This window comes from Pantoea stewartii (assembly GCF_011044475.1).
In the GTDB taxonomy this organism is placed as follows: domain Bacteria; phylum Pseudomonadota; class Gammaproteobacteria; order Enterobacterales; family Enterobacteriaceae; genus Pantoea; species Pantoea stewartii.
Genome location: NZ_CP049115.1, coordinates 3,731,698 through 3,788,707, shown reverse-complemented (window position 1 = coordinate 3,788,707; position 57,010 = coordinate 3,731,698). Strand labels below are relative to the sequence as shown.

General features: G+C 54.6%; 53 protein-coding genes, 3 tRNA genes and 3 rRNA genes (2 of these 59 running past the window's edge). 22 read left to right on the top strand and 37 right to left on the bottom strand.

Features of this window, described 5'->3' with window-relative positions; translation table 11 throughout:
* From G5574_RS17795 to hpxU, 6 genes are all read right to left on the bottom strand, one after another.
* Window positions 1–621, bottom strand: partial view of a pyridoxal-phosphate-dependent aminotransferase family protein gene (locus G5574_RS17795; protein WP_164482988.1) — the 5' portion only. Its footprint begins 615 nt before the window's first position; the window shows 621 of its 1,236 coding nt (coding positions 1–621); it begins with the start codon at window positions 619–621; its stop codon lies off the left edge, out of view.
* Window positions 622–642: 21 nt separating this feature from the next.
* Window positions 643–1,374 (bottom strand): amino acid ABC transporter ATP-binding protein, encoded by a 732-nt coding sequence (locus G5574_RS17790; RefSeq protein ID WP_164482987.1) that lies wholly within the window; start codon window positions 1,372–1,374, stop codon window positions 643–645.
* Window positions 1,355–2,011: an amino acid ABC transporter permease gene (locus G5574_RS17785; protein WP_033738775.1), complete on the bottom strand. Its 657-nt coding sequence runs from the start codon at window positions 2,009–2,011 to the stop codon at window positions 1,355–1,357. The genes G5574_RS17790 and G5574_RS17785 overlap by 20 nt, the downstream gene beginning before the upstream one ends.
* A complete protein-coding gene (locus G5574_RS17780) occupies window positions 2,011–2,676 on the bottom strand; it encodes an amino acid ABC transporter permease (RefSeq protein WP_006118027.1) in 666 nt (221 codons plus the stop codon). Before G5574_RS17780 ends, G5574_RS17785 begins: the two co-directional genes overlap by 1 nt.
* 10 nt (window positions 2,677–2,686) lie before the next feature.
* Window positions 2,687–3,472 carry a transporter substrate-binding domain-containing protein gene (locus G5574_RS17775; RefSeq protein WP_006118026.1) on the bottom strand — a complete coding sequence of 262 codons (786 nt, stop codon included), beginning with the start codon at window positions 3,470–3,472 and terminating at the stop codon, window positions 2,687–2,689.
* A gap of 192 nt (window positions 3,473–3,664) precedes the next feature.
* A complete protein-coding gene (hpxU, locus tag G5574_RS17770) occupies window positions 3,665–4,504 on the bottom strand; it encodes a MurR/RpiR family transcriptional regulator HpxU (RefSeq protein ID WP_033738523.1) in 840 nt (279 codons plus the stop codon).
* 157 nt (window positions 4,505–4,661) lie between these two features.
* Between hpxU and G5574_RS17765 the strand changes: the two genes are divergently transcribed.
* From G5574_RS17765 to hpxZ, 4 genes are read left to right on the top strand one after another with little or no spacing between them, the layout of a single operon-like run.
* Window positions 4,662–6,248 (top strand): gamma-glutamyltransferase family protein, encoded by a 1,587-nt coding sequence (locus G5574_RS17765; protein ID WP_006118024.1) that lies wholly within the window; start codon window positions 4,662–4,664, stop codon window positions 6,246–6,248.
* Between the two features lie 12 nt (window positions 6,249–6,260).
* Window positions 6,261–6,443, top strand: coding sequence for an oxalurate catabolism protein HpxX (gene hpxX / locus G5574_RS17760; RefSeq protein ID WP_033738521.1), 183 nt, complete (start codon window positions 6,261–6,263; stop codon window positions 6,441–6,443).
* Window positions 6,440–7,840 (top strand): AtzE family amidohydrolase, encoded by a 1,401-nt coding sequence (locus G5574_RS17755; RefSeq protein ID WP_164482986.1) that lies wholly within the window; start codon window positions 6,440–6,442, stop codon window positions 7,838–7,840. The genes hpxX and G5574_RS17755 overlap by 4 nt, the downstream gene beginning before the upstream one ends.
* Window positions 7,837–8,220 carry an oxalurate catabolism protein HpxZ gene (gene hpxZ / locus G5574_RS17750; RefSeq protein ID WP_006118021.1) on the top strand — a complete coding sequence of 128 codons (384 nt, stop codon included), beginning with the start codon at window positions 7,837–7,839 and terminating at the stop codon, window positions 8,218–8,220. The genes G5574_RS17755 and hpxZ overlap by 4 nt, the downstream gene beginning before the upstream one ends.
* Before the next feature lie 90 nt (window positions 8,221–8,310).
* On the opposite strand, the gene G5574_RS17745 is transcribed toward hpxZ, so the two are convergent.
* Complete coding sequence (locus tag G5574_RS17745; RefSeq protein WP_164482985.1) at window positions 8,311–9,213, bottom strand: LysR substrate-binding domain-containing protein; 903 nt, start codon at window positions 9,211–9,213, stop codon at window positions 8,311–8,313.
* A 98-nt stretch (window positions 9,214–9,311) separates the two neighbouring features.
* Here G5574_RS17745 and G5574_RS17740 point away from each other — a divergent pair, with 98 nt between their 5' ends.
* Window positions 9,312–10,085: a HalD/BesD family halogenase gene (locus tag G5574_RS17740; protein WP_164482984.1), complete on the top strand. Its 774-nt coding sequence runs from the start codon at window positions 9,312–9,314 to the stop codon at window positions 10,083–10,085.
* 26 nt (window positions 10,086–10,111) lie between these two features.
* Here G5574_RS17740 and argE read toward each other — a convergent pair whose 3' ends face one another.
* From argE to G5574_RS17715, 5 genes are all read right to left on the bottom strand, one after another.
* The gene (gene argE, locus G5574_RS17735) at window positions 10,112–11,323 is read right to left on the bottom strand and encodes an acetylornithine deacetylase (RefSeq protein ID WP_164483254.1); all 1,212 of its coding nucleotides are present in this window, start codon (window positions 11,321–11,323) and stop codon (window positions 10,112–10,114) included.
* A complete protein-coding gene (locus G5574_RS17730) occupies window positions 11,301–11,975 on the bottom strand; it encodes a DUF1028 domain-containing protein (RefSeq protein ID WP_033738511.1) in 675 nt (224 codons plus the stop codon). The genes argE and G5574_RS17730 overlap by 23 nt, the downstream gene beginning before the upstream one ends.
* Window positions 11,972–12,406, bottom strand: coding sequence for a RidA family protein (locus tag G5574_RS17725; protein WP_033738510.1), 435 nt, complete (start codon window positions 12,404–12,406; stop codon window positions 11,972–11,974). Before G5574_RS17725 ends, G5574_RS17730 begins: the two co-directional genes overlap by 4 nt.
* Window positions 12,407–12,423: 17 nt before the next feature.
* Window positions 12,424–13,689, bottom strand: coding sequence for a flavin-containing monooxygenase (locus tag G5574_RS17720; RefSeq protein ID WP_164482983.1), 1,266 nt, complete (start codon window positions 13,687–13,689; stop codon window positions 12,424–12,426).
* A gap of 246 nt (window positions 13,690–13,935) precedes the next feature.
* On the bottom strand, window positions 13,936–14,847 hold the full coding sequence (locus tag G5574_RS17715; RefSeq protein ID WP_033738508.1) for a LysR substrate-binding domain-containing protein: 912 nt from the start codon (window positions 14,845–14,847) through the stop codon (window positions 13,936–13,938).
* A gap of 419 nt (window positions 14,848–15,266) precedes the next feature.
* Here G5574_RS17715 and G5574_RS17710 point away from each other — a divergent pair, with 419 nt between their 5' ends.
* Genes G5574_RS17710 through G5574_RS17695 form a run of 4 tightly spaced genes read left to right on the top strand, consistent with a single transcriptional unit; the run spans window position 15,267 to window position 19,304 of the window.
* Window positions 15,267–16,790, top strand: coding sequence for an amino acid ABC transporter permease/ATP-binding protein (locus tag G5574_RS17710; protein ID WP_039338602.1), 1,524 nt, complete (start codon window positions 15,267–15,269; stop codon window positions 16,788–16,790).
* 27 nt (window positions 16,791–16,817) lie between these two features.
* Window positions 16,818–17,690 (top strand): phytanoyl-CoA dioxygenase family protein, encoded by an 873-nt coding sequence (locus G5574_RS17705; RefSeq protein WP_039338604.1) that lies wholly within the window; start codon window positions 16,818–16,820, stop codon window positions 17,688–17,690.
* 23 nt (window positions 17,691–17,713) lie between these two features.
* On the top strand, window positions 17,714–18,529 hold the full coding sequence (locus tag G5574_RS17700; RefSeq protein WP_039338605.1) for an ABC transporter substrate-binding protein: 816 nt from the start codon (window positions 17,714–17,716) through the stop codon (window positions 18,527–18,529).
* 43 nt (window positions 18,530–18,572) lie between these two features.
* Window positions 18,573–19,304 carry a class II aldolase and adducin N-terminal domain-containing protein gene (locus tag G5574_RS17695; RefSeq protein ID WP_162286965.1) on the top strand — a complete coding sequence of 244 codons (732 nt, stop codon included), beginning with the start codon at window positions 18,573–18,575 and terminating at the stop codon, window positions 19,302–19,304.
* Window positions 19,305–19,388: 84 nt separating this feature from the next.
* On the opposite strand, the gene puuE is transcribed toward G5574_RS17695, so the two are convergent.
* From puuE to G5574_RS17680, 3 genes are read right to left on the bottom strand one after another with little or no spacing between them, the layout of a single operon-like run.
* Entirely contained in the window at window positions 19,389–20,348 is a 960-nt protein-coding gene (gene puuE, locus G5574_RS17690) for an allantoinase PuuE (protein ID WP_033738501.1), read from the bottom strand.
* 34 nt (window positions 20,349–20,382) lie between these two features.
* On the bottom strand, window positions 20,383–21,114 hold the full coding sequence (hpxA, locus tag G5574_RS17685; protein ID WP_164482982.1) for an allantoin racemase: 732 nt from the start codon (window positions 21,112–21,114) through the stop codon (window positions 20,383–20,385).
* Entirely contained in the window at window positions 21,111–21,833 is a 723-nt protein-coding gene (locus G5574_RS17680; RefSeq protein ID WP_039338613.1) for a GntR family transcriptional regulator, read from the bottom strand. The genes hpxA and G5574_RS17680 overlap by 4 nt, the downstream gene beginning before the upstream one ends.
* Before the next feature lie 142 nt (window positions 21,834–21,975).
* Here G5574_RS17680 and G5574_RS17675 point away from each other — a divergent pair, with 142 nt between their 5' ends.
* Window positions 21,976–23,475 carry an NCS1 family nucleobase:cation symporter-1 gene (locus tag G5574_RS17675; protein ID WP_164482981.1) on the top strand — a complete coding sequence of 500 codons (1,500 nt, stop codon included), beginning with the start codon at window positions 21,976–21,978 and terminating at the stop codon, window positions 23,473–23,475.
* A gap of 223 nt (window positions 23,476–23,698) precedes the next feature.
* Here the strand turns inward: G5574_RS17675 and G5574_RS17670 are convergent.
* Both G5574_RS17670 and dnaQ read right to left on the bottom strand, forming a co-directional pair.
* A tRNA-Asp gene (locus tag G5574_RS17670) sits at window positions 23,699–23,775 on the bottom strand.
* 134 nt (window positions 23,776–23,909) lie between these two features.
* Entirely contained in the window at window positions 23,910–24,641 is a 732-nt protein-coding gene (gene dnaQ, locus G5574_RS17665; RefSeq protein WP_006118004.1) for a DNA polymerase III subunit epsilon, read from the bottom strand.
* A gap of 53 nt (window positions 24,642–24,694) precedes the next feature.
* Here dnaQ and rnhA point away from each other — a divergent pair, with 53 nt between their 5' ends.
* The gene (gene rnhA, locus G5574_RS17660; protein WP_006118003.1) at window positions 24,695–25,162 is read left to right on the top strand and encodes a ribonuclease HI; all 468 of its coding nucleotides are present in this window, start codon (window positions 24,695–24,697) and stop codon (window positions 25,160–25,162) included.
* Here rnhA and G5574_RS17655 read toward each other — a convergent pair.
* The gene (locus tag G5574_RS17655) at window positions 25,147–25,881 is read right to left on the bottom strand and encodes a class I SAM-dependent methyltransferase (protein WP_033738493.1); all 735 of its coding nucleotides are present in this window, start codon (window positions 25,879–25,881) and stop codon (window positions 25,147–25,149) included. The genes rnhA and G5574_RS17655 overlap by 16 nt on opposite strands.
* A 40-nt stretch (window positions 25,882–25,921) precedes the next feature.
* Between G5574_RS17655 and gloB the strand changes: the two genes are divergently transcribed.
* On the top strand, window positions 25,922–26,677 hold the full coding sequence (gene gloB / locus G5574_RS17650; protein WP_054688126.1) for a hydroxyacylglutathione hydrolase: 756 nt from the start codon (window positions 25,922–25,924) through the stop codon (window positions 26,675–26,677).
* Window positions 26,678–26,748: 71 nt separating this feature from the next.
* Complete coding sequence (gene mltD / locus G5574_RS17645; RefSeq protein WP_033738490.1) at window positions 26,749–28,125, top strand: murein transglycosylase D; 1,377 nt, start codon at window positions 26,749–26,751, stop codon at window positions 28,123–28,125.
* Window positions 28,126–28,225: 100 nt separating this feature from the next.
* Here mltD and G5574_RS17640 read toward each other — a convergent pair whose 3' ends face one another.
* The gene (locus tag G5574_RS17640) at window positions 28,226–29,017 is read right to left on the bottom strand and encodes an endonuclease/exonuclease/phosphatase family protein (protein WP_006117999.1); all 792 of its coding nucleotides are present in this window, start codon (window positions 29,015–29,017) and stop codon (window positions 28,226–28,228) included.
* Window positions 29,018–29,324: 307 nt separating this feature from the next.
* Between G5574_RS17640 and yafC the strand changes: the two genes are divergently transcribed.
* Window positions 29,325–30,257 (top strand): DNA-binding transcriptional regulator YafC, encoded by a 933-nt coding sequence (gene yafC, locus G5574_RS17635; RefSeq protein WP_054632945.1) that lies wholly within the window; start codon window positions 29,325–29,327, stop codon window positions 30,255–30,257.
* 404 nt (window positions 30,258–30,661) lie between these two features.
* Here the strand turns inward: yafC and G5574_RS17630 are convergent.
* The 6 genes from G5574_RS17630 to gmhB all read right to left on the bottom strand — a co-directional run bounded on the left by G5574_RS17630 (window position 30,662) and on the right by gmhB (window position 37,123).
* A tRNA-Asp gene (locus G5574_RS17630) sits at window positions 30,662–30,738 on the bottom strand.
* Between the two features lie 237 nt (window positions 30,739–30,975).
* Window positions 30,976–31,091: ribosomal RNA gene (rrf, locus tag G5574_RS17625) — 5S ribosomal RNA — on the bottom strand.
* A 102-nt stretch (window positions 31,092–31,193) separates the two neighbouring features.
* Window positions 31,194–34,099: ribosomal RNA gene (locus G5574_RS17620) — 23S ribosomal RNA — on the bottom strand.
* A gap of 351 nt (window positions 34,100–34,450) precedes the next feature.
* A tRNA-Glu gene (locus G5574_RS17615) sits at window positions 34,451–34,525 on the bottom strand.
* A 92-nt stretch (window positions 34,526–34,617) separates the two neighbouring features.
* Window positions 34,618–36,153 (bottom strand): 16S ribosomal RNA (locus G5574_RS17610).
* Together the 16S, 23S and 5S rRNA genes with 2 tRNA genes alongside form the textbook arrangement of a ribosomal RNA operon.
* A 409-nt stretch (window positions 36,154–36,562) precedes the next feature.
* A complete protein-coding gene (gene gmhB, locus G5574_RS17605; protein ID WP_164482980.1) occupies window positions 36,563–37,123 on the bottom strand; it encodes a D-glycero-beta-D-manno-heptose 1,7-bisphosphate 7-phosphatase in 561 nt (186 codons plus the stop codon).
* Window positions 37,124–37,311: 188 nt separating this feature from the next.
* Here gmhB and metN point away from each other — a divergent pair, with 188 nt between their 5' ends.
* The 6 genes from metN to proS all read left to right on the top strand — a co-directional run bounded on the left by metN (window position 37,312) and on the right by proS (window position 42,868).
* A complete protein-coding gene (gene metN / locus G5574_RS17600) occupies window positions 37,312–38,343 on the top strand; it encodes a methionine ABC transporter ATP-binding protein MetN (RefSeq protein WP_164482979.1) in 1,032 nt (343 codons plus the stop codon).
* Window positions 38,336–38,989, top strand: coding sequence for a methionine ABC transporter permease MetI (locus G5574_RS17595; protein WP_039338652.1), 654 nt, complete (start codon window positions 38,336–38,338; stop codon window positions 38,987–38,989). The genes metN and G5574_RS17595 overlap by 8 nt, the downstream gene beginning before the upstream one ends.
* Window positions 38,990–39,018: 29 nt before the next feature.
* The gene (locus G5574_RS17590) at window positions 39,019–39,834 is read left to right on the top strand and encodes a MetQ/NlpA family lipoprotein (protein ID WP_164482978.1); all 816 of its coding nucleotides are present in this window, start codon (window positions 39,019–39,021) and stop codon (window positions 39,832–39,834) included.
* A gap of 126 nt (window positions 39,835–39,960) precedes the next feature.
* Window positions 39,961–40,359 (top strand): Rcs stress response system protein RcsF, encoded by a 399-nt coding sequence (gene rcsF / locus G5574_RS17585; RefSeq protein WP_006117786.1) that lies wholly within the window; start codon window positions 39,961–39,963, stop codon window positions 40,357–40,359.
* Entirely contained in the window at window positions 40,356–41,060 is a 705-nt protein-coding gene (gene tsaA / locus G5574_RS17580) for a tRNA (N6-threonylcarbamoyladenosine(37)-N6)-methyltransferase TrmO (protein ID WP_033740326.1), read from the top strand. Before rcsF ends, tsaA begins: the two co-directional genes overlap by 4 nt.
* A gap of 89 nt (window positions 41,061–41,149) precedes the next feature.
* Entirely contained in the window at window positions 41,150–42,868 is a 1,719-nt protein-coding gene (gene proS / locus G5574_RS17575; RefSeq protein WP_033740325.1) for a proline--tRNA ligase, read from the top strand.
* A 91-nt stretch (window positions 42,869–42,959) separates the two neighbouring features.
* On the opposite strand, the gene arfB is transcribed toward proS, so the two are convergent.
* The gene (gene arfB, locus G5574_RS17570; protein ID WP_006117783.1) at window positions 42,960–43,370 is read right to left on the bottom strand and encodes an alternative ribosome rescue aminoacyl-tRNA hydrolase ArfB; all 411 of its coding nucleotides are present in this window, start codon (window positions 43,368–43,370) and stop codon (window positions 42,960–42,962) included.
* A 217-nt stretch (window positions 43,371–43,587) separates the two neighbouring features.
* On the opposite strand from arfB, the gene G5574_RS17565 reads away from it, so the two are divergent.
* A complete protein-coding gene (locus tag G5574_RS17565) occupies window positions 43,588–43,788 on the top strand; it encodes a YaeP family protein (RefSeq protein ID WP_033740323.1) in 201 nt (66 codons plus the stop codon).
* Window positions 43,775–44,035 (top strand): Rho-binding antiterminator, encoded by a 261-nt coding sequence (rof, locus tag G5574_RS17560; protein WP_033740322.1) that lies wholly within the window; start codon window positions 43,775–43,777, stop codon window positions 44,033–44,035. The genes G5574_RS17565 and rof overlap by 14 nt, the downstream gene beginning before the upstream one ends.
* 40 nt (window positions 44,036–44,075) lie before the next feature.
* Here the strand turns inward: rof and G5574_RS17555 are convergent, their stop codons facing one another.
* The 11 genes from G5574_RS17555 to lpxD form a co-directional block, all read right to left on the bottom strand.
* Window positions 44,076–44,384, bottom strand: coding sequence for a c-type cytochrome (locus G5574_RS17555; RefSeq protein ID WP_164482977.1), 309 nt, complete (start codon window positions 44,382–44,384; stop codon window positions 44,076–44,078).
* Window positions 44,381–45,688, bottom strand: coding sequence for a tRNA lysidine(34) synthetase TilS (gene tilS / locus G5574_RS17550; protein ID WP_164482976.1), 1,308 nt, complete (start codon window positions 45,686–45,688; stop codon window positions 44,381–44,383). Before tilS ends, G5574_RS17555 begins: the two co-directional genes overlap by 4 nt.
* A gap of 47 nt (window positions 45,689–45,735) precedes the next feature.
* Complete coding sequence (locus tag G5574_RS17545) at window positions 45,736–46,125, bottom strand: VOC family protein (protein WP_033740319.1); 390 nt, start codon at window positions 46,123–46,125, stop codon at window positions 45,736–45,738.
* Between the two features lie 20 nt (window positions 46,126–46,145).
* Window positions 46,146–48,302: a lysine decarboxylase LdcC gene (locus G5574_RS17540; RefSeq protein ID WP_058708986.1), complete on the bottom strand. Its 2,157-nt coding sequence runs from the start codon at window positions 48,300–48,302 to the stop codon at window positions 46,146–46,148.
* A gap of 121 nt (window positions 48,303–48,423) precedes the next feature.
* A complete protein-coding gene (accA, locus tag G5574_RS17535; protein ID WP_033740317.1) occupies window positions 48,424–49,380 on the bottom strand; it encodes an acetyl-CoA carboxylase carboxyl transferase subunit alpha in 957 nt (318 codons plus the stop codon).
* Window positions 49,381–49,392: 12 nt separating this feature from the next.
* Window positions 49,393–52,875 carry a DNA polymerase III subunit alpha gene (dnaE, locus tag G5574_RS17530; RefSeq protein ID WP_033740316.1) on the bottom strand — a complete coding sequence of 1,161 codons (3,483 nt, stop codon included), beginning with the start codon at window positions 52,873–52,875 and terminating at the stop codon, window positions 49,393–49,395.
* Window positions 52,876–52,903: 28 nt separating this feature from the next.
* Window positions 52,904–53,530: a ribonuclease HII gene (gene rnhB, locus G5574_RS17525; protein WP_164482975.1), complete on the bottom strand. Its 627-nt coding sequence runs from the start codon at window positions 53,528–53,530 to the stop codon at window positions 52,904–52,906.
* Window positions 53,523–54,671 carry a lipid-A-disaccharide synthase gene (lpxB, locus tag G5574_RS17520; RefSeq protein ID WP_164482974.1) on the bottom strand — a complete coding sequence of 383 codons (1,149 nt, stop codon included), beginning with the start codon at window positions 54,669–54,671 and terminating at the stop codon, window positions 53,523–53,525. The genes rnhB and lpxB overlap by 8 nt, the downstream gene beginning before the upstream one ends.
* A gap of 3 nt (window positions 54,672–54,674) precedes the next feature.
* A complete protein-coding gene (lpxA, locus tag G5574_RS17515) occupies window positions 54,675–55,463 on the bottom strand; it encodes an acyl-ACP--UDP-N-acetylglucosamine O-acyltransferase (protein WP_006117770.1) in 789 nt (262 codons plus the stop codon).
* A gap of 3 nt (window positions 55,464–55,466) precedes the next feature.
* Window positions 55,467–55,922, bottom strand: a complete 456-nt coding sequence (gene fabZ, locus G5574_RS17510; RefSeq protein ID WP_164482973.1) for a 3-hydroxyacyl-ACP dehydratase FabZ — start codon at window positions 55,920–55,922, stop codon at window positions 55,467–55,469.
* 151 nt (window positions 55,923–56,073) lie between these two features.
* Window positions 56,074–57,010 carry the 3' portion of a UDP-3-O-(3-hydroxymyristoyl)glucosamine N-acyltransferase gene (lpxD, locus tag G5574_RS17505; protein ID WP_033740314.1) on the bottom strand. The gene runs 89 nt beyond the window's last position, so only the last 937 of its 1,026 coding nucleotides appear in the window; the start codon falls outside the window, past its right edge; it ends in the stop codon at window positions 56,074–56,076.

The window sequence follows — 57,010 nt, the reverse complement described above, 5'->3', positions numbered from 1 at the left end:
TCCTGACGGACCACCCAGGCATTTCTGCATGCCGGCGGACACCGCGTCCAGGCCCCATGCATCGGTTTCCAGCGCATTGCCCGCCAGCGACGCCGTGGCATCGGTGTAAAACAGCACACCATATTTTTTGCAGATCGCCCCCAGCTCCGCCAGCGGCTGCAGCATAGTGGTTGAGGTATCGCCCTGTACGGTCAACAGCAAACGCGGTTTTACTTTTTTAATCGCATCTTCGATCTGATCGGGCGTAAACACCTCTCCCCACGGCACCGCAATGGTGTGCACATCGGCCCGGCAGCGACGGGCAATTTCACACAGCAGATGACCAAAACGGCCATAGACTGGCACCAGCACCTTATCGCCAGGGCGAATCGCCGACAGCAGGATCGCTTCAATACCGGCGCGTGAGGTACCGTCGATCAGCAGCGTCCAGCGGTTTTCGGTGCGGAACACGCCGCGATAGAGCGCCATCACTTCATTCATGTAATGGGTCATCGCCGGATCATATTGTCCGAGCAACTGGCTCGACATCGCGCGCAGCACACGCGGATCGGCGTTGATCGGACCGGGGCCCATTAACAGGCGCTGAGGCGGATTAATTTGCGAAAATTGAGAGATATCCATAGTGAATTCCTTGTTAAGCACTCACAGACGCACAGAGGAAATAAACTGCTTTAGCTCCGCCGTCTGCGGATGGGCAAACAGTGTTTTGCTTTCCCCCTGTTCCCAGACGCGCCCCTGATGCATAAAGACCACACGATCGCCCACATCGCGGGCGAAGTTCATTTCATGGGTGACGAGAATTAACGTCATGCCTTCGGCGGCAAGTTGCTCCAGCACTTTCAGCACTTCGCCGACCAGCTCCGGGTCCAGGGCTGAGGTGATCTCATCACACAGTAATACCCGGGGTTCCATGGCCAGTGCGCGGGCAATGGCTACGCGCTGTTGCTGTCCGCCTGACAGGCTGGACGGGTAATAATCCAGCCGCTCGCCCAGCCCCACTTTTTCCAGCATACGGGCTGCCAGTTCGCGGCACTCGGCCTGACTTTTTTTCAGAACCCGACGCGGTGCCAGCATGACGTTTTCCAGCGCCGTCATATGTGGGAACAGGTTGAAGTTCTGAAATACCATCCCTACGGAGCGGCTGATTTCGCGCGCCTGTGAGTCGCGGTCGGTGATGGTCATGCCGCCGAGTTTAATGCTGCCATCCTGATAGCCTTCCAGCCCGTTCATGCAGCGCAGCAGTGTACTTTTGCCGGAACCGCTGCGACCGATAATCGAGATCACTTCTCCCATATCGATATCCAGATCCACGCCTTTCAAAACATGGTTGGTGCCGTAATACTTCTGGACCTGATTAATGGTGATGAGCGGCATTGAATTTTTTCTCCAGATACTGGCTGTAACGCGACAGCGGATAACACATCAGGAAGTAGCCCAGTGCCACCAGCCCAAAGACTTTAAACGGCTGGTAGGTCACGTTATTCAAAATGGTGCCGGCTTTGGTCAGCTCGACAAATCCGATAATGGAGGCCAGCGCGGTGCCTTTAATCACCTGCACAGCAAACCCCACTGTCGGGGCAATCGCAATGCGGATCGCCTGAGGCGCAATCACCCGCGTGAGCGTCTGACCAAAGTTCAGGCCGAGGCAGCGTGACGCTTCCCACTGCCCTTTTGGCAGCGCCTGAATACTGCCGTGCCAGATATCCAGCAAATAGGCGCTGGTATAAAAGGTCAGCGCCAGCGACGCAGCGGTCCAGGGCGCAACGTCGATGCCAAACAGCCCGACGCCAAAGAAAGCCAGAAACAGCTGCATCAGCAGCGGTGTGCCCTGGAACAGCTCGGTGTACGCGCGAATGATTCGCGTCAGCCATTTACGCTTTAACAGACGTAAAAACAGCAGAGGTAACGTCACGAGCGTACCGCCTAAAAAGGCCACCAGCGACAGGGCAATCGTCCAGCGCGCGGCCAGCAGCAGGTTGCGCACGATGTCCCAGTCGGTAAAGGTTGTCATCATGCCTGCACCCCCAGCCACTTGCGGCCAATCGCCAGCAGCAGCTGACGCATTACTATCGACAACGCCAGGTAGATCAACGTGGTCACCGAGTAGACTTCGAAACTCAAAAACGTGCGTGACTGAATCAGGTTGGCGGCAAAGGTCAGCTCCTCGTAGGAGACCTGCGAGACGACCGACGATCCCAGCATCACAATGATGCACTGACTCACCAGCGCCGGATAAATCCGTTGCAGCGACGGTGGCAACACCACGCGCAGAAAGGTCTGGCTGCGCGTTAATCCCAGCACCCGACCGGCTTCCCACTGCCCTTTTGGCGTGACCTGAATGCCCGCCCGGATAATTTCCGTGCTATAGGCACCCAGGTTAACCAGCATCGCCAGCAGTGCGGCTTCCCCTGCGGTGAGTTTCAGCCCCAGGTTGGGTAAACCGAACACAATAAAGAACAGCTGCACCACAAACGGCGTATTACGAATCAGTTCGACATAGATGCCCCACAGGCGGCTTAACCAACTGGGTTTACCGCTGCGCAGCGCCGCGCCGATAATGCCGATACTGACGCCGCCGACCGTCGCCAGCACCGTTAACTGGATCGTTACCCACAGGCCGGAGAGCAACTCCGGCCAGTACGGCAACAATGCAGGGAAATTAAGTTGCCCGGTCATTGCCCCGTCCTTATGCGCCCAGGTTGGCTGGCAGCGGCGCTTTCAGCCACTCTTCGGACATTTTGTTCAGCGTGCCGTCTTTAATGCCCTGGTCGATCAGCGCATTCACTTTCTCTTTCAGTGCCGGCTCGTCTTTTTTCAGTCCGATATAGCACGGCGAGTCTTTCAGCATGAACTGCGCAACAGGGGCTTTAGCCGGGTTCTGACGCGTAATGGCTGCGACGACCAGGTTGCCGGTAGCGACATACTGCACCTGTCCGGAGAGGTAGGCTGATAACGTGGTGTTGTTATCTTCATAACGTTTCACCTGCGCGTCTTTCGGCGCCACCTCGCTCAGCACCATATCTTCCACCGCACCACGGGTGACACCCACCGACTTGCCGCTCAGCGCCGCGGGATCTTTCAGATGATCGCCTTTAGGTCCAAAAACGCCCAGAAAGAACGGCGCGTAAGCCCGGCTGAAATCAATTACCTTTTCACGCTCAGGATTTTTCCCCATGCTGGAGATCACCAGATCCACCTTGTCCGTCTGCAGATAAGGCACACGGTTGGCACTGCTGACCGGCACCAGTTGCAACTTAAGTTTCATCTGTTTGGCCAGATACTTTGCCATGTCGATGTCATAGCCCTGCGGTTGCAGATCGGTCCCCACGGAGCCAAACGGTGGGAAATCCTGCGGCACTGCCACCCGCAGTACGCCGCGTTTCTGGATGTCCTGCAGTTGATCCGCCAGCACGCTGCCTGCCTGTGCCATCAGTACGGCTGCCGCGACAACGGCCATTAATACTTTTTTCATTATGCACCCCGGTGAGATTATGTGAAACAAAAGATTCTTATGATTGGCATTCTGCAACTAATGTGCCAACGCAACGGGTGGGGGATAAATGCGGATTAACGCTGAAATGGCGGCTTTTACTAAGCGTGATGCGATTCCCGAGTCACCCCGGGAGACGGTCCAAAAAGGGGCAAAGCACCAAAATGGTGCCTGCTAACGGTGCTCCAGCTCATCAAGGTGCTGATAAAGATCGGCAATCTGGTGAATACGCGGCCGCCCCAGCGCCAGTAATTCATGCAGCAAGGCGTTGGCGAGCAGGTTCACCAGGCTCATGGCCGAGGCGTAGCTGTCGAAGGCGGAGACGCTGTCCAGCGGGGCGCAAAACTGCCAGCGCGCCAGTGAAATCACGCTCTGCGCCTGGGGCTCACACAGCGCCAGTACCGGAATCCTTGCGCTTTGCAGCTGCTGCATTAACGGCTGAATAATGCGGGTGCGGCGGCGAAACGCAATCACGACCACCATGTCCTCCGGCGTGATGTCCACCAAATCCTCTGCCAGCGTCTGGCCCGGCTGGGGCAGAATATGCACCTGAGCACGCGTCTGAATGAGCTGCTGACGTAGATGCAGCGCCACCGGATAGGCATTACGCATGCCAACAATATAGATACGCTTTGCCTGCGCCAGCTGGGCGATGACATCGGCGAATTGCTGGGGATCAATGCTGTTAACCCATTGTGTCAGATTGGCCATTTCCTGCTTGTAATGCCGCGACAGCAGGGTATTTCCCTGTACCGCATCCCGGTTATCCGTTAACGGCATACCGCTCTGGCGCAGGGTACGGAGCTCATCGCGCATGTCTTTATATTTGTCATAGCCCAGGCGCTTAAACAGTCGGCTCACCGTGGCTTTTGAGACACCGCTCAGGCGTGCCAGCTCGGCACTGTTATAGCTAATCAGGTCATCAAAGTGGTCAAAAATAAAGTCGGCTATACGCTGCTCCTGCGGCGAAAGCTGGGGGTAATGCGTTCTGAGTCGCTCATCAAGCTGTTTCATTCAGGTCCTGTAACTTTTGTTTCAATCGCGGGATTGCCACAGAAGCTAGCATAATTTGGGCCAGATAAACCTGTCCAGAGACGTTGTCTTCTTAAAAACTGGAACGGCTCTTGCTTAACTTTTTGCTTTGTACCCTGAAAAACAGAATGAGAAGAGCATGATTCAGAGCAATTTGGCCCCGTTAGGCATGGCCGTGACGCCGCATCATCTGGCCAGTGAAAGTGCGCTGGCGGTACTGCGGGAAGGGGGGAACGCGATTGAGGCCATGGTGGCCGCCGCGGCGACGATTGCGGTGGTCTATCCGCACATGAATGGGCTGGGCGGTGACGGATTCTGGCTGATCATGCCAGGCAAAGGCGATCCGGTTGGCATTGATGGCAGTGGCAGAGCGGGTTCGCTGGCGAATTTTGACTTCTATAAGGGGGAAACCCATATCCCTCATCGTGGGCCTAAAGCGGCCCTGACGGTGGCGGGCACGGTGAGCGGCTGGCAGGCGGCACTGGACCTGTCCGCAGAACTGGGGGGAACCACCCTGCCTTTACCGCGCTTACTCCGCGATGCTGTTCGCTATGCTGCCGATGGCATTCCCGTCACCGCCTCACAAGCCGCGGCGACGCGGACGAAGCGCGACGAGCTACAGCATCTGCCTGGCTTTGCCGCCACGTTTTTACCGGACGGCGATGTGCCAGCGGAAGGCAGCCGTTTCACCCAGCCTGATTTAGCCCGTACATTGAGCCTGCTGAGCGAAGAAGGTCTGGACAGTTTTTATCGCGGCACGCTGGCACAGCACCTTGCGGAAGAAATGGTCAATCTGGGCATTCCCATCACCCTGGCGGATTTACAGCAGCAACGGGCTCGCCGCGTCACGCCGCTCCATATTCGCCACAGCGAAGGCGATATCTGGAATATCACGCCACCGACACAAGGTATGGTGTCGCTGGCCATACTGGGCATCACGGATCATCTGGACATGGCGAACGCAGATGAGGTGCAGACGATCCACCGTATCGTCGAAGCCACCAAAAAAGCGTTTGCCCTTCGGGATCAGCATATTACCGATCCCCGCCATGTGGTTGAGGATCTGCAGGCACTGCTTGACGGCGAAACCCTCGCCACCCTCGCCAGCCAGATTCAGGATGATCGCGCTGCGCCCTGGGGAACCGGTCGCGGGCCTGGCGATACCGTCTGGATGGGCGTGATGGACAGCAGCGGGCTTTCCGTTTCCTTTATCCAAAGTATTTATCATGAGTTTGGCAGCGGTGTAGTGGTGCCCGGCACCGGACTTGTCTGGCAAAACCGGGGCGCGGCTTTTAGCCTCGATCCCGACCATATGCTGGCGCTGGCGCCCGGTAAACAACCCTTCCATACGCTGAATCCTGCCGCCGCACGCCTGAAGGATGGTCGCACCATGGTATACGGCTCCATGGGCGGCGATGGCCAGCCGCAAACTCAGGCAGCCATTTTTACCCGCCATGTTATTCAGCGCCTGCCGCTGCAGCAGGCCGTTAGCGCACCTCGCTGGCTGCTGGGGCGGACCTGGGGCCAGCTGTCGGACTCGCTCAAACTGGAAAGTCGCTTCGCGCCCGACACCCTGGAGGCGCTACGTGCGTTAGGACATGACGTGGAGTCGCTGCCGGCCTACAGTGAGGCCGTCGGCCATGCAGGTGCCATTGTTCGTCACAACAACGGTATGTTTGAAGGCGCAAGCGATCCGCGCAGCAACGGCAGCGCCGCCGGTTTCTGACAGGAGTAAATCATGAATCAGAGTGACTGGGCAGCCTATATTGCCCAAATGGAGCAAATCCTGAACGTGGAACTGGACGAGGATCGCCGTGTCGCCCTGCTACAACAGATGACGCGCATTGCCGATATGGCGGCCCCGTTGATGGCTTATCCGCTGGACGACCGGCTCGAAGTCGCAGGAGTGTACAAAGCATGAGACCAGACGAGGTTTCCATTCAGGCACTTCAGCAGGCGATTCAGCACGGTGATATCAGCGCCCGTGAAGTGGCGGAGCAGACACTGACCGCGATTGAGAAACAGAATCCGCAGCTTAATGCCTGGACGGATATCACCGCAACGCGGATGGTGCAGGAAGCGGATGCGATAGACAAGCAACGCCTGCGCGGCGAGATCTTGCCGCCGCTGGCGGGCATTCCCTATGCGGTAAAAAACCTGTTTGACGTGCAGGGGTACACTACCCTGGCGGGGGCCAGACTGTTTCGTCAGCGTCCGGCCGCAACCCGGGATGCCTTTGCCATCACCCAACTTCAGCAGGCCGGTGCCCTGCTTTCCGGCATGGTCAACATGGATGCCTATGCCTACGGTTTTACCACCGAAAATACCCACTACGGGGCGACGCACAACCCGCATGATCTGGCGCGCATTGCGGGCGGCTCATCCGGCGGTTCGGCCGCCGCCGTGGCAGCGGGACTGGTGCCTTTCTCGCTGGGGACGGACACCAACGGCTCAATCCGCGTCCCGGCTTCCCTGTGTGGGATTTTTGGCCTGAAACCGACTTTTGGCCGCTTATCCCGCAGCGGCAGCCATCCGTTTGTCGCCAGCCTGGATCATATCGGTCCCTTTGCCCGTCGGGTGGACGATCTGGCCCTGGTTTACGATCTGCTGCAAGGGCACGACAGCACGGATGCCTTCCAGGCCGATCGCCCGCTGGCAGCCACCTTACCGCAGCTGAAAAACGGTGCACAGGATTTGCGCTGCGCCGTACTGGGCGGCTTCTTTTCGACCTGGTGTAATGATGATGCCCGCGCGGCGCAATTACAGGTGGCGCAGGCGTTACAGGCTCAGGACGACGTGGTAATCGCGGAGGCTGAGTTAGCGCGCTCGGCCGCCTTTATTATGACCGCCTCTGAAGGCGGCAATCATTACCTGCCTGCGCTGCGTCAGCAGCCCGACCTGTTTGAGCCCCATTCGCGTGAACGCCTGCTGGCTGGTGCGATGCTGCCTGCGGCATGGTATGTTCAGGCCCAGCGCTTCCGCCGCCACTTTCAGCAGCAGGTCGTCCCGCTGTTTGCGCAGTACGATGTGCTTATCGCCCCTGCCACGCCATGTAGCGCGCCGTTAATTGGTCAGGAAACGATTGCCATTAACGGGCAGAATCTGCCGACGAAAGCCAGCATGGGCATGCTGACGCAGCCGATCTCCTTCCTTGGACTTCCCGTCTGTACTGTGCCGCTGACGACGGCGAGCGGTTTACCGATTGGCGTACAGTTAATTGGCGCCCCCTTTAACGAACAGGCTGTCTTACGCGCAGCCTGTGCCCTTGAACAGCAAGGACTGACATTTTCGCCCACCCGCAGGGCAGGAGCACAATGAATACTGACGCGATTAATCTTCCCGAGGTGCTGAACGCCGTTACCGCCGCGTTCTACCGTTATGAAAAGGCGCTGACGGGCAACGACATTGCCGTCCTGGATGAGCTGTTCTGGCACGATCCGCGGACCGTGCGCTTAGGCGCTGGCGAGAACCTGTACGGCATCGATGAAATCCGCGCGTTTCGCGCGGCAAGACCGTCGGCGGGGCTGGACCGCACGCTGCGCAATACGGTGATCACCACGTTTGGTGACGCGTATGCGGTGTGCAGCACCGAATTTACCCGGGCGGGCACGGAGAAAATTGGCCGTCAGCAACAGACCTGGGTGAAGTTTCCGCAGGGCTGGCGCATCGTAGCAGCGCAGGTCAGTCTGATGAGCTAAGCCCGGCGGAGCAGTCATATGTTAAGGCCGGGAGGCCTGAGTCTAACGCTTCACGCCGCGAAAGCGCTCAACTGCAACCCCTACGCCGCCCTACAGGGCGGCGAGCTCGCCTAACCAGGCGATCATTGCCTCTGCGCCAGGCTGGTTCAGCGTGCGATTCGGCCAGGCCAGATAATAGGGCTTGCTGAGCGGCAACGCGAGCGCATCTACAATGACCAGTTCGCCCCGGTCCAGCGCCTGGGCGATCATCCGGCGCTGCCCCAGCAGCACACCAGCGCCGGCCACGGCGGCATCAATCGCCAGCGAGGTCAGGTTAAAGGTCATGGCTGGACGAGCTGCTGGCACAGCCATTCCTTTCGCCACAAACCAGCCCGACCAGTCTGGCAAAAAGCGCCCTTCTTTGCCCCAGTCGAGATGAATCAGCGGCGCATGCCGTAACAGATCCTCGCGGGAAAAGGCGTCGATCAGCCGCGGGCTGGCGACCGGGAGCACCTCATCATGAAACAGATACGCTTTATTCAGTCTGGGATACGCCTCCTCGCCGAAACACATCACAAAGTCGGCCGGCGTTTGAGCAAAATCCACCTCCGCGTGCGTGCCATGTAAGGAAAGACTGACATCCGGACAGCGTTCACGCCAGCGGCACAGATGTGGCAACAGCCATTTCGACGCCAGCGCCGGCAGCGTGTAAAGCGTAAGCTGTGCGGCGGTCTCAGTGCGTCCTATGTTACGCTGACCAAGCTGGAGAACCGCAAAGGCTTCCGTGACATAGCGAAGATACTGCTTGCCCGTCTCCGTCAGCATCACGCCCTGTTGCGTACGTAAAAACAGGACGCAGCCAAGATGATCTTCAAGCTGGCGAATTTGCTGGCTCACCGCCGCAGGGGTTAAGGCCAGCTGTGCCGCGGCCCTGGTCAGGCTGCCGGTTTCCGCAGCCACTTTAAATGACTGAATCACGTTGATTTTAGGCAAGCGCGATGACGGGTTGGGCATTAAGCATTCCTTATCAGGGTATTAACGATTTATTGGTATTCAGCTGATGCCGGGCAGGCTAGTGTGACAATTCATCCCTTCATTATGAGACCGCGACGATGCCCAAAGCCCTGGTACGCACTGACTTACATCCTCTGACCGACCACGCCTGGCGTCAAGACTGTCGCAGGCAACTTAATCAACACGGCGCGCTGGTGTTGCGTCATTTTTTGCAGCCTGCCGCCCTGCAGGCCATCGTCGCAGAAGGCAATGCGCAGCGCGATCGGGCTTATTACACTGTCAGTCAGCACAACGTTTACCTGATGAAAACGGAGGCCGGCTTCAGCGACAGCCATCCACGCAACCGCGAAGTGAACAGCACCAAAGGGTGCATTACGGACGATATGATTGCAGCGGATTCCCCGCTGCGTCAGTTGTATGACGATGCGCTGTTTCAGTCTTTCTTATGCGAAGTGCTGGACGAAGAGGCGCTGTATCCCTACGCCGACCCGTTGTCTTCGATTAACCTGCACTATGCGCCACAGGATAAAGAGCTGGGGTGGCATTTTGATAACTCCTCGTTTGCCATCACGTTGCTGGTGCAGAAACCGCTGGGCGGTGGACGGTTTCAGTATGTGAAAGACCTGCGGGATGCTGATGCGGGCGAAATGAATTACGCGGGCGTGGCCGCCGTGCTCGATGAACAGCACCCCGTCGATGAACTGGCTATGGATGCCGGTGACCTGGTACTGTTTCGTGGGCGAAATTCACTGCATCGCGTGACGCCCACAGAAGGCGACGTCACGCGCATGCTGGCGGTGCTGGCCTACAATACCGCGCCCGGCATCGCCCTGTCGGAAACGGCCCGCCTGACGTTTTACGGCCGGTTGTAAACCGCACCCGCAAACGTTTTTGCCGATCATCTGGCCGCGCGGCGCGCTCCACCCTGCGTGGCTTTATTGGTGGACGTTACCGCCATCCACTGACGCAGGTTTTGTAGCATTGCCATACAGCGTTCAAGCTGTTCAAGACTGACAAACTCATCTGCTTTGTGTCCCTGTTCCATGCTTCCCGGCCCGCAGACCAACGTGGCTACCCCAATCTCGTCAAATAATCCCCCTTCGGTGCCAAAGGCGACCGTAGCGAACTCGTTATGTCCGCTCCACTGCGCCAGCCAGCGGGCAAAGTCGGTCTGCGGATCGGTCAATAAGCCGGGGTAATCGCTCAGTGGTTGAAAGGTAATGTTGCACAACGGTTCAGTGCGCTGCATTTCAGGCACCAGTTCTGCTTCGGCGAAGTGGCGTACGCTGTCATACAGCGCCTGAGCATCCGTACCAGGCAGCGTTCGCCACTCCATATCAAACTGGCAGGTCTCAGGAACAATATTCAGTGCTGTCCCGCCCTGAATCGTGCCAATCTGCAGCGTGCTGTAAGGCGGTTCAAACCGTTCGTCACGTTGCAGCTTTAACGCTTCTTCCTGCTGCAAAAGATGCGCAATTAACCGGGCGGCGTAGTGAACCGCATTCACGCCCTGATGCGTATAGGCAGAGTGGCAGGCGTGGCCCTGCACCCGACAGCGCACCGCCCGTTTTCCCTTATGTCCGTAAACCGGCTGCATGGCGGTCGGCTCACCCACAATACACATCGCCGGTTTTGCCGGTGAGGCATTGAGCATCGCCACCAGCGAGCGCACGCCCAGGCACCCCACCTCTTCGTCACAGGAAAACGCCAGATGCAAAGGCATGCGCAGAGGCTGCTGAAGAAACGCATCCAGCATGGCCAGCACGCAGGCAATAAAGCCTTTCATATCGGCGCTTCCCCGACCGTAATATCGTCCGTCACGTTCCGTCAGGGCGAAAGGCGGCACGGACCAGTTTTGCCCCTCAACCGGCACCACGTCCGTATGCCCTGACAGCATAACGCCGCCTTCGCCCTCCGGCCCCAGACGCGCATACAGATTGGCTTTTTTACCGCTGTCGTCATACAGCCACTGCGTCGTTATGCCTCTGTCAGTCAGGTAGTCGTCAATAAACTGGATCAGGGCCAGGTTTGACACCCGACTGGTTGTGTCAAAGGCCAGCAGAGAGGCCAGAAGCGCCCGTAACGTCTCATTCATCGCCGGGCACACCATAGGCCGGTGCCTCACGCGGATCCAGCGCGCGCGTGACATAGGCTTCCATCTGGGGTTCATAGGCAAGCCACAGTTGTGTCAACTGCCCGACAGGGTCGTGCCCGGTCCAGTCGATACGCAGATCCACCAGCGGCCAGGGATAATCATCCACAAGTTTGAGCGCAGCTGAATGTAACGGCCCGGCTTCTCCGCCTGCCGCCACGCCGGCCTGAAGGGCGGCAAGCAGCCGACTGGCCAGTTCACCGGAGGCCGCTTCAAAGGCTGCGCACATGGATGCCGTTACGTCCTTGTTCGCCAGCATATTGCCTGCGGCGATACAGTTTTTTCCTTCGGCCATGCTCCAGATACCCAGCGTCTTGCTGCCACTGAAAAACGCTGTGTTACCCTGAATATCAATCGCGGCGACCTGGCGGTAATCACTGAATCTGTCGCCAGCCAGCGCCCGCTTTAGCGCCACGTTCAGATCGCTGCCCTGATCCAGATGCAACAGAATCTGCTGCCCCAGAGAGGGCAACGTAATATTCTGGCTGGATACGGCACCCACGCCGGCCTGGAGCCAGGGACAGCGCGCGCCTACCGCAATGCTGGATGAACTGATAGCGATGCCGAGCTGACCGGTTTCTTCACACCGTGCCGTCACTGATAAGGTCATTGGTCTGCTCCACGTTTCCAGTCATCCGGAATCACCGCAATGACATCAATTTCCATCAGCCATTGCGGCTGTGCCAGAGCCGAAATCACCAGCCCTGTTGAGACGGGGAAAACACCTTTTAGCCACTTTCCGACTTCCCGGTAGACCGGTTCGCGATAACGCGGGTCGACTATATACGTGGTGGTTTTGACAATATGCGACAGATCGCTCCCCGCCTCTTCCAGCAGTTGCTTCACATTTTTCATCGCCTGCGCCGCCTGCGCGGCCGGATCGCCCAGGCCAATCAGATTACCGTCGAAGTCAGTGCCGACCTGGCCGCGCAGGTACACCGTGTTACCTGCACGTACTGCCTGGCAGAGATCGTTGTCCAGCGTTTGATTAGGGTACGTTTCTTTGGTGTTAAACATCCGAATACGAGTATGGGTTGGCATAACAGCAGTCTCCTGGTTCAGTTTTCTGACGCGGCACGGTAATCCTGATACTGGCGCTGAATAGCAATATGGTCGGCAACATACTTTGCGTCATGCCACACGCCCCAGATAAACGAGGAGCCGCGGCGCGACTGCCAGGGCAGCCCGAGGAAATAGAGTCCGGACTCCGGGGAGACGCCGCGTTGATGGAGAGGTCTGTTTTTCTCGTCAAAGGCGTTAACCTTCAGCCAGGTATAATCCGTGGCATAGCCTGTCGCCCAGATGAGCGTCGTGATCCCTGCACGGACCAGATTGAGCGACTGCACGGGATGCGAGACGCTTTCCGGATCGGGCAGAAAGGTGCGTGCGGCCGGATCCTCGGGTAAATTCAGGCCATGGCGTTCAACCCAGGCATCGGCCGCATCCAGCAGGGATAAATAGTTTTCATCGCCTGCGGCAATGTTTTGCGCCAGATCGGGCTTAAAGGTCACGACCTCGCCGGAAAAGCGCTCCGTCAATCCGACCAGGTTGATGCCCTGCTCCGCCAGTTTGCGAAAGTCGACGGTATGCCCGCCGCGCGCGCCGCTGACCGCGATGGTGACGTGTTCTTTCCCCGGTTGGCTGGCTGCCGCATCCCACAGGCCAAGGACCCCTAACCACCAGCAAAAGTCCCGGTTGCGATAGCGGCGAGGCGGACGATCGTGGGGACCAACGGAGAGCCACACGTCTTTTCCTGCACGCTGAAGCTCATCGGCAATCTGCACCCCTGACGAGCCCGCGCCGATAACCAGCACACCACCTTCAGGCAGTTGTTGCGGGTTACGGTAGTCCGCCGAATGTAACTGGGTGAATCGCGTATCCGTGGGCGCAATGGCGGGAATCACAGGCTTCTGAAAAGGCCCTGTGGCGACGACTACGCGCCGGGCAACGATCGGACCAGCGGAGGTTGAGACGTCGAACCCGCTGCGCCCGACACGCGGTACCACGCTGATGACTTCGACGCCCGTTTTGACAGGCGCCTCGATATGCTGCACATACGCTTCAAAATAGTCAGCAATCTGTTCTTTAGGCACAAAGCTGTCAGGATCCTGCCCCGGAAAAGTCATGCCGGGAAACCGATCGTGCCAGGCCGGGCCGTTGGCGACCAGCGAGTCCCAGCGCCGGGTTCGCCACGCTTCGGCAATACGATTTTTTTCCAGCACGCAATGCGGAATGCCGAGCCGCCCCAGATGCTCGCTCATGGCGATGCCGGCCTGCCCTGCCCCAATCACCAGGGTATCTGTTTCTTGCTCTGATATTGTCATTCCATCATCCTCAAGCCCGACGTTTTAATGACGTGTTCCTGACACGCGCCAGCGCCAAGACTATTTGAGGCAGATGAATGGGTAAAATATTATAAAGCTAATATCTGAATAAGAAATTAATAAGCAGAAGATACGTGCCCGGTTATTAAAGCCACTCAGCGAATAAAGCGCGAAATTAGCCGATGTGATTTACCGCAAATACATTTCTTTTTCTTACCAAACAGCACGGTAATTGCGCGGCACTTTTTACACGGTGGGCCCCAACGCACTATTCTGGCAATAGTCCATAAAAAGTTTTGTCGGTCGCGTCGGTTCATTATGACTTAACCAGGCCATGATTAACGTCGAGGCTTCCATATCATCTTCAATATCAATCTGCGCCAGCTTTTCACCGTCATAAGTCACATCAGTACAGGGGCGGGTGACCAGAACTGAAAACCCCAGCCCCTGTCCTACCATGCAACGCACCATTTCAATGGAGGGCGAACTGTAGGCTACCTGCGGGTGGTACCCTTTGCTTTTGAAAATATTGATGAAGTAATTCCTGCTGGGTACCGCATCCAGCAAAATCATAGGTTCCTGACTCAGCTCACGCAGCGTGACCAGGGATTTTTGTGCCAGTGGATGGTTTACCGGCAGGAGCGCGTAAGGTTTATGCGGGGCGTTTAACGTGGTTTTTTGAATGGTGTTATCCAGCTCGAGATCGTAGAGAAAAGCCAGATCAAAACGTCCGCGATGGAGTCCATGCATCAGTTCATGCTGCTCGCCGTCGTACAGTTCAATGGTAATATCCGGATAGTGTTTTTTAAACCCGGCTATCAGTTTGGGCATATACAGCGGCGCCGCAGATTCAAAGCATCCCACCGCAATCGTGCCTGAAATCAGGGTGTTATCTGCACGTGAGTTTTGCTCAAACTCGTGTGTCAGACGTAGCAGCTCCTGCGCCTTTTCGTAAAAACGGCGGCCGCCAGGCGTCAGCGAAACACCCTGTGCGTGATGGCGGATGAGCAGTTGCTGATCGAAGGCGTCCTCCAGGTTTTTGATGGAAACGGAAATGGAGGGCTGGGCGATATGCAACTGACGCGAGGCTTCCGCAATGCTTTCCGTCTCCACCACGGCGACGAAATATCTGAGCTGTTTAAGTGTAAAGCGACTCATGGCGTTACCTCTGTTTTTTATAGTCAGCAAGACACCTTGCTTCGTTCCGGCCTAAGCAGCACTGCAAATGCTGTGCCACTTACCTGCCCGTTCCACCTGAACGCCGTTTATGTATTAACGCCATTCCACCTGTTTTTTTACGTCTGGCAGAAACGTAATCATCAAAAAGAAATTGCACCAATAACTCTCACCCTGCGTCGCAATGATCAGCGTGCTGCCCTAAATAAGCGCAAACAGGGAAAGAATACGTTAATTATTGCCCGGCCCTGTTAAAAAGACACCGTTTAAAAAGGGATATAACAGTTGGATAGTTTTTTTAAAATCAGAAGCCAGCAAATTACTAATTGCTATCGTTCCCGTCCTGCCGCCATAGTGAATTACAGAATTATTCACCCCTTCTGTTTAATGTGAGCAAGCCCATGACATTTAACTGGAACTATATGTTCAGTCTGTTTAGCGACGCTAATTTTTGGCTGGCGACATGGACTGTCATCAAACTGAGCCTGCTGACCTGGGGAACGAGCATTATTGCGGGATTTATCCTGGCGCTGGCCAAGCAGTCGCGCCATCCCTTATTGACGCTGCCGGCCCGGTTTTATATCTGGCTCTTTCGTAGCCTGCCTTTGCTGGTGCTGCTGATCTTTGTTTATAACCTGCCTCAGGCATTGCCCGCCACGTCGATGGTACTGAGCGATCCATTCTGGGCAGGATTTATTGCGCTGACCATGTGTGAAAGCGCCTATATCGCAGAGATTCACCGTGGCGGGCTGCTGGCGATTCCCAAAGGCCAGAGCGAGGCTGCCCGGGCACTGGGATTACGCTATGCAGGCATTCAGTGGCGCATCATTATCCCGCAGGCACTGCGTGTGGCCTTACCGGCACTGGCGAATGAATACATCGCGATCGTGAAGCTGACGTCACTGGTCTCTGTTATCTCGCTTACCGAAATTTTGATGGTCGGCCAGCGACTCTACTCGCAAAACTTTCTGGTCATGGAAACCATGGCGGCAGTGGCCTTCTATTACGTGCTGATCGTTACCGTCTTTGACTTCCTGCTGAAACAGCTGGAGCGCTATCTGGACGTGACACAACGCCAACCGTCCGGCAAACCTGATGCACATCTTTTCGAACTCGCACAACGCGCAGCGGTGAATCCTGTCCGTCAGGCGTTTCACGCCAGCGGACCAGCGTTGCAGGCCCTGCGTCTGCACAAGGCTTACAACAATGTTGAAGTGCTGGGCGCCGTTAACCTGCAGATCCATCCTGGCGAAGTGGTTTCCGTAATCGGGCCTTCAGGTTCAGGAAAAACCACGCTGATTCGCCTGCTTAATGGTCTGGAGCAGATCGATAACGGTGAAATTCGTATTAACGGAAAACCCTTTATTCATCTCAGTCAGCAGGGAGAGCAACGCAAGCCACGCTTCGTTGAGCATGCAGAGCATCGTCTTAATATCGGGATGGTCTTTCAGAGCTTTAATTTGTTCAGTCATCTCAGCGTTATGGACAACCTGTTGCTGGCGCCTCGCTATCACAAGCTCGCGCCTGCCGCGGTATTAAAACAGCAGGCTGCTGCGCTGCTTTTTAAAGTCGGCATGCTCGACCATGCGTGGAAGTACCCTCATCAGCTCTCCGGCGGTCAGCAGCAACGCGTGGCTATCGCACGTGCCTTGATGATGCGTCCGCAAATCATGCTGTTCGATGAACCCACCTCTGCACTGGATCCCGAAAAAGTGAATGAAGTGCTTCAGGTCATTGAAGCCCTGGCAAGCGAGGGCATCACCATGGTGATCGTGACTCATGAGATGAACTTCGCCTTCAAGGTGTCTGACCGGATTGTCTTTATGGAAAAAGGACGCGTGGTCTGTGACGACGCGCCGCAGGCTCTACGCGATGGCCAGCATCCGCGCGTGGAAGCTTTTCTGAAGGATGTCTCGCTGGCGTAACGATGTATTAATCACGAGGGCACGACCATGATTGAACAGTGGCAGGTAGATCAGTATCACCAGCAGGGATTTCTGGTAGTTGAAAATGTCCTGACAAGCGATGAAATCGCAGCGCTACAACACGACTTTGACCAGTGGGTTGAGGAAAGCCGCAGCCAGAATGCGCCCTGGGGCGATACGCAGGATGGGCGTCCGCGTTTCGATATTGAGAGCGATCACCGTGCCGATCATCCTTCTTTGCGCCGCGTCAGCTCACCGAACGATATCTCTGCCGCCTATCGCCATGCGGCACTGCAGTCACGTATGGCGCAGATTGCCGGACAGTTAATCGGGGGCAGCGGTGCACGCTATCATCACAGTAAGATCAACTCGAAACTGCCCCATACCGCAACGAAAGTGGAGTGGCACCAGGATTTCCTGTTCACCCCGCACAGCAACGACGATATCGTGACCGCGCTGCTGATGGTCAGTGAGGTCACGCCGGAAAATGGTCCGCTGAACGTGGTGCCGGGCAGCCATCAGGGGCCGCTTTATTCACACTGGCAGGGTGGCCGCTTTACCGGTGCCGTTGATCCCGCAGTGGTGAAAGAACAGTGCCAGCAGCCTACCGCCTGTTTTGGTCCCTCGGGTTCTGTGTGCTTTATGCATACCCGACTGCTGCACGCCTCCAGTCCCAATGAAACCGAATGGCCGCGCACACTGTTTATCGCCGTGTACGCCGCTGAAGATGCACTGCCGTTCGGTGAAAACCCGTTACCCAGCCCGGATGCGGGCACGCTGGTTTACGGTCAGGAGAGCGGCATGATCCGCAGCACCGCAAACGCCTTCCGCCTGCCGCAGAAACCGCGCGGTGCTTCGTTTTTTGTTCAACAGGCCGGTAAAGATCTTGCCAACGTCTGATGGCATTTTTCAGAGAGAGAATAATGATGAAAACCTACGTGTTAAGTCTGCTTGTCGCAGGCGCTGTACTGGCGTCCTTTAACGCCTCAGCCTTTTTACAACCCGGCAAAATTATCGCCGGATCGGATATGACCTTCTTTCCGTATGAGTACATGAAGGATAATAAACCCGCCGGCTTTGACATTGAGTTTCTTGATGGTCTGGCCAAAGTGATGGGCCGTCAGGCCGTTAACATTGATACCCGTTTCCCTAACCTGATTACCGGCTTGCAGAGTAACCGGTTTGATATGACTAATTCGTCGATGTACATCACCGCCGATCGCATGAAAGTGATCGACATGATTCCCTATCTGAAAAGCGGCGAAGCTATCCTGTCGTTGAAGGGAAGCGATTACCAACCCAAAACGCCTGAAGATTTCTGCGGCCATAAAATCGGTTCGATGGGCGCCACGTCGTGGTTGCAGCAGTTACACAAACTGTCTGACGACTACTGTGTGAAAAACGGTAAACCCCCCATCGCGATTAGCGAATATTCGACCGATCCGCAGACAACGCAGGCGATGCTCTCCCATGCGGTCGAAGCACAGATTACCGATGCCGCCGTGGCGCGTGGCGTGGTGCAAAAGCTGGGCGACCGTATTCAGATTTCCTCCACGACACTTATCTATCCGGTGTTAAACGGTTTTGGCGTGAAGAAGGACAATACAGAGGTGAAAAAAGCCCTGGTCGCTGCGCTGGCTACGTTCAGTAAAACGCCTGAATATGCCGCGCTGCTCAAAAAATACCATTTTGAAGCGCCAACAGCCGACGATCTCAACACCCTGATGCCAAAACCTTAATCTCAAACGCGTGCCCGTCACGCGTTCATTTTCAGGAGGGAATATGGCGCTTTCTTTTGAAGAGCAGACCCGTATCGATCTGGCGGCGGCCTTTCGCATTATTGCCCACCTGGGCATGCATGAGGCGGTAGCGAACCATTTCAGTGCCGCAGTTTCACCGGATGGTAAGCAGTTTCTGATGAACCCAAAGTGGAAACACTTTTCACGGCTTCGCGCCAGCGACCTGCTGCTGCTCAATGCAGACGATACCGCCTGTGGAGAGCGGGATGATGTAGACGCCACGGCCTGGTCGATCCATGGGCAAATTCATCAGCGGCTGCCAGAAACCCGGGTCGTGATGCATCTGCATCCGGTTTACACCACCAGCGTCGCCTGTCTGGCGCAGCCACACATTCCGCCTGTCGATCAAAACAGTGCGCGCTACTTCAACCGTATCGCGGTGGATACCCTGTACGGGGGCATGGCAGACACTCAGGAGGAAGGCGCCCGACTGGCCAGCCTGCTGACCGATAAGCGTCGTCTGTTGATGGGTAATCACGGCGTTATGGTTACCGCCCAGACGGTGGGCGAGGCCTATGATGATATCTGGACACTGGAGCGGGCCTGCCAGATTCTGGTCACCGCCTGGTCTACCGGGCAACCGTTGAAGGTGCTGAGCGACGAGGTCGCGGAAAAAACGGCCCGTGACTGGGAAGGCATCCCCGACTTCTCTCTGCGGCATTTCGAAGAGATGAAGCAGTTGATGATTGAGGCCGATCCCACGTTATGTGACTGAGTGGGGCCGTGCGGACGACAATGCCGGAAACCGGGGCAGCGCGTGGCGACATCCTTTTGCCGTCACGCGCTTGCCGCCGGGAGATTACGCCTCTGGCGCGGGGTAGGTTTTTATCCAGTGATCGGCAATCTGCTGCCGGGTGCAAATCCACACATCTTTATGCTGCTGAATGTGGTCGAGGAAATTTTGCAAGGCGCGGAATTTTCCCGGGCGACCTAACAGGCGGCAGTGCATCCCCACCGACATCATTTTGGGCGCGGTTTCGCCTTCTTCATACAGCACGTCGAACGTATCGCGCAGATAGGTGAAGAACTGCTCTGCGGTATTGAAACCCTGGGGCGAGGCAAAGCGCATATCGTTGCATTCCAGCGTGTAAGGAATGATCAGATGGGGTTTTACCGTACCGTCCTGACAGGTGACCTGAGTCCAGAATGGCAAATCATCACCATAATAGTCGCTGTCATAACTGAAGCCGCCCTGTTCCACCACCAGCCGCCGCGTATTGGGGCTGTCGCGTCCGGTGTACCAGCCTGTGGGCGCTTTGCCAAACAGGTCCGTTAACACATCTACCGCCTGCTGCATGTGCTGACGTTCGGTTTTAGCATCAATGCCCTGATAGTGGATCCAGCGCCAGCCGTGGCTGACCACGTCATACTGCGCCTGTTTGATGGCGTCCACGATGTCCGGGTGGCGCGCCAACGCCATCGCGACGCCAAACACGGTCAGGGGCAGTCCGCGCTTCTGAAACTCATTGTGAATGCGCCAGAAACCGGCGCGGGATCCATACTCGTACAGGGATTCCATCGACATATGCCGATCCGGATAACTGGCCGCCCCAATGATGTCAGACAGGAACTGTTCTGAACCCGTGTCGCCGTGCAAAACGTTGTTTTCTGCCCCTTCCTCATAGTTGAGTACAAACTGCACCGCGACGCGCGCTTTCTTTGGCCAGCGCGCATGTGGAGGCTTTCCACCGTAACCGATCAGGTCACGCGGGTAATTCTTATTGAAGCTGTAGGTTTTTTTATCCTGGCTTTCAGTCATCACTTGCATCCTGTCGTTGAACGGGAACATCTGCTTAGTTTAGGTGCTGAAAGACACCTGAGAGCGGTTTATGTAGCGGATAAGCTAAATCGCCTTGTTTACTGGTGCCAAAACCCAGCGCCACCAGCGATTCCACCATCTTGACGGCGGCGCTGACGCCATCAATCACCGGCATCTCCAGCTCTTTTGTCAGCGACGCGGCCAGCGTTGCCATGCCCCCACAGCCTAAAACAATGGCGCCACAGCCATCTTCCCGCTTTGCCTGGATACAGCGCTGGCGCACTTTCTCCTGCGCCACGCCGCTGCCGTCTTCCAGCGCCAGCACGGGTAAATCAATAGCATGTAAAGCGGCACAATGGTGCTTAAAACCGTACTGCTGAAGTAAATGGCGTGCGATGACCAGCGTGCGGGGCAACGTCGTGACAATTGAAAAACGCGTTGCCACCAATGTGGCGGTATGCATGGCCGCCTCCGCGATACCGATGACCGGCCCGCTGGCCAGTTCGCGTGCCGCCAGCAAGCCAGGATCACCAAAACAGGCAATCACATGGCCACTGACGCCCTGCGCTTTGCCGAGCTTCACCTGTTCCAGCACGCCGATTGCCGCTATCGCCTCATCAAAATGCCCTTCAATCGACGGCACGCCCTGCGAAGGGCAAACGGCAATAATGTCCGTTCCAGGTGCGGCCACCGCGCGGGCCGCCTGACAGATGGTTTCGGTCATCGCCTGGCTGGTGTTGGGATTGATAACCTGAATCAGGCTCATGATACGGCTCCTTTATGCCCGGCAAACAGTCGGGAAAAATCCGGTAGTGTTTCGCCTCCGCGCTCAAAATGGAGGCTGGCAACGATATGTTCAAAATGGTGCTGCAGCGAGGCGGTCAGTGACACCAGGTCTTTTTCCCGGAGTCGCTGGAGTAACTGGCCGTGATCGTCACAGCGACAACCGCGCTGCCAGGGCGCGCCCCAGGTGGCAATCACCAGCGACGATCGCTGGGCCAGTTGCGTCACCAAATCTGTTAATACCTGATTGCCCGAAATCGCCTGCAACTGAATATGAAAGGCCGCGGACAGACGAATCGCCGCCGGCCCGTCATGCCGGGCAATCGCCTCTTTTTCCTGCTCAACCAGGGCCGTGAGCCCGGCCAGGTGCGGTGCCTGCAGATGTTCCAGCACCGCAGAAAGATTGCCGCACTCAAGCAGGCTTCGGGTGCGGAAAATATCCCGCGCTTCCTCCACGCCCGGTGTGGCGACATGTGCACCACGTTTGGGCGTGAGCGTGATCATTTGCACCGCAGCAAGGCGCTGCAAGACCTTACGGATGCCCGTGCGGCTCACGCCAAAGACCTCTGAAAGCGCTTCTTCCGGCAATTTGCTGCCGGGCGGCAGTTGATGTTCGACAATGGCGTTCATTAACGCCTGATAGATAGGTTCATCTTTATCATGCAGATCGGCCGCCGTTCTCTGGCCTGTTTCACTCTTCATCACCCGCTCCGGTAAACATCATTGCGTCACTTATCGTATACGTTAAAAATAAATTTTGTATACAAAAAACAAATCTGGCCTGGATCCTGCAATGTGATTTCACAAGGTTATTTTATTCATGTCTTTGAGAGGAGCAGGTTTCATGCCAAATCATTCAACGGTGGGTAACACATCGGCCTCTGAAGCCGGAAAAGCATACAGTCCGAAGCTATGTAATGCTGACCTGGCGCCTACCCGTGATCAAAACTGGTCGTGGTACAACATCTTTTCCTTCTGGATGTCGGATGTGCACAGCATGGGCGGCTACGTGGTCGCGGCAAGCTTCTTCACATTAGGGCTGGCCAGCTGGCAGGTGCTGCTGTGTTTGCTGGCAGGGATCTGTATTGTTCAGCTCTGCGCCAACCTGGTCGCTAAACCCAGCCAGATGGCCGGCGTGCCTTATGCGGTCATTTGCCGCCAGGCATTCGGTGTCTTTGGCGCCAATATTCCGGCGGTGATCCGCGGCCTGATTGCGTTTGCCTGGTACGGTATTCAGACCTGGCTGGCGGCGAATGCGCTGATGCTGGTGCTGCTGAAGTTTTATCCGTCGCTGGAAAGCCTGACGCACAGCCACTGGCTTGGCTTATCGCAACTGGGCTGGTACTGCTTTGGCGTGATGTGGGTTCTGCAGGCGATGGTGTTCTGGCACGGCATGAGTGCGATTAAGCGCTTTATTGATATCGCTGGTCCCGCCGTTTACGTCGTCATGCTGGCACTGGCGGGCTGGATTGTATACAAAACCGGATTCGACGGTATTTCGTTTACGCTGGCCAGCAAATCGCTGTCCGTCGGTGAACAAACCTGGCAGATGATTACGGCAACGGCACTGGTCGTGTCTTACTTCTCAGGCCCGCTGCTGAACTTTGGTGACTTTTCTCGCTACGGCAAAAGCATGAGTGAGGTTCGCCGGGGTAACCGCTGGGGACTGCCGTTCAATTTCCTGCTGTTCTCCATCGTGACCGTTGTGATTGTATCGGGTACGCAGTCCTTGTTTGGCAAAATGATCACCGATCCTATCGAAACCGTGAGCATGGTTGGCAGCGATTTAGCCGTGGCGATTGGCTTACTGACCATGATCACCGCGACGATTGGCATCAACATTGTGGCGAACTTCGTGTCTCCTGCTTTCGATTTTTCTAACTGCTCGCCTCAGAAAATCAGTTTTCGTACCGGGGGGATGATTGCAGCGGTGGGTTCGGTCCTGCTCACGCCGTGGAATCTGTTCCAGTCGCCTGAACTGATTCACTATACGCTGGACGTACTGGGTTCGTTTATCGGGCCTTTGTTTGGCATTCTGTTAGCCGATTTTTACCTGATCAAAGGCGGCCGTATTTCTGTGGACGATCTGTTCGATGCCACACCGCAGGGGCGCTACTGGTATCGCGGTGGATTTAACCAGAAAGCCATTGTTGCCCTGCTGCCCTCGGTCGCTATTTGTCTGGTGATTAGCTTTATCCCTTCTCTGCATCAGGTCGCCAACTTTAGCTGGTTTATCGGCGTGGCGCTGGCGGCGAGCTGCTACTGGCTGGTGGCGCGGGAAAAACAGGTTGCAGAAAAACATACGACAATCCCGTCGGGTGCCGTCGCGATGCAGAAAGACTGATTCACGCTTACTGTCAGTCAGTCCGTTTCTGTGAGGACTGGCTGTGGGAACGTCGTTCTTACCCTGCCTTTATGGGGCATTTATTGGGTGCGACGGGCATCAGGTCGAAAATACGGGATAGCACTGAACGTGACGGGGAAACCGGCTGTTGGGAGGAAGACGAGAAACGTCCAGAGCCAGAAAGCAAAAACGCCATGCTGATAACCCGCATGGCGTCAAAATTTGGCGGAACGGACGGGGCTCGAACCCGCGACCCCCTGCGTGACAGGCAGGTATTCTAACCAACTGAACTACCGCTCCGCGCTTTGTTCCCCGTCGGGAACGAGGCGCATATTAATCACATCATTACTCGCCGTCAACGGTTTTCCCCCTGCCCGCTTCCGTTTGCTGCTATTTTCGCCCCGATGTTGATTTTACACACAAATCTTTGCGACTCAGGCGCGCCAGAGGCAACTGCCCCCCTTCTTCATGATCAGATCCAGCCGTGATTCGTGATGACTGATTTCCTCATCACTGGCGGTGACCACGCGCAATCCTGATGTGGGCCGAACGATGCGCTGAATGCCTTCGCTCTGCTGCTGACGCGAGCGATCCTCCTCCGACGAGAAAGACAAGGACGTTTGTCCGCCCGTCATGGTTAAAAAGACTTCGGCCAGGATCTCGGCATCGAGCAGTGCGCCGTGCAACGTACGCTTACTGTTGTCTATCTCGTAACGTGAACACAGCGCGTCGAGGCTGTTGCGCTTACCGGGGAACATACGGCGCGCCATCGCCAGGCTGTCAGTAATCTTGCAGAAGGTTTCCGTTTTTTCGATGCCGCGCTCAAGCTTGCTGAACTCATAATCCATAAAGCCGATATCAAACGAGGCATTATGAATAACAAGTTCTGCACCACGGATGTAGTCAAGAAACTCATCGGCAATCTCACTGAAGGTCGGTTTATCCAGCAGAAACTCATCGGCAATACCGTGAACGCCAAACGCTTCCGGGTCGACCAGCCGATCGGGCTTGAGATACATGTGGAAGTTGTTCCCTGTCAGGCGACGGTTCACCACTTCAACGGCACCGATCTCAATGATGCGGTGACCTTCATAATGCACCCCGATCATATTCATACCGGTGGTTTCAGTATCGAGAACGATTTGGCGGTTATTTGCAGTGCTCATAGGGCTCGTTTTATGTCAGACTTGGCGTTTTGTCAGAAGGAAGTCTACCAGAGATGCGCAAACAGGTAGAAATTTATACCGATGGTTCCTGCCTCGGCAACCCGGGCCCGGGGGGTTATGGCGCAATTTTGCGTTATGGGCAACATGAAAAAACATTTAGCGCCGGTTACCGCCTGACGACCAATAATCGCATGGAACTGATGGCGGCTATCGTCTCGCTGGAAGCCCTGAAACAACCCTGTGACGTGGTATTGAGTACCGACAGTCAGTATGTGCGCCAGGGCATTACGCAATGGATTCATAACTGGAAAAAACGCGGCTGGAAAACAGCCGATAAGAAGCCGGTTAAAAACGTCGATCTGTGGCAACGGCTTGATACTGCGCTCAGCACCCATCAGATTCAATGGGAGTGGGTTAAAGGCCATGCGGGCCACCCAGAGAATGAACGCTGCGATGAACTGGCACGCCATGCCGCAAACCATCCGGCTTTTGATGATATCGGCTATCAACCAGAATCCTGATCGTTGACGTGTCTGAACTGCCGTGTCGCATTCACAGGCTGCGGCAGAGGCCTTTTGCTCAGACTCATTCTTGCCTTGGTCGGCGTGAGGGGGAAACTGCGCTTACGCGCAACGACGATATTCAGGCACCCCAAAGCAGGTAAGTGAGCGCTGATCATTCTGCCGCCCTGCCGGTGCCAGGGCAACACCTGAAAACGCGTACGAAAGACCACTTCATAATTCAGCAATCCCAGCCAGTCCAGTAATCGCATCTGGCTGAACATGCGCCCGCTCCAGGGCGCTTTACGCTGTATTCCGGGTAGTATTTTACTGATACCCAGCAGACTGAACGGATTGAAGCCGCTGATTATCATCCAGCCATCATCGATCAATACCCGGTCCACTTCCCGCAATACCCGGTGGGGATCCTGACTCCAGGATAACGTATGGGCCAGTAAACAGGCATCGACAGATTTGGCTTCGAACGGGAGCTGGGTGGGATGCGCCAGGACCTGTAAGCCTTCACCTTCGACACCTACGCTGACCTGATGGGAAATCGCGCACTGTTCCGTATTGATTTCTGCGCTGAGGTTGCCAAGCTTAAGCATATGAAAGCCATAAAGCTTTCCGAGGTAAGGCTGAAGTTGCTGCGTCAGGGCATCGCGAAAGTAAATGCCCCATGGCATATCGTGCCATGAGCGTGGGGCGTTCAGGATTTGGCGTGTCTTGGCGGGCTTCATGCTTTACCATTTTCCTTTTAACGACCAGCGAGAGGTATTTATGAATCTTACCAGCATTCCTGCACTGCAAGATAACTACATCTGGACGTTAACAGATGACGAAGGAAAATGCCTGATTGTTGACCCGGGTGAAGCCCAGCCGGTTCTGGAGAAAATTCAGGCCAATGGCTGGCAGCCTGTCGCCATTTTGCTGACGCATCATCATAACGATCATGTCGGTGGCGTGAAAACGCTCTGTGAACATTTTCCCGAGATTGCCGTTTACGGTCCGCAGGAAACGGCAGATAAAGGGGCAAAAACATGCGTGCGTGAAGGAGATAACGTTGACGTTTTGGGCCTGTCATTCGCGGTCATCGCTACGCCGGGGCACACTTTAGGACATATCTCATATTACAGTGCACCTTATCTTTTTTGTGGAGATACGATGTTCTCAGGTGGTTGCGGACGGCTTTTCGAAGGCACCCCTGAGCAAATGTACCAATCCTTTCAAAAGCTTAATTCGCTCCCGGAAGACACATTGGTGTGCTGTGCGCATGAATATACTTTATCCAATTTGAAGTTTGCTGCGGCAATTTTACCCCACGATCCGCAAATAACGGCTGAATACCATAAAATTAAGGACTTACGGGCCGAAAACCGCATTACTTTACCTACAAAACTGGCCCATGAGCGCGTGATAAATTTATTTCTCCGAACGCAAGATGCTGATTTACAACGCGCTTTAAACGTTGATGCTGGGGTTGGGCCCGTATGGCAAACATTTGCTGTTCTACGCGAGAAGAAAGACGCTTTTTGATTTTTCGGGTTGTGTTGTGAAGGACCGTCACGTATAGTTGCTCGTCTTTTAAGCGAACTATTGACACACACATGAAGGCTAAAGCGATATTATTCGCCTCGGTCTTGCTGGTAGGATGTCAGGCATCACGGAATGACGCCAATATCCCCGAACAGCATGCCCAGAGTCTGTCTTCAGCTGGTCAAAGTGAAAATGGAAAATACGGTGATCGACTTTTATCGCCGCGATGGCAGGAAGATGGAACTGGCCTCGCAGAAGATAATGATCTCTGGCGTTTCATTAGTGACGAGTTGAAGATGGGGATTCCGGAAAACGCCCGGATCCGCGAACAGAAATTAAAGTTTTTAAAAAATAAGAGCTATCTCCACGATGTAACATTACGGGCAGAGCCGTACATGTACTGGATAGTCGAGCAGATTAAGAAACGTAATATGCCGATGGAACTGGTACTGCTACCCATAGTGGAGAGCGCTTTTGATCCTCACGCAACGTCATCTGCAAATGCCGCTGGCATCTGGCAGATCGTTGGGAGTACGGGTCGAAACTATGGTTTAAAACAGAACCGTTACTACGATGGTCGTCGCGATGTTGTCGCCTCAACGAAAGTAGCACTGGATATGATGCAGCGTCTTAATACGATGTTTGGTGGTGACTGGCTTTTGACAGTGGCGGCTTACAACAGCGGAGAAGGACGGGTACTCAAAGCGATTAAACAGAACAAGGCGCGCGGTAAGCCTACCGACTTCTGGCATCTTTCGCTTCCACGTGAAACCACGGTTTATGTACCAAAAATGTTGGCCTTGAGCGAGTTGCTTAAGCACAACAAGCGTTATGGTATCAAACTGCCGACGCCTGACGAAAACCGTGCTCTGGCACGCGTTGAAGTGGGTCAGCAGATAAAACTGACGCAGGCCGCAGAAATGGCGGGGATGTCGCTCACCAAGTTGAAGAGCTTCAATACCGGTTATAAAGGCGGCGCAACAGCACCCAATGGGCCACATTACATTCTGGTGCCGAAGTCTAACGTCGCAAAGCTGCGTGATTCACTGGCTTCCGGTGATATCTCTGCCGTGCAGCCCACACAACTGGCGAAAGCCAGCAATGAGGGGGGCTACAAAGTGCGAAGCGGCGATACCTTATCCGGTATTGCGAATAAGTTAGGCGTCAGCGTGGCCGCACTGAAGCAGCAAAATAACCTGCGCAGTGCCAGTATTCGTCCCGGTCAGTTACTGACTGTGGGTTCGAATGGCACGAGCCTGGCGGATAATAGCAACAGCATCACCTATCGCGTTCGTAAGGGTGATTCTCTTGACAGTATCGCCCGTCGTCACGGCGTTAACATCAAAGACGTGATGCGCTGGAACAGTGTTGTGAGTAACGCAAAAGATATTCAGCCTGGTGACGAGCTCACGTTGTTCGTTAAGAATAACGCAACACCAGATACCTGATACGTTGAAAAGGCTGACATTTGTCAGCCTTTTTTCTTGTTTGATTCTACATCCTGCCTGTGACCACGTTCTCTCTGCCCTTTCCTGCCTGATGTCACCTTTATCGTCTGGTACTGAACTCAACCAAAAGTGGATTATGGTCGGATGCCTGCGTCACCAGAACCGAGGCTTCACTGACGTGTATATCGCGATAAAAAACGAAATCTAAAGGTCTGCCAAAGGCTTTACGTCGGTGGTCGGCGGTAAACATCACCTCTTCCAGTTTCATCTGATGCGCAAAGCGATAGAGGGCGTTAATGCGCTGGCGGCTCCAGGCGTTGAAGTCGCCCGCCATAATGACAGGCCCGCGATGATGGATAATCTGTTCGCCAATGGGGCCGAGCTGCTTGCTGTAAACATCCACGCCCAGGCTAAAATTTACCGCGTGGATGTTCACCACCATCAGCATCTCGCCCGTGGGAAGCGGATACGCCGTGACTAAGGCGGATTTTGAGAGCCTTAACAGGGGTTCTCGCTCGCGCAGGGGGCAACAATAAACAGGGTGAGCAGAAGCTAACGTCATGACGCCAGAGGGGTGCTGAGGCAGCACTAAAGCCGGAACCTGATCGGCCGCCAGATAGTTACTGGTCGCAAAGCGGATTAGCTCGGGCGTCGTCTGCGCTTCCTGAAGCAGAACCAAATGGGCATCCTTACCAAACCCTTCCAGCACGGACATCCAGTCAGCGCGCTGCTGCTTAAAGATATTCCATACTAATACTTTCAAAGTGGGATCGGCGGGGAGTGGCTCACCCGGTGGCAGTGCCTGGCCGAGATGAAACATGGCACCCGGAGGAAAGATCCTTTCCGCTGGCTGTCCGGCTACATATCTCATCGCATAGGTTTTTTTGCGCACTGTCCCGCCTGGCTAATCATTCAGAAATTCATGTCACTTATCTGTTATAGGGATTTTAGTACGCAGTTTCAATCGATGCCGACGATTGTTCGAGACCGCCCTCCCACTTTATTGTCGTCACGAATGGCGTAATCCGGCCTGTGCAGACCGTTTCTTCCACTAAAAAGATAACCGGCCTGACGGAAAGCCGCTTTCGTCTTCTTTAGCCCGCTTTACCAAAAAGCCATCCGCGCCAAGGGGGTAAACGGCAGGCTGTGCTTTAATTAGCAGTATATGGCCTCAGGCGCTATTTCACGTGAAGGAAACAATGAAGGCATCTTCTGAAGAACTCAAAGTATTTGTCAGCGTGGTTGAAAACGGGAGCTTCAGCCGCGCGGCGGACGCCTTGCAGATGGCCAATTCCGCCGTCAGCCGCACGATCAAAAAACTGGAAAACAAACTCGGACTGGCTTTACTGACGCGCACCACACGCAATCTTGCCTTAACGCAGGAAGGAGAACGTTATTTCCAGCAGGTTCAGCATTTTCTTCAGGTGATGACGGCCGCAGAAGACGCGTTGATAGAGAGCCGTCATGCGCCCAAGGGATTGTTACGTATTGATGCCGCCACTCCTGTCATACTGCATCTCCTGATGCCCATGATAAAAGCTTTTCGGGAGCGCTATCCCGAGATTGCCCTTTCACTGATTTCATCTGAAAACTTCATTAATCTCATCGAGCGTAAAGTCGATGTGGCGATTCGGGCAGGCAGCCTTACCGATTCAGGCCTGCGGGCACGACTGCTGTTCACCAGCTATCGCCGCTTTATTGCCTCTCCCGGGTATCTGGAGAAATATGGTATTCCTGTGCGCGCAGCCGATCTGGATAATCATCAGTGTCTCGGTTTTATTGATGCGCCACGTCTTAACCGCTGGCCAATCGCCTGTAACGATGGGGAACTTTACATCATCCGTTCGGAACTGGATTCTAACAGCGGAGAAACCATCAAGCAGCTTTGTCTGGACGGTAATGGAATTGCCTGCCTTTCTGATTATATGGTGCATAAAGAGATCGCTGACGGAAGTCTGGTGGAGATCCTGGCCGATCAACGTTTACCGGTAGAGATGCCGTTCAATGCTGTCTATTACAGCGATCTTGGCGTAAGCCAGCGCGTGCGTGCCTTTATTGATTTTTTAAGCGAATGGGTAGTAGAGCAACCCTGGCATATACAGGCTCAGTTACAGCCGTACACCCACACCTGAAAGCAGTAACTTCCCTCCCCCAAACTGTTTAAACATCATCTTCTGATGACGTTTACAGCGCAAATCCAGCCTCGTTTGCAGCCGTTCTGCGTCCCTGAAAGCGCAGGAGGGCGTAAGCGAATACGGCGTCGTGAGAATGACCGCCTGATGGTGAGTGCAAAGAGGGTGAGGTGAAGCCGGACCTTCAAAAACGCCTGTTCTGAGCGCCAGTCGAGGACAGACCAGAAGGTCAGCAGGAAGATTATGCAGCCGGGAGAGTACGCGGAAGTAATGTCTTTTATATTAAGGAAAGGACTGAGTAGCACGCCAATGCGCGATCAATAAGCTGTGAAGTGATTGCCCTGGGCTGGTTGCCGTAGAAATGGAAAAAGCCCTGACCGTTAAGTCAGGGCTTTCCAATTAAGTGGCGGAACGGACGGGGCTCGAACCCGCGACCCCCTGCGTGACAGGCAGGTATTCTAACCAACTGAACTACCGCTCCACCGATTCTGTACTGATCGCAGAAAAACGTTCTGCTGTCAGGTGTTTCGCCCTTCCGCGTCACCGGTAAGGTCATGACCAGCGTGCTGGTCTTAAATTAATGCCTGGCAGTTTATGAATCACGCTGTGATTCACCCTTCGGGCCGCTGCGTTGGAGCGTTCAAAAGCGTTCGCTTTTGTCCTGCTCTCTGTCGAGTAGCGAACTGCCCGAAGTTACGTGCAGGTTTTTTAATTTAATGCCTGGCAGTTCCCTACTCTCGCATGGGGAGACCCCACACTACCATCGGCGCTACGGCGTTTCACTTCTGAGTTCGGCATGGGGTCAGGTGGGACCACCGCGCTACAGCCGCCAGGCAGATTCTGTCTGCCGCGCCGCCCCCTCGGGCCGCACGGCGTTATCCGGTAAACAAGGCTGAAAATTCTTCTGTCTCTCAACCAAAACGCCTCTGGCGTTGTAAGGTTAAGCCTCACGGGTCATTAGTACCGGTAAGCTCAACGCATCGCTGCGCTTACACACCCGGCCTATCAACGTCGTCGTCTTCAACGTCCCTTCAGGAGACTTAAAGTCTCAGGGAGAACTCATCTCGGGGCAAGTTTCGTGCTTAGATGCTTTCAGCACTTATCTTTTCCGCACTTAGCTACCGGGCAGTGCCACTGGCGTGACAACCCGGACACCAGCGGTGCGTTCACTCCGGTCCTCTCGTACTAGGAGCAACCCCCCTCAATTCTCCAGCGCCCACGGCAGATAGGGACCGAACTGTCTCACGACGTTCTAAACCCAGCTCGCGTACCACTTTAAACGGCGAACAGCCGTACCCTTGGGACCTACTTCAGCCCCAGGATGTGATGAGCCGACATCGAGGTGCCAAACACCGCCGTCGATATGAACTCTTGGGCGGTATCAGCCTGTTATCCCCGGAGTACCTTTTATCCGTTGAGCGATGGCCCTTCCATTCAGAACCACCGGATCACTATGACCTGCTTTCGCACCTGCTCGAGCCGTCACTCTCGCAGTCAAGCTGGCTTATGCCATTGCACTAACCTCCTGATGTCCGACCAGGATTAGCCAACCTTCGTGCTCCTCCGTTACGCTTTGGGAGGAGACCGCCCCAGTCAAACTACCCACCAGACACTGTCCGCAGCCCGGATTACGGGCCCACGTTAGAACACCAAACATTAAAGGGTGGTATTTCAAGGACGGCTCCACGCAGACTGGCGTCCACGCTTCAAAGCCTCCCACCTATCCTACACATCAAGGCTCAGTGTTCAGTGTCAAGCTGTAGTAAAGGTTCACGGGGTCTTTCCGTCTTGCCGCGGGTACACTGCATCTTCACAGCGATTTCAATTTCACTGAGTCTCGGGTGGAGACAGCCTGGCCATCATTACGCCATTCGTGCAGGTCGGAACTTACCCGACAAGGAATTTCGCTACCTTAGGACCGTTATAGTTACGGCCGCCGTTTACCGGGGCTTCGATCAAGAGCTTCTCCTTACGGATAACCCCATCAATTAACCTTCCGGCACCGGGCAGGCGTCACACCGTATACGTCCACTTTCGTGTTTGCACAGTGCTGTGTTTTTAATAAACAGTTGCAGCCAGCTGGTATCTTCGACTGGCCTCGGCTCCGGGAGCAAGTCCCCTCACCTACGCGCCAGCGTGCCTTCTCCCGAAGTTACGGCACCATTTTGCCTAGTTCCTTCACCCGAGTTCTCTCAAGCGCCTGGGTATTCTCTACCTGACCACCTGTGTCGGTTTGGGGTACGATTTCGTGTTACCTGATGCTTAGAGGCTTTTCCTGGAAGCAGGGCATTTATCACTTCAGCACCGTAGTGCCTCGTCGTCACGCCTCAGTGTAAAGTGCACCGGATTTGCCTGGCGCACACACCTACACGCTTAAACCGGGACAACCGTCGCCCGGCCGATATAGCCTTCTCCGTCCCCCCTTCGCAGTAACACCAAGTACAGGAATATTAACCTGTTTCCCATCGACTACGCCTTTCGGCCTCGCCTTAGGGGTCGACTCACCCTGCTCCGATTAACGTTGAACAGGAACCCTTGGTCTTCCGGCGACAAGGTTTTTCACCTTGTTTATCGTTACTTATGTCAGCATTCGCACTTCTGATACCTCCAGCATGCCTCACAGCACACCTTCAACGGCTTACAGAACGCTCCCCTACCCAACAACGCTTACGCGTCGCTGCCGCAGCTTCGGTGCATGGTTTAGCCCCGTTACATCTTCCGCGCAGGCCGACTCGACCAGTGAGCTATTACGCTTTCTTTAAATGATGGCTGCTTCTAAGCCAACATCCTGGCTGTCTGTGCCTTCCCACATCGTTTCCCACTTAACCATGACTTTGGGACCTTAGCTGGCGGTCTGGGTTGTTTCCCTCTTCACGACGGACGTTAGCACCCGCCGTGTGTCTCCCGTGATAACATTCTCCGGTATTCGCAGTTTGCATCGGGTTGGTAAGCCGGGATGGCCCCCTAGCCGAAACAGTGCTCTACCCCCGGAGATGAGTTCACGAGGCGCTACCTAAATAGCTTTCGGGGAGAACCAGCTATCTCCCGGTTTGATTGGCCTTTCACCCCCAGCCACAGGTCATCCGCTAATTTTTCAACATTAGTCGGTTCGGTCCTCCAGTTAGTGTTACCCAACCTTCAACCTGCCCATGGCTAGATCACCGGGTTTCGGGTCTATACCCTGCAACTTAACGCCCAGTTAAGACTCGGTTTCCCTGCGGCTCCCCTATACGGTTAACCTTGCTACAGAATATAAGTCGCTGACCCATTATACAAAAGGTACGCAGTCACACCACGAAGGTGCTCCCACTGCTTGTACGTACACGGTTTCAGGTTCTGTTTCACTCCCCTCGCCGGGGTTCTTTTCGCCTTTCCCTCACGGTACTGGTTCACTATCGGTCAGTCAGGAGTATTTAGCCTTGGAGGATGGTCCCCCCATATTCAGACAGGATACCACGTGTCCCGCCTTACTCATCGAACTCACAGCCTGTGCACCTTTGTGTACGGGAGTATCACCCTGTACCCTGCGACTTTCCAGACGCTTCCACTGATGCACAAGCTGATGCAGGTTCTGGGCTCCTCCCCGTTCGCTCGCCGCTACTGGGGGAATCTCGGTTGATTTCTTTTCCTCGGGGTACTTAGATGTTTCAGTTCCCCCGGTTCGCCTCATGCCGCTATGGATTCACTGCATGATAGTGTGACGAATCACACTGGGTTTCCCCATTCGGGTATCGCCGGTTATAGCGGTTCATATCACCTTACCGGCGCTTATCGCAGATTAGCACGCCCTTCATCGCCTCTGACTGCCAGGGCATCCACCGTGTACGCTTGGTCGCTTAACCTCACAACCCACAGGCGTTTATCTGTTTACCGTAACGGCTGCGCGTAAAGAATGCATCGTTGCGCGGTGCCCGCCATGCTCACGTACTTCAGTACGCTCCGCTGGCTGTGCGCCGACGCGCCTTGCTTTCTTTACTGCTCGCGCGCTACTGCATAACAGTTGCTTGTAAGCTGTAAGCTTTTGAGAGACCCGAACGCATCGTGCTGTGTTCCTTATTACGGAGGAACACGACGTGCGTCGTTTCAAATTTTCAGCTTGTTCCGGATTGTTAAAGAGCAAATATCTCAAACGTGACCCTGAGGCCAGTTTTGAGATACTTCGTGGAGACACCTTTCACCTGTCACCAAGCAAGTGGCGTCCCCTAGGGGATTCGAACCCCTGTTGCCGCCGTGAAAGGGCGGAGTCCTAACCGCTAGACGAAGGGGACACGTACGTGTGTCTCGACTTCGCAGCCGTCTTGCTTCTTCAGCTTTCTATCAGACAATCTGTGTGAGCACTTCGCACGAAGGTATCTTCAGGTAAGGAGGTGATCCAACCGCAGGTTCCCCTACGGTTACCTTGTTACGACTTCACCCCAGTCATGAATCACAAAGTGGTAAGCGCCCTCCCGAGGGTTAAGCTACCTACTTCTTTTGCAACCCACTCCCATGGTGTGACGGGCGGTGTGTACAAGGCCCGGGAACGTATTCACCGTGGCATTCTGATCCACGATTACTAGCGATTCCGACTTCACGGAGTCGAGTTGCAGACTCCGATCCGGACTACGACGCACTTTATGAGGTCCGCTTGCTCTCGCGAGGTCGCTTCTCTTTGTATGCGCCATTGTAGCACGTGTGTAGCCCTACTCGTAAGGGCCATGATGACTTGACGTCATCCCCACCTTCCTCCGGTTTATCACCGGCAGTCTCCTTTGAGTTCCCGACCGAATCGCTGGCAACAAAGGATAAGGGTTGCGCTCGTTGCGGGACTTAACCCAACATTTCACAACACGAGCTGACGACAGCCATGCAGCACCTGTCTCAGCGTTCCCGAAGGCACCAATCCATCTCTGGAAAGTTCGCTGGATGTCAAGAGTAGGTAAGGTTCTTCGCGTTGCATCGAATTAAACCACATGCTCCACCGCTTGTGCGGGCCCCGTCAATTCATTTGAGTTTTAACCTTGCGGCCGTACTCCCCAGGCGGTCGACTTAACGCGTTAGCTCCGGAAGCCACTCCTCAAGGGAACAACCTCCAAGTCGACATCGTTTACGGCGTGGACTACCAGGGTATCTAATCCTGTTTGCTCCCCACGCTTTCGCACCTGAGCGTCAGTCTTCGTCCGGGGCCGCCTTCGCCACCGGTATTCCTCCAGATCTCTACGCATTTCACCGCTACACGAATTCTACCCCCCTCTACGAGACTCAAGCCTGCCAGTTTCAAATGCAGTTCCCAGGTTAAGCCCGGGGATTTCACATCTGACTTAACAGACCGCCTGCGTGCGCTTTACGCCCAGTAATTCCGATTAACGCTTGCACCCTCCGTATTACCGCGGCTGCTGGCACGGAGTTAGCCGGTGCTTCTTCTGCGGGTAACGTCAATTGCTGAGGTTATTAACCTCAGCACCTTCCTCCCCGCTGAAAGTACTTTACAACCCGAAGGCCTTCTTCATACACGCGGCATGGCTGCATCAGGCTTGCGCCCATTGTGCAATATTCCCCACTGCTGCCTCCCGTAGGAGTCTGGACCGTGTCTCAGTTCCAGTGTGGCTGGTCATCCTCTCAGACCAGCTAGGGATCGTCGCCTAGGTGGGCCGTTACCCCGCCTACAAGCTAATCCCATCTGGGCACATCCGATGGTGTGAGGCCCGGAGGTCCCCCACTTTGGTCTTGCGACGTTATGCGGTATTAGCTACCGTTTCCAGTAGTTATCCCCCTCCATCGGGCAGTTTCCCAGACATTACTCACCCGTCCGCCACTCGTCACCCGAGGAGCAAGCTCCTCTGTGCTACCGTCCGACTTGCATGTGTTAGGCCTGCCGCCAGCGTTCAATCTGAGCCATGATCAAACTCTTCAATTTAAAGTTTGATTTGCTGCAACCAGTGCAGCGATGCTCAAGGAAAACGTCGTAATGAATTTCACTACGTGTTCACTCTTAAGACTTGATATTTTTTTGCGTCCGGAGACGCGGATATCAATCCTGCGAGTGCCCACACAGATTGTCTGATAAATTGTTAAAGAGCAGTGCAACCAGCGGGTTAACCGTCTGTTGCGAGGTGGCGTATATTACGCTTTCCTCCTTCAGAGTCAACCTCTTTTTCAGAAGTTTTTCTCCGGCGAAAACTCCGGGGAGTTCTCTGCTGAACACCGCGTTACGTAAGCCGTTGTGCCGTGTCAGTGGAGGCGCATTATAGGGAAGCTTTCGCAGAGCGCAAGTGCAAATTTAAACTTTTTTGCTGTTCGTCTGAAATTTGCACAAAAGCGCTGTTTTAACCCTTTTTAATACGGGAAGGGAGCGCCGCAAGACTCTCTATTACCCAGTCAGCCAATGCCTCGCCTTCCGGCGTAACCGGCTTCCCACTGCGCACTAACACTTTCTTACCGACACCGGCGGCCTGGGCAGCCTGCATATCTTCCAGCTTATCCCCTACCATATAAGACGCAGCCATATCGATATGCAGCTCTTCTTGCGCCGCCAGCAGCATGCCGGGTTGCGGTTTACGGCAGTCGCACTGCTGGCGATACGCTTCTACCGTCGCATCCGGGTGATGTGGACAGAAATAGATCCCATCAAGGTCGACATCGCGATCGGCCAGCGACCAGTCCATCCACTCGGTAAGCTGCATAAACTGATCTTCACTAAACATGCCACGTGCGATGCCAGACTGGTTTGTCACGATAACCAGCGCAAAGCCCATCTTTTTGAGTTGCTGCAACGCTTCAATTACACCATCGATAAACTGGAAATGATCGATTTCGTGGACATAGCCGTGATCAACATTGAGGGTGCCATCGCGATCGAGAAAAATGGCCGGGACTTTATTCGCCACGTAGAAACTCCTGCTATAAAAATTGCCGCTCAGTATCGCACGATTGTCATAAAAGGGAGAATGCCCGTTTACATGACTTCGATTGATTTAGACGTCTGGATGCCTTAACATCCATTCAGCTTATGCATGCTGTCCTTTATGGCAGCACACCAGACCACGGATAATGCAAGACGGCAATAAATAACGTAATGATTAAATTAGAAAATATAACCAAAGTGTTCCAGCAAGGTTCGCGAACGATAAAGGCGTTATCTAACGTCAGCCTGCATGTCCCGGCCGGACAGATCTATGGCGTCATCGGCGCATCCGGTGCCGGAAAAAGTACGCTGATTCGTTGCGTGAATCTGCTCGAACGCCCTTCTTCAGGTCGTGTGTTGGTTGATGGCGCGGATTTAACGGCGCTGAGCGAACGACAGCTGACGCAGGCCCGCCGCCAGATTGGTATGATTTTTCAGCACTTCAACCTGATGAACTCCCGCACCGTCGCTGGCAATGTTGCGCTGCCATTAGAGTTGGGTAGCCTTTCTCGTGATGAAATTAAAAAGCGCGTCTCTGAGCTCCTGGAGCTGGTCGGCCTGGCGGATAAGCACGATGCCTGGCCTGCCAATCTCTCCGGCGGGCAAAAACAGCGTGTTGCCATTGCCCGCGCTCTGGCCAGTAACCCGAAAGTTCTGCTGTGTGATGAAGCCACCAGCGCATTAGATCCAGCGACCACGCGCTCAATTCTGGAATTACTGAAAGATATTAACCGCCGTCTGGGCCTGACTATTCTGTTAATTACCCATGAGATGGATGTGGTGAAACGCATCTGCGATCAGGTTGCGGTCATCAGCCAGGGTGAGCTGATCGAGAAAGACAGCGTAAGTGAAGTCTTCTCGCACCCCAAAACCCCGCTGGCGCAACAGTTCATCCAGTCAACCCTGCATCTGGATATTCCAGACGACTACCAGCAGCGCCTGTCGCCCGAAGCGGGCCCTGACAGCATGCCATTACTGCGTATGGAATTTACCGGCCAGTCCGTCGATGCTCCATTGCTGTCTGAAGCAGCGCGGCGTTTCAATATCAATAACAACATTATCAGTGCGCAGATGGATTACGCCAGCGGTGTGAAGTTTGGCATCATGCTGGCGGAAATTCACGGTAGCGAAAGCGATACACAAGCCGCCATTCAGTGGCTGCAGGAACATCATGTCAAAGTCGAGGTATTAGGTTATGTCTGAAGCGATGATTGCGCTGCTGGGGCGCGGCGTCTGGGAAACGTTGATGATGACCTTTGTCTCTGGCTTTTTCGGCTTCGTTCTGGGTTTACCGGTCGGCGTACTGCTGTATGTTACCCGTCCGGGACAGATTCTTGAAAACAAAGGGCTGTACCGTGTGCTGTCCGCCCTGGTTAACGTTTTCCGCTCGATCCCTTTCATTATCCTCCTTGTGTGGATGATTCCGTTTACCCGCGTCATCGTTGGAACCTCTATTGGCTTACAGGCGGCCATCGTGCCCCTGACTGTCGGTGCGGCACCGTTTATTGCCCGTATGGTTGAAAATGCCCTGCTGGAACTCCCGACCGGGTTAATTGAAGCATCACGCGCGATGGGTGCCACGCCGATGCAAATCGTGCGCAAAGTCCTGCTGCCTGAAGCCCTGCCCGGTCTTGTTAACGCGGCCACCATTACGTTGATTACCCTGGTAGGTTACTCGGCGATGGGCGGCGCAGTAGGCGCGGGCGGCCTCGGACAAATTGGCTACCAGTATGGTTATATCGGATATAACGCGACGGTGATGAATACGGTATTAGTGTTATTAGTCGTTTTGGTGTATCTCATACAATTCTGTGGCGACCGCATCGTGCGTGCTGTGTCCCATAAATAAGCAAGCAATATCACTATTAAGGAAAGGATATGTCTTTCAAATTTAAAAACATTGCCGCTGTGGGTGCATTAATTGGCGCGATTGCGCTGGCAGGATGCGATCAAAAAGCCAAAGATCCCAACCATATCAAAGTGGGCGTGATCGTCGGCGCTGAACAGCAGGTTGCCGAAGCGGCGGCCAAAGTGGCGAAAGATAAGTACGGTCTGGATGTTGAGCTGGTGACCTTTAATGACTATGTGCTGCCGAACGAAGCACTGAGCAAAGGCGATATCGATGTGAATGCGTTCCAGCACAAACCGTATCTGGATCAACAGATCAAAGATCGCGGTTACAAGCTGGTTTCTGTAGGTAACTCTTTTGTTTATCCGATTGCGGGCTATTCGAAAAAAATCAAATCGCTGGATCAACTGCAGGATGGCGCACAGATTGCCATTCCTAACGACCCAACCAACCTGGGCCGTTCGCTGCTGCTGCTGCAGAAAGTGGGCCTGATCAAGCTGAAAGACGGTGTGGGCCTGCTGCCAACCTCGCTGGATATCGTTGAGAATCCAAAACACCTGAAGATTGTTGAGCTGGAAGCGCCACAGCTGCCACGTTCACTGGACGATCAGCAAATCGCCCTGGCCGTGATCAACACCACTTACGCCAGCCAGATTGGCCTGACGCCGGCGAAAGATGGCATCTTTGTGGAAGATAAAGACTCCCCTTACGTGAACCTGATTGTGGCGCGTGAAGACAACAAAGACGCGGAAAATGTGAAGAAATTCGTGCAGGCTTATCAGTCTGACGAAGTGGCTGACGCGGCCAATAAAGTGTTTAACGGTGGTGCCGTTAAAGGCTGGTAAGGTCGTCTGATCTCTTCCCTCAGGGCGGCTTTTAGCCGCCCTTTCTGTTATTGCCATTTGCTGACTTGTTATTTATCCGTGTCCTTGTTTCAATAACGCCACTTTTTGACACTTGAGGATGTTGCTATGCGTTTTTTACCGCTCTGCTTGTTAGCATTGATGCTGACAGGGTGTGTTCGGGAATACCACCCAATAAGCAGCGCACCTTCTCATCCGCAGCAATCCAGCGAACCGACACGTAAGCCAACGTATCGTCCCGCCCCCGTTAAGGTGTACACCGATGCTGCCGATCTGGTGAGCAAGCCCTTCCGCGATCTGGGTGAAGTCTCCGCAGAAGATTGCCAGATGAGCAATCAGAGTTCACCGCCCAATATCGCCACCGCGCGTAAACGTATGCAGATTAAAGCCGCACAGATGAAAGCTAATGCGGTACTGCTTCACAAATGTGAAATCGTGAGCAGCACCCCGGGCTGCTACCGTCAGGCTGTCTGCCAGGGTTCGGCGCTGAAAGTCACCAGTCAATGAGTGATTTTGCCTTTGCGCAGATCGGCGTAATCCGTTCGCCGTGGAAAGAGAAGTTCGCTGTCCCGCGTCAGCCTGGTCTGGTTCAGGACGGCGGCGGCGAACTGCATCTTTTGCCGCCTTATAATCAGGCAGAGGCCGTGCGCGGCCTGGAAGACTTCAGCCATCTCTGGGTGCTGTTTGTTTTTCATCAGACCCTGGAAGGCGGCTGGCGTCCGACCGTTCGCCCGCCCCGTCTGGGCGGTAACGCGCGCATGGGCGTTTTTGCTACGCGATCGACCTTTCGCCCTAATCCGATTGGGATGTCGCTGATTGAGCTCAAAGGCATCCGCTGCGCGAAGCAACAGGTCATTCTGGAGCTGGGCAGTCTGGATCTGGTGGACGGCACGCCGGTGGTCGATATCAAGCCCTATCTGCCCTTCGCCGAAGCCCTGCCTGAGGCGAGAGCGGGTTTTGCGCAGTCCGCGCCGGAAAGCAGCATGCCTGTGCGGTTTTCGCCGCTGGCCGGGCAGCAGTTGCAGCAATATGCGCGCTATCCCTATCTTGCCCGCTTTATCCGTGAGGTTCTTGCGCAGGATCCGCGCCCCGCTTACCGTAAAGGTGAGGAAAAGGATCGCATTTATGCCGCCTCGCTGCTTGAGTTTACTGTGCGCTGGCGCGTTGATCACGCAGGCACGGAAGTCGTGGCCATCGATCCGCGTTAAAACCCGCTTTTTAGCCGGTGATCTCACTGGTACACTAGCCGCCAGCCTATTTTCGTCCGTGAATTTCCGATCAACTGGAATTGTAATCAATGCGTACTACTCAATATCTGCTCTCTACTCAGAAAGAGACACCGTCTGACGCGGAAGTGATCAGCCACCAGCTGATGCTGCGTGCTGGCATGATCCGTAAACTGGCCTCAGGGTTATATACCTGGCTGCCAACCGGACTGCGCGTATTAAAAAAAGTCGAAAACATCGTTCGCGAAGAAATGAACAACGCCGGTGCCATTGAGATTTCAATGCCTGTGGTCCAACCCGCAGACCTGTGGCAGGAGAGCGGCCGCTGGGAGCAGTACGGTCCAGAATTACTGCGTGTTGCCGATCGTCATGAACGTCCGTTTGTGCTCGGCCCAACGCATGAAGAAGTGATTACCGATCTGATTCGTAATGAGCTGAGCTCTTATAAACAGCTGCCGCTGAATCTGTATCAAATTCAGACCAAATTCCGTGATGAAGTGCGCCCACGTTTTGGCGTGATGCGTTCGCGCGAGTTTATCATGAAAGATGCCTACTCCTTCCACACCACGCAGGAATCACTGCAGGAAACCTATGACGCGATGTACCGCGCTTATAGTCAGATCTTCAGCCGTATGGGTCTGGATTTCCGTGCCGTGCAGGCGGACACCGGCTCGATTGGTGGCAGTGCCTCACATGAGTTCCAGGTACTGGCACAGAGCGGCGAAGATGATGTGATCTTCTCAACCGACTCTGACTATGCGGCGAACATTGAACTGGCCGAAGCCGTGGCACCGGCGGGCGAACGCCCTGCGCCTCAGGAAACAATGCGTCAGATCGATACACCGAATGCCAAAACCATCGCCGATCTGGTGAATCAGTTCCAGATGCCGATTGAGAAAACCGTGAAGACGCTGATGGTCAAGGGTGCAGAGGGAAGCGGTCATGCTCTGGTTGCCTTCCTGGTCCGCGGCGATCACGAACTGAACGAAATTAAGGCTGAAAAATCGCCGCTGGTTGCGTCACCGCTGGTTTTCGCGACCGAAGAAGAGATTCGTGCCGTGGTGGGTGCTGGCTTTGGTTCGCTGGGGCCGGTCGGGTTGACGATGCCGATTATCGCAGACCGTACCGTGGCGAAGATGAGTGATTTCTGCGCCGGTGCAAATGTGGACGGTAAGCACTACGTTGGCATTAACTGGGAACGCGATCTGCCCATGGCCGAGGTTGCTGATATCCGTAATGTGGTAGAAGGCGATCTGAGCCCGGACGGCAAAGGCACATTGCAGATCAAACGTGGTATCGAAGTAGGCCATATTTTCCAGTTGGGCACCAAATACTCCGAAGCGATGAAAGCGGCCGTTCAGGGTGAAGATGGTCGTAATCAGGTCATGACGATGGGGTGCTACGGCATCGGTATTACCCGTGTAGTGGCGGCGGCGATCGAGCAGAACCATGACGATCGCGGTATCATCTGGCCTGCGGCACTGGCCCCGTTCGACGTAGCGATTCTGCCAATGAACATGCAGAAATCATTCCGCGTAAAAGAGTTAGCGGAAGAACTGTACAACACGCTGCGCGCGAAAGGCGTCGAGGTGATTCTGGATGACCGTAAAGAACGTCCAGGCGTTATGTTCGCCGATATGGAACTGATTGGCGTCCCGCATACCATCGTGATTGGCGATCGCAATCTTGATAACCAGGAGATCGAATACAAAGCCCGTCGTGCCGGTGAAAAGCAGATGATTAAGCAGGATGAGATTGTCGATTTCCTGCTCAAGGCACTGAACAAGTAAGCCTGCCATAACGCCCCTTCATGGGGCGTTTTTTTTAACGCATGGTCGACTCTGTTCTCCTGACGACCACAGGTAATTCTCTGGCCACGTCTTACAGCACTTTACCGCGCAATGCTTTGGTCTGGCTGCGCCGTGATTTCCCTTCCAGCCTGCGCGCTTTCGACGCGCGTGTCGGTCGTGTTGAGCGCCGGACTTTCTCTACCTTCGTGAGCTCCTGAATCAAATTCACCAGCCGTTGCAGCGCCGCTTCGCGGTTCATCTCCTGGCTGCGGTATTCCTGCGCCTTGATGATAATCGTCCCGTCGCCGGTAATTAAATGATGGCTGGCACTGAGCAACCGCTCTTTATAAAACGGCGGCAGGGAAGACGCGGCGATATCAAAACGCAGATGAATAGCGGTGCTGGTTTTGTTGACGTGCTGGCCCCCTGCCCCCTGCGCCCGAATGGCCGTCAGTTCAATTTCATTGTCTGGCAGCTCGACATTCCGTGACAGCGCAATCATCGTCCACCCGCCTTTGTCCGGTTCCCGTTTTTTCGCTCTGACCTGTTCATCAACTTAACCTTTCGTGCTTTATCCTGAAACGTCTGATACGGCGTAGTCCGCTACTTTAGCAGTGATTTGCTCGCTGTTCCTGCTTTCGCCTGGCTGATTTTCTTGAAATGCCTGTGATATAGTCGCAAATCAACCAGAGTATTTATGCTCTGCTGAGGAGGTGCCCGTGCAAAAATATTGTGAGTTAGTTCGCCAAAAATATGCCGAAATTGGCAGCGGAGATCTGGGCTATATTCCCGATGCCATCGGCTGCGCGCTTAACGCGCTTGATGCTATTGCCGCGAATGCTGCGCTAAACTCTTCTCTCAGGGAACAGGCGGCTTATGCCGCCGCAAACTTATTGGTGAGCGACTATGTTGATGAATGAAGCTTATAAACCCATCAATTGCGATGACTACGATAATCTGGAACTCGCCTGCCAAAAAAACTGGATGCTGTCGCTGGCGTTAAAAGATGGCGAACAGCTAAAGGCAAAGGCCAGGGACATCCTTTCACGTAAAAACGTGGAGTATCTGGCCATTGAACTGTCCGGTGAAACACGCGAGTTACGTCTCGATCATATTGCCAGTTTTAGCCATCCTGAACTCGGCACCGTCGTGGTCAGCGAAGAGTAATTCACTTCCCGTCGGGCGGGATGCATTCCCGCCCATCTCATCAGGGCTTTAACGAACTGTAGTACGCCGCTAAATCTGTTATCTCCTCATCGCTGAGCCCCGCAACAAACGCTTTTATCACCTCTGCCTGACCACCGTTGCGCTCTCCCTTCTTATAGGCCTGTAGCGCGTGCGCGAGATAAGCGGCGTTTTGGCCCGCCAGGCTGGGATAAAGGGGAACCGTCGCAATGCCTTTCGGACCATGGCACGCCGTACAGGCCGCCGAACGCTGTTCGCCCGCGTGAATATCGCCTGCGGCACAGGCCGGAAACAACGTAAAAAACGTTAATGCCACTATCCATTGTTTCACAACGATACTCCTGTAGGTTTGTGCCAGTGAATCTGCCAGCCCTGTGCCTCCCCTGCTGCGCCTTCACGGGTCACGAACAGGCCGGGCGCGCAAATAAGCGTTTGATTATAATAAATGAGCGGAATACGTTCCCGCTGCCATGACGGGATATTCAACGCCTGCCAGATTTTCTTCATCTCGCGCCCGCCCGCGCGATCCACTATATGCACGTACCCTGTCGCGTGAAAACGCACAAATACCTGTTCCTCCGGTGTCGGTCGTCGTAGTAAAGGCATTGTATAATCGGGCTGCAGCGTGCCGATATGCTGCGGCAGGGGCAATGTCTGGTTGAGATTCTTCCAGGCGATTTCGCAGTCGCGTAACGAGTCTCTGAGCGGCAAAATATAAAGCTGCTGGCGATAACGGCGAATTTCGCTGTGGCCTAACCGTAGCCGTGGCTGGGCATCTTCACGACTCAGCATCACTTCCTGACGAATGCGGCGCAACGCATCGCGTGAGGGCATTTGCGCGCCCTGTCCGGCCAGCCAGCGACGCAGCAAAGCATTACTGCGCACTTCACTCATGGTCAGTAACGCGGAGAAACACAGGCTACCGTCCGGCTGAATCAGCGCAGCGAGTTGTTCCGCCAGCAACTCATCCAGCAGTTGCTCCTGCTCAGCACAGAGCGCCGCACTGCGCGCCGTCGCACTGGCGAAATGGGGCCAGCGTGCCACGACGACCGGTAAGAATTGCTGACGAAGAAAATTGCGGTCGTAACGCACATCCTGATTGCTCTCATCTTCAACCCATTGCAACTGATGCGTTTGGGCATACTGCTCTAATGACTGCCGGGAACAGCTTAACAGCGGGCGAAGCAGAGGATTTTTACCCAGAGAGCCCGCCACCGGCATGGCCGCCAGGCCGGCCGGGCCACTGCCGCGTTTCAGGGCCAGCAGGACGGTTTCACACTGGTCGTCCAGGTGCTGTGCGGTAAGGAGTTTCTCATCCGCATGGAGCGCCTGGTGCAATGCCCGATAACGGGCCTGCCGCGCCGCCGCTTCAATGCCATCGCCCTGATCGGTTACCTGCACGCGCAGGATCTCGCAGGGGATCTGCCATGTTGCGCACAGGGTCTGGCAATGCGCCGCCCAGTGGTCGGCATTAGCACTGAGGCCATGATGGACATGCAGCGCACGCAACCGCGAGGCCGGATGGTGCTGTTGCCAGTCCCGCAGCTTATGCAGCAAGACAGTAGAATCCAGGCCACCGCTAAACGCCACTACCAGCGCGTCGTTTTCATTCAGCAGTGCGTCAAAATCAGACATGATAATTCCATAACTCAGGCAGTGGGACGAGCCATAAAGCCGCCAGTTTACGCCTGATACAACTCAAGCGGCAAACCATCCGGATCAGCAAAAAAGGTACAGGGTTTCCCGGTAAGCGCGTCAATGCGAATGGGTTCACATGTCACGCCCTGCGTGTCCAGATAGCGCACCGCGGCTTCCACGTCCGGCACGCTGAAAGCCAGATGGCGAAGGCCACAGGCTTCCGGCTGACTGACCCGGGCGGGCGGGTGTGGAAAGGAAAACAGCTCAATGGTGTACTGACCGTTTAACGCCAGATCGCCTTTCCACGAATCGCGCGCTTCGCGGTAGTGCTCACTTTGCAGTTCAAATCCCAGTATGTCGCAGTAAAAGGCTTTACTGCGATGATAATCTGACGCAATGATGGCGATATGGTGAATGTGCGTTAGCTGTAGCATGTTTGCTCCCTGTTGGTCCTTCATTCCTGTTCCCCGCTCTGTTTCAGCACACGTACCCGATATTCACCTTCATCGGTTAGCGTCGCGCCGTGAATATCTGTCTCAAAGCCAGGATAGTGGCGCCCAATGCTACACAGCATGAGCAGGAAGTCGAGCACGGCGCGGCTTTGTTCTGTGATCATTTCGCCAGGCATCACCAGCGGTACACCGGGAGGATAAGGCAATATCATGTTGGCAGAGATACGGCCCACCAGCTCATTCATGTTTACGGTCTCAATATTGCCTTTTACCTGCTGCTGAAACGCCTGATGCGGCGTCATTTTCATCTCAGGTAAGACATCAAAGGCTTTCAGCATCAGACGCGGCAGGTCATGTTGCTGAATCAGGCGATGAATCCCCTGCGCCAGCGTCTGGATGCGCATCGTGCGGTAAAAGTCGGGATCTTCCGCATACAGATCCGGCAGCATGTTTTTTACGCGCAGATTCAGGTCGTAGGCGCGCTTAAATTCGGTTAATCCACGCAGCACGCTCATCGCCTTGGTCTTGTCGATGCCAATACTGAACAGGAACAACAGGTTATACGGACCGGTCTTTTCCACCACAATCCCACGCTCATCAAGGAATTTCGCCACCAGCGCAGCGGGGATCCCCTCTTCGGCCATTTCTCCTAACTCGCTCATGCCCGGTGTAAGAATGGTGACTTTGATCGGATCGAGATACATATGATCGCGATCGGCCTGGGTGAAACCATGCCACGCTTCGTCTCCCGGCTGGATCGGCCAGCACTGCGCTTCATCCACATGCTCTGGTTGCCAGATATCAAAGAACCAGCTGTCCGACTCTTCGCGCAACCGCTGTATTTCACGACGAAAATGTAACGCGCGCTCGACTGACCGATTGATGAGCCTTTTCCCCGGATTCCCCCGCAGCATGGCGGCGGCTGTTTCAATAGAGGAAACAATCGCGTAATTGGGCGATGTGGTGGTGTGCATCATGTAGGCTTCATTAAAGGTTTGTTCGTCGTACTCGCCTTTGATGTGAATTAATGAGGCCTGCGAAAAGGCAGCCAGCAGTTTATGCGTGGACTGGGTTTCATAAATCACCTTGCCTGGTATCCGCTCACCGCTCATGCCGCTTTTCCCCTCATAGATAGGGTGAAAATTGGTGTAAGGCACCCAGGCCGAATCAAAGTGAATCGAGGGGACGTCGAGCGTTTGCTTGATGTACTGCGTGTTATAAAGCAAACCGTCGTAGGTCGAGTTAGTAATTACTGCATGAACGGGCCAGCTGGCGCGCGGCGTGGCAGCCACTTTCTGTTCAATGCTGGCACGGGTAAATTCTTTTTGCGGAATGCCGCCCAGAATGCCTAAGGCATTGCGTGTGGGTTTTAGCCAGACAGGAATCAGATCGCTCATCATCAGCAAGTGGGTAAGCGACTTGTGGCAGTTGCGGTCAACCAGAATCGTGCTGCCTGCCGGCGCGGCATACATGCCCACGATCTTGTTTGAAGTCGAGGTGCCGTTAGTCACCATATAGCTCTGTTCCGCACCGAACGTGCGGGCGATGTACTCTTCGGCCTCAAGATGTGGTCCGGTATGATCCAGCAGCGAGCCCAGCTCAGTCACCGAAATCGAAATATCCGACTTAAGCGTATTCGCGCCAAAGAAGTCATAGAACAAACAGCCCACCGGGCTTTTCTGGAAGGCCGTCCCGGCCATATGGCCCGGAGTGCAGAACGTGTACTTTCCCTCTTTCACATAGGTGAACAACGCTTTAGTTAACGGTGGTGTAATGTGGTCGAGGTAATCATCCGTGTACTGGCGGATGTGCAAGGCGATATCGTCGGCCGCATTCAGCGCGTACTCAAAAAAATGCAGCGGTAGCCGCATCTCATTGATGCTGATATCCATTTGCGAGTGGGTATTAATAAAGGCATACAGGGGCAGGTATTCATTGAGCTGATTAATTTCACCGCACAGCTCAGGGCTGTTGTGCTCATCCCAGTCAAAAATCACACCGCTGATACGGGGATTGTGTTCAATCAGTTTGAGAAGATCATCTGTGTTTTTAGGCCGTATGAGCTGAAAACCTTGCTGACTCAGTGCTACATCCAACTCGCGTAACGGTTCATCTTTGTAAAACACGCCATGCGCGCCCATGATCGCCAGAATATTCAATGCACATCTCCCTGATTGTTGAGGCATTGAGTAAGCATAGCGAATTACGCCACGAAACCGCAGTCAGATTCGTGGCATAAAAAAAGCGGACCGTAGTCCGCTTTTACGTCACAGCACTGAATCAGGCGTAGCCATAACTCATCAGACGCTGATAACGGCGATCTAATAATTCTTCGGTGCTTAACCCTTCCAGGTCGGCCAGATCGGCCAGCAGTTGCTGTTTTAGCGTCTGCGCCATTTCGACCGGATGGCGATGCGCGCCGCCCAGTGGCTCAGGGATGACCGAATCAATCAGCTTAAGCTCTTTCAGACGCGGCGCGGTAATGCCCATCGCTTCTGCGGCCAGCGGCGCTTTATCGGCGCTTTTCCACAGAATAGAGGCACAGCCTTCCGGTGAAATGACCGAATAGGTGCTGTACTGCAGCATGTTCACTTTGTCGCCCACGCCGATAGCCAGTGCGCCACCCGAACCGCCCTCACCGATAACGGTACAGATGACCGGTACTTTCAGGCCTGACATTTCGCGCAGGTTGCGTGCGATAGCTTCAGACTGACCGCGCTCTTCCGCGCCCACGCCCGGATACGCACCCGGCGTGTCGATAAAGGTGATGATAGGCATTTTAAAGCGTTCGGCCATTTCCATCAGGCGCAACGCTTTGCGATAGCCTTCCGGTGCCGGCATACCAAAATTACGGCGAATCTTCTCTTTGGTTTCGCGCCCTTTCTGGTGACCGATGATCATCACAGGACGGCCGTCGAGGCGGGCAATCCCGCCGACAATCGCTTTGTCATCCGCATAAGCGCGGTCACCCGCAAGCTCATCGAAATCGTCAAACGCATTGCGCACATAATCAAAGGTATAAGGACGTAATGGATGTCGCGCCAGTTGGGCGATTTGCCATGCGCCCAAATCGGCGAAGATTTTACGTGTCAGCTCAACGCTTTTCTCGCGCAGGCGCTTAACTTCTTCGTCGAGATTGACGTGTTTATCGTCCTGACGACCAATCGAGGTAAGCGAATCAATTTTTGCTTCCAGTTCTGCGATTGGCTGTTCAAAATCCAGGTAATTAAGACTCATAATGTTCCTGTTTTAGTCAAACTCCAGTTCTACCTGCTCCGATCCAATTAACGACCGCAAATCGTTGAGTAAACGATCGCTGGGCGATATTCGCCACGCTGCACCAAAGCGTAGCTTCGCTCGCGCGTCGGCTCTCTGATAGTAGAGATGCACCGGAATTGTCCCTGAACGATGAGGCTCAAGGGACTGACGGAGTCGGTTTAATAGCTGGTCATCAATTTGCCTGTCTGTCAGCGAGATAGCAAGTCCGCGCGCGTATTTTTCACGCGCTTCATCTATGTCCATGACTTCACGGGCGGTCATTTTAAGGCCACCACTAAAGTCATCAAAGCTGACCTGTCCGCTGACGATCAGGATACGGTCTTTCTCCAGCAGTTGCTGGTATTTATCTAACGCATCGGTAAATAACATGACTTCAAGACGGCCAGAGCGGTCGTCCAGTGTACAAATACCAATTCGGTTGCCGCGTTTGGTCACCATTACACGCGCAGCAATCACCAGGCCTGCCGCGACGGTAATCTTACCACGATCGGTCGGATGCATATCTTTCAAACGCATCCCACCCACGTAACGCTCAATTTCTTTCAGATACTGGTTAATCGGGTGGCCGGTCAGATACAAACCCAGGGTTTCCCGTTCACCGTCCAGTTGCACCTGTTCCGGCCATGGCGTGACGCTGGCGTAAGACTGTTCGACCTGCTCAGGCTCATCGGCCAGCACGCCAAACATGTCGGCCTGACCGATCGCTTCCGCTTTAGCATGCTGATCTGCCGCTTTCAGCGCATCGTTCAGTGCGCTCATCAGGGCGGCACGATGTGGGCCCAGACGATCAAAGGCACCGGACATGATCAACTTTTCCATCACGCGGCGATTGATCTTTTTGGTATCCGTTCGCGCGCAGAGATCGAACAGTTCGCGGAAGTAACCGCCTTCGTTACGCGCATCGATGATCGCCTCGATCGGCCCTTCACCCACACCTTTGATGGCGCCGATACCGTAAACGATCTCGCCCTCATCATTAACGTGGAACTGATACAGACCCGAGTTAATGTCCGGCGGCAGGACTTTCAGCCCCATGCGCCAGCATTCATCTACCAGACCCACCACTTTTTCTGTGTTGTCCATATCCGCCGTCATCACAGCCGCCATGAATTCCGCTGGATAGTGCGCTTTCAGCCATAAGGTCTGATAAGACACCAGCGCGTAAGCGGCGGAGTGCGACTTGTTAAAGCCATAACCCGCGAATTTCTCTACCAGATCGAAGATTTTCATCGACAGTTCGCCATCGATGCCCATCTTTTCCGCGCCCTCTTTAAAAACAGAGCGCTGTTTGGCCATCTCTTCAGGCTTCTTCTTACCCATGGCGCGACGCAGCATGTCCGCCCCGCCCAGCGTATAGCCGGACAGGACCTGAGCAATCTGCATGACCTGTTCCTGGTAGAGGATAATGCCGTAGGTCGGCTCCAGTACCGGCTTCAGGCTTTCGTGTTGCCACTGAATATCCGGGTAAGAGATGGCTTCCCGACCGTGCTTACGGTCAATAAAGTTATCAACCATGCCCGACTGTAAGGGCCCCGGACGGAACAGGGCCACAAGCGCGATCATATCTTCAAAACAGTCAGGCTTCAGGCGCTTAATCAGATCTTTCATGCCGCGCGATTCAAGCTGGAAAACCGCGGTGGTTTCCGCGCGCTGCAGCATGTCGAAGCTCTTTTTGTCTTCAAGCGGAATGGTTGCGATATCGATCGGCGGTAAGCCCTGCTTTTCGCGGCGCGGGTTAATCATTTTCAGCGCCCAGTCAATGATGGTGAGCGTTCGCAGCCCCAGGAAGTCAAACTTCACCAGGCCCGCATATTCCACATCATTTTTATCGAACTGGGTTACCGGATACTGACCGTTTTCATCACAATACAGCGGTGCAAAATCGGTGATCTTCGTTGGCGCGATCACCACGCCACCCGCATGTTTACCGGCGTTTCGGGTTACCCCTTCCAGCTTCCGCGCCATATCGATAAGCGCTTTAACCTCTTCATCCGCCTCATAAATTTCAGGCAGCTGCGGTTCCGCGGCAAAGGCTTTGTCCAGCGTCATGCCCGGATCGGGCGGCACCAGTTTTGAAATACGATCGACAAAACCATAGGGATGGCCCAGCACGCGGCCCACGTCACGAATGACCGCCTTGGCCGCCATCGTACCGAAGGTAATAATCTGGGATACCGCTTCGCGGCCGTACATATCGGCCACGTGTTCAATCACCTGGTCACGTTTTTCCATACAGAAATCGACGTCGAAATCGGGCATGGAAACGCGTTCAGGGTTAAGAAAACGTTCGAACAGCAGGTCGAACTCAAGGGGATCGAGATCGGTAATTTTGAGCGCATAGGCCACCAGCGAACCGGCCCCCGAACCGCGTCCCGGCCCTACCGGTACGCCGTTATCTTTCGACCACTGGATAAACTCCATTACGATCAGGAAGTAGCCGGGGAATCCCATCTGGTTGATTACGTTCAGTTCAACGTCCAGACGTTCATCGTATTCCGGCCGTTTTTCCGCCCGCACGGCTTCATCCGGGAACAGCATCGCCAGACGTTCTTCCAGCCCCTCACGGGATTTCATTACCAGGAAATCCTCGGTGGTCATGTCGCCCGTGGGGAACTGCGGCAGAAAGTACTCACCCAGTCTGACGGTGACGTTACAACGCTTAGCAATCTCTACGCTGTTTTCAAGCGCTTCAGGGATGTCTGCGAACAACTCGCACATCTCGTCTTCGCTGCGCATATATTGCTGAGGACTGTAATTACGGGGCCGTTTAGGATCGTCCAGCGTATAACCATCATGAATGGCGACGCGAATTTCATGCGCATCAAAGTCCTCTTCATTCAGGAAGCAGACCTCGTTCGTGGCCACAACCGGGATGCCTTCGGCAATCGCCAGCTCAACGGCGGCGTGCAGATAGGTCTCTTCGTCGGGTCGTCCGGTACGTACCAGTTCCAGGTAATAGCGATCGGCAAAATGTTGCTGATAAAATGCCAGGCACTCTGAAACCAGTGCGCTGTTACCGCGCAGCAGACTGCGCCCCACATCTCCACGACGGCCACCTGACAACAGGATCAGGCCTTCCTGTAATTCAGCCAGCCAGTCACGATCGATTATCGGACCGGCCACACCGTAACCGCGTTGATACGCGCGGGAGATGAGTAACGTGAGGTTTTGATAGCCGGTGTTGTTGGCCGCCAGCACCGTAATCTGGGTCAGTTCATCCCCCATCAGCTCACTGGCAACGTTAAAATCCGCCCCGATAATCGGTTTGATCCCCGCCCCATGCGCACCACCGTAAAATTTCACCAGACCACACAGGTTGGTGAAGTCGGTAATCGCCATGGCTGGCATGCCTAACGCAGCCGCTTTCTTAATCAGCGGGCCGGTTTTCGCCAGGCCGTCGATCATGGAATAGTCGCTGTGAACATGCAGATGTATAAAACGGGGTTCGGCCATATCAGTTTCCGGTTAAAACAGGGGCGGATTAGCGCAGCGTGGAGGCGCTGCTCGCCAGCACTTCGGCATCGATGAGCGCATTACGCACCGGCGCAAAGCTGCGGCGGTGATGTGGTGTTGCGCCATACTGCGTTAACTTTTCCATATGTAACGCCGTAGGATAACCTTTATGTTGCGCAAAACCATACTGCGGAAACAACAAATCCAGCTCTGCCATTTCACGATCGCGCGTGACTTTGGCGATGATCGAGGCCGCACTGATTTCAGCAACCAGGCTGTCGCCTTTTACTACGGCCAGTGATGGCACAGGCAAGGCCGGACAGCGATTGCCGTCAATCAGCACATAATCAGGCGTGATCGCCAGGCCGGCCACCGCGCGCTGCATCGCCAGCATCGTGGCATGCAGAATATTCAGGCTGTCGATCTCTTCCGGTTCGGCTCGGCCCAGACTCCAGGCCAGCGCATGCTCTTTAATCTGATCAAACAGCGCCAGGCGACGTTTCTCTGAGAGCTTTTTCGAATCGGCCAGGCCCGGAATGGGTTTCGCCGGATCGAGAATTACCGCCGCAGTCACCACCGCACTAACCAGCGGGCCGCGCCCCACTTCATCCACACCGGCAATCAGTCGGGCGTTGGGATAGATAAAATCAGCCATTGGCGAGCTCCAGTACCGCATTTGCGGCTTGTTCGTCCGCATTCCAGCGAATCTGCTGGTGCAGTTCGTGGAAGGTCTGCAATAACGTTTCGCGTTCATGACTGGCATGTAACAGCGGATCCAGCGCCGCAGCCAGCGCTTCAGGTTGGCACTCATCCTGCAGCAGCTCTTTGACCAGCTCTCGCCCGGCCAGCAGGTTAGGCAACGAAACGTAGTCAGTTTTGACCAGGCGTTTTGCCAGCCAGAAGGTAAGCGGCTTCATGCGGTAGCCCACGACCATGGGGCATTTCGCCAGCATGCATTCAAGCGCCGCGGTGCCGGACGCCAGCAGCGCAGCATCACTGGCCACCATCGCTTCACGGCCCTGCCCGTCCAGCAGATGCACGGGCAGCTCCGGCGCAACCTGCGCTTTGATTTGCTCAAACTGCTCGCGGCGCTTCGGGTTAACCAGCGGCACCACAATTTCCAGCGCCGGATAGCGCTTACGCAGTATCTGCGCCGTTTTAAGAAAGTCAGCACTCAGCATGTCAACTTCGGCACCGCGACTGCCGGGCAATAACGCCAGACACTGGGCATTGTCGTCAAGGCCCAGATGGCGACGGGCGGCGGCTTTGTCGGGCTGTAGCGGCATAGCATCCGCCATGGTGTGGCCGATAAAACGGCACGGGACACCGAAACGATCGTAAAAGGCTTTTTCAAACGGCAGAAATGCCAGCACCAGATCGGTGTTGCGACCGATTTTGAACACCCGTTTTTGCCGCCAGGCCCAGACAGAGGGACTGACGTAATGAATCGTGCGAATGCCTGCGCGCTTAAGATTACCTTCCAGCGTGATATTGAAATCCGGTGCGTCAATACCGACAAACACATCGGGTTTCAGCGAGATAAAGCGCTGTGTCAGATCGCGACGAATAGCCAGCAAGCGGCGCAATCGTCCCAGCACTTCCACAATGCCCATCACCGCCAGTTCTTCCATTTCGTACCAGGCTTCACAGCCTTCGGCCTGCATCAATGGGCCTGCGACGCCAACAAACCGGGCATCAGGATGACGCGCTTTTAAGGCACGAATCAGGCCTGCACCAAGGATGTCGCCAGAGGTTTCTCCGGCGACGACGGCTATCGTAAGGGGACGCGCTGACATGAATTAGCGAATTAATCCACGAGTTGAACGGGCAAAAAAGTCATAGAAAGGCTGCACTTCACTGTGTTGCTGAGCAATCGCTTCGATTTCTGGCTTAACCTCATCCAGCGTTCTGCCGCTGCGGTAAAGCAACTTATAGGCATTACGAATCGCGTGCAGTGACTCTTTGCTGAAGCCGCGACGTTTCAGGCCTTCAATATTGATTCCGAATGGCGTCGCGTGATTCCCCTGTGCAATAACATAGGGCGGCACATCCTGAGCAACGCCTGAACACCCGCCAACCATCACATGCGCGCCAATGGTGCACCACTGGTGCACAGCGGTCATACCGCCAATGATGGCGAAATCATCCACCGTGACATGGCCGCCCAGCGTGGCGTTGTTGGCCATGATGCAGCGGTTGCCGATCACACAGTCATGGGCGATGTGGACGTTAACCATCAGCAGGTTGTCGCTGCCGACAACCGTGACATTCGTGCCCTGCGTCGTGCCGCGATGAATGGTGACGCTTTCACGGATTCGGTTACGATCGCCAATCTCAACCCGGGTAGGTTCGCCCGCGTATTTTAAATCCTGATTCACTTCACCAATGGAGGCGAACTGATAGATCTGATTGTCTTTACCGATACGTGTATGGCCATTCACCACAACGTGTGACTTGAGTACGGTTCCTTCACCAATTTCAACATTCGCCCCGATAAAGCAGAACGGGCCGATATGAACGCCAGGGCCGATGATGGCCCCGTCTTCAATGACAGAACTGGGATGGATGTTGGCGGTTGGATCAATCACGAATTATTCCTCCCGGCTACGGGCACACATCATGGTCGCTTCACAAACGATTTTACCGTCCACGGTCGCTACGCCGTTAAAGCGCGTCAGACCACGGCGGGTTTTCTCGAAAGTCACTTCCATAATCATTTGATCGCCCGGTACGACCGGACGCTTGAAACGGGCATTATCAATGCCTGCAAAATAATAGAGCTCGCCTGGCTCCAGTTTACCCACGCTTTTGAATGCCAGAATACCGGTAGCCTGCGCCATCGCTTCCAGAATCAGAACGCCGGGAAAAATCGGTTTACCAGGGAAATGCCCCTGGAAAAACGGTTCGTTAAAGGAGACGTTCTTTACCGCGCGCAGATATTTGTTTTCTTCAAAATCCAGCACGCGGTCTACCAGCAGAAACGGATAACGGTGCGGCAGCAGCTCTAAAATCTCTTCAATTTGCAGAGTATGAGTTTCAGTAGTCAAAATACTCTTCCTGTCCTAAAAATCTGATGACATCAATAACACGGCCTGCACCGATCATCATGATCGTTGGCAGGCCGCAAATAGTTTCCGTGGCGCCTGGCTTCCCTGCTTACACTGTTATTATGAAAGCCGGTCAGTCATGGGATGGCGTTTAGTCGTCTTTGCCGACTTTGCGCTCGATTGCTTTTAAGCGTTTGCTCATGTCGTCGATATTCATCACCAACGCTGCAGTTTTGCGCCAGGTTTTGTTGGGCTGTAATGGAATTCCTGAGGAGTATACACCAGGTTCTGTTATCGGACGCATAACCATGCCCATACCGGTTACGGTTACTTTGTCACAGATTTCCATATGGCCGTTGATGACGCTGGCACCGCCAATCATACAATAACGACCAATTTTTAAACTACCCGCCATGATCACACCGCCAGCAACCGCAGTATTGTCGCCAATCACTACGTTGTGGGCAATCTGACATTGGTTATCTATGATAACACCATTGCCGATCAGAGTGTTATCCAGCGCACCACGATCAATGGTCGTACAGGCACCAATTTCTACCCGATCGCCAATAATCACCGAGCCCAACTGCGGTATTTTCACCCAGTTACCCCGATCGTTCGCGTAGCCGAAGCCATCAGAACCGATGACGGTGCCGGACTGAATCAGGCAATGCTGACCAATGACTACTTCATGGTAAACCGAGACGTTAGCCCACAAACGCGTACCGCTGCCGATACGGGTTTTTTTACCCACAAAACAGCCTGCGCCAATGACAACGTTATCACCGAGCTCAACGTCAGATTCAATAACCGCATTGGCCCCGACAGAGACATTGGCACCGAGTCTCGCGCTGGGATCAATCACAGCACTTGGCGCAATATCCTGCGCGGGCTGTGGCGTAGTGTCGAGCAGCTGCGCCATTCTCGCATAGGTGAGATAAGGATTTTTCACCACCAGCGCGGCGGTTTTACACCATTCCAGATCCGCTTCCGTCAGCACCACGGCTGATGCCTGGACCAGCGCGAGCTGCTCGCGGTAGCGGCTGTTGGCAAGAAATGTGATTTGACCAGTTGTGGCGGATTGCATA

Excerpts from the sequence above, each read along its gene's own strand:
- rnhB (WP_164482975.1), bottom strand. The coding sequence starts at position 53,530 with ATGGCTGATTTTATCTATCCCAACGCCCGACTGATTGCCGGTGTGGAT.
- mltD (WP_033738490.1), top strand. The coding sequence starts at position 26,749 with ATGAAGGCTAAAGCGATATTATTCGCCTCGGTCTTGCTGGTAGGATGT.
- yafC (WP_054632945.1), top strand. The coding sequence starts at position 29,325 with ATGAAGGCATCTTCTGAAGAACTCAAAGTATTTGTCAGCGTGGTTGAA.
- dnaE (WP_033740316.1), bottom strand. The coding sequence starts at position 52,875 with ATGGCCGAACCCCGTTTTATACATCTGCATGTTCACAGCGACTATTCC.
- lpxB (WP_164482974.1), bottom strand. The coding sequence starts at position 54,671 with ATGTCAGCGCGTCCCCTTACGATAGCCGTCGTCGCCGGAGAAACCTCT.
- G5574_RS17705 (WP_039338604.1), top strand. The coding sequence starts at position 16,818 with ATGATTGAACAGTGGCAGGTAGATCAGTATCACCAGCAGGGATTTCTG.
- G5574_RS17730 (WP_033738511.1), bottom strand. The coding sequence starts at position 11,975 with ATGACCTTATCAGTGACGGCACGGTGTGAAGAAACCGGTCAGCTCGGC.
- hpxX (WP_033738521.1), top strand. The coding sequence starts at position 6,261 with ATGAATCAGAGTGACTGGGCAGCCTATATTGCCCAAATGGAGCAAATC.
- hpxZ (WP_006118021.1), top strand. The coding sequence starts at position 7,837 with ATGAATACTGACGCGATTAATCTTCCCGAGGTGCTGAACGCCGTTACC.
- rof (WP_033740322.1), top strand. The coding sequence starts at position 43,775 with ATGTTGATGAATGAAGCTTATAAACCCATCAATTGCGATGACTACGAT.
- G5574_RS17700 (WP_039338605.1), top strand. The coding sequence starts at position 17,714 with ATGATGAAAACCTACGTGTTAAGTCTGCTTGTCGCAGGCGCTGTACTG.
- hpxU (WP_033738523.1), bottom strand. The coding sequence starts at position 4,504 with ATGAAACAGCTTGATGAGCGACTCAGAACGCATTACCCCCAGCTTTCG.
- G5574_RS17775 (WP_006118026.1), bottom strand. The coding sequence starts at position 3,472 with ATGAAAAAAGTATTAATGGCCGTTGTCGCGGCAGCCGTACTGATGGCA.
- G5574_RS17740 (WP_164482984.1), top strand. The coding sequence starts at position 9,312 with ATGCCCAAAGCCCTGGTACGCACTGACTTACATCCTCTGACCGACCAC.
- G5574_RS17725 (WP_033738510.1), bottom strand. The coding sequence starts at position 12,406 with ATGCCAACCCATACTCGTATTCGGATGTTTAACACCAAAGAAACGTAC.
- proS (WP_033740325.1), top strand. The coding sequence starts at position 41,150 with ATGCGTACTACTCAATATCTGCTCTCTACTCAGAAAGAGACACCGTCT.
- G5574_RS17680 (WP_039338613.1), bottom strand. The coding sequence starts at position 21,833 with ATGAAGAGTGAAACAGGCCAGAGAACGGCGGCCGATCTGCATGATAAA.
- tilS (WP_164482976.1), bottom strand. The coding sequence starts at position 45,688 with ATGTCTGATTTTGACGCACTGCTGAATGAAAACGACGCGCTGGTAGTG.
- argE (WP_164483254.1), bottom strand. The coding sequence starts at position 11,323 with ATGGTGTGCCCGGCGATGAATGAGACGTTACGGGCGCTTCTGGCCTCT.
- rnhA (WP_006118003.1), top strand. The coding sequence starts at position 24,695 with ATGCGCAAACAGGTAGAAATTTATACCGATGGTTCCTGCCTCGGCAAC.
- G5574_RS17695 (WP_162286965.1), top strand. The coding sequence starts at position 18,573 with ATGGCGCTTTCTTTTGAAGAGCAGACCCGTATCGATCTGGCGGCGGCC.
- G5574_RS17710 (WP_039338602.1), top strand. The coding sequence starts at position 15,267 with ATGACATTTAACTGGAACTATATGTTCAGTCTGTTTAGCGACGCTAAT.
- gloB (WP_054688126.1), top strand. The coding sequence starts at position 25,922 with ATGAATCTTACCAGCATTCCTGCACTGCAAGATAACTACATCTGGACG.
- dnaQ (WP_006118004.1), bottom strand. The coding sequence starts at position 24,641 with ATGAGCACTGCAAATAACCGCCAAATCGTTCTCGATACTGAAACCACC.
- tsaA (WP_033740326.1), top strand. The coding sequence starts at position 40,356 with ATGAGTGATTTTGCCTTTGCGCAGATCGGCGTAATCCGTTCGCCGTGG.
- G5574_RS17785 (WP_033738775.1), bottom strand. The coding sequence starts at position 2,011 with ATGACAACCTTTACCGACTGGGACATCGTGCGCAACCTGCTGCTGGCC.
- accA (WP_033740317.1), bottom strand. The coding sequence starts at position 49,380 with ATGAGTCTTAATTACCTGGATTTTGAACAGCCAATCGCAGAACTGGAA.
- G5574_RS17595 (WP_039338652.1), top strand. The coding sequence starts at position 38,336 with ATGTCTGAAGCGATGATTGCGCTGCTGGGGCGCGGCGTCTGGGAAACG.
- G5574_RS17790 (WP_164482987.1), bottom strand. The coding sequence starts at position 1,374 with ATGCCGCTCATCACCATTAATCAGGTCCAGAAGTATTACGGCACCAAC.
- G5574_RS17655 (WP_033738493.1), bottom strand. The coding sequence starts at position 25,881 with ATGAAGCCCGCCAAGACACGCCAAATCCTGAACGCCCCACGCTCATGG.
- hpxA (WP_164482982.1), bottom strand. The coding sequence starts at position 21,114 with ATGAGCCTGATTCAGGTTATCAATCCCAACACCAGCCAGGCGATGACC.
- G5574_RS17720 (WP_164482983.1), bottom strand. The coding sequence starts at position 13,689 with ATGACAATATCAGAGCAAGAAACAGATACCCTGGTGATTGGGGCAGGG.
- G5574_RS17780 (WP_006118027.1), bottom strand. The coding sequence starts at position 2,676 with ATGACCGGGCAACTTAATTTCCCTGCATTGTTGCCGTACTGGCCGGAG.
- G5574_RS17755 (WP_164482986.1), top strand. The coding sequence starts at position 6,440 with ATGAGACCAGACGAGGTTTCCATTCAGGCACTTCAGCAGGCGATTCAG.
- G5574_RS17765 (WP_006118024.1), top strand. The coding sequence starts at position 4,662 with ATGATTCAGAGCAATTTGGCCCCGTTAGGCATGGCCGTGACGCCGCAT.
- puuE (WP_033738501.1), bottom strand. The coding sequence starts at position 20,348 with ATGACTGAAAGCCAGGATAAAAAAACCTACAGCTTCAATAAGAATTAC.
- rcsF (WP_006117786.1), top strand. The coding sequence starts at position 39,961 with ATGCGTTTTTTACCGCTCTGCTTGTTAGCATTGATGCTGACAGGGTGT.
- G5574_RS17590 (WP_164482978.1), top strand. The coding sequence starts at position 39,019 with ATGTCTTTCAAATTTAAAAACATTGCCGCTGTGGGTGCATTAATTGGC.
- arfB (WP_006117783.1), bottom strand. The coding sequence starts at position 43,370 with ATGATTGCGCTGTCACGGAATGTCGAGCTGCCAGACAATGAAATTGAA.
- G5574_RS17745 (WP_164482985.1), bottom strand. The coding sequence starts at position 9,213 with ATGCCCAACCCGTCATCGCGCTTGCCTAAAATCAACGTGATTCAGTCA.
- metN (WP_164482979.1), top strand. The coding sequence starts at position 37,312 with ATGATTAAATTAGAAAATATAACCAAAGTGTTCCAGCAAGGTTCGCGA.
- G5574_RS17715 (WP_033738508.1), bottom strand. The coding sequence starts at position 14,847 with ATGAGTCGCTTTACACTTAAACAGCTCAGATATTTCGTCGCCGTGGTG.
- G5574_RS17545 (WP_033740319.1), bottom strand. The coding sequence starts at position 46,125 with ATGCTACAGCTAACGCACATTCACCATATCGCCATCATTGCGTCAGAT.
- G5574_RS17675 (WP_164482981.1), top strand. The coding sequence starts at position 21,976 with ATGCCAAATCATTCAACGGTGGGTAACACATCGGCCTCTGAAGCCGGA.